The sequence below is a fragment of the Microbulbifer maximicatervae (SeqCode) genome (assembly GCF_056231245.1).
Genome location: NZ_CP174334.1, coordinates 3,132,725 through 3,190,395, shown reverse-complemented (window position 1 = coordinate 3,190,395; position 57,671 = coordinate 3,132,725). Strand labels below are relative to the sequence as shown.

49 protein-coding genes, 6 tRNA genes and 1 pseudogene (1 of these 56 cut by a window edge) are annotated in these 57,671 nt (G+C 50.1%); 35 read left to right on the top strand and 21 right to left on the bottom strand.

The window, feature by feature from the left end:
- Positions 1–39: 39 nt before the first annotated feature.
- The 4 genes and pseudogenes from ACJJIS_RS13770 to csrA all read left to right on the top strand — a co-directional run bounded on the left by ACJJIS_RS13770 (position 40) and on the right by csrA (position 4,935).
- Positions 40–1,731, top strand: a complete 1,692-nt coding sequence (locus tag ACJJIS_RS13770; protein WP_475708340.1) for a histidine kinase — start codon at positions 40–42, stop codon at positions 1,729–1,731.
- 483 nt (positions 1,732–2,214) lie between these two features.
- Positions 2,215–2,415 (top strand): annotated as a pseudogene (locus ACJJIS_RS13765) (hypothetical protein); the annotation flags it as partial.
- Positions 2,416–2,834: 419 nt separating this feature from the next.
- On the top strand, positions 2,835–3,389 hold the full coding sequence (locus ACJJIS_RS13760; RefSeq protein WP_444942186.1) for a hypothetical protein: 555 nt from the start codon (positions 2,835–2,837) through the stop codon (positions 3,387–3,389).
- A 1,366-nt stretch (positions 3,390–4,755) separates the two neighbouring features.
- Positions 4,756–4,935: a carbon storage regulator CsrA gene (gene csrA / locus ACJJIS_RS13755; RefSeq protein WP_413665123.1), complete on the top strand. Its 180-nt coding sequence runs from the start codon at positions 4,756–4,758 to the stop codon at positions 4,933–4,935.
- A gap of 254 nt (positions 4,936–5,189) precedes the next feature.
- Here the strand turns inward: csrA and ACJJIS_RS13750 are convergent, their stop codons facing one another.
- The gene (locus tag ACJJIS_RS13750) at positions 5,190–5,624 is read right to left on the bottom strand and encodes a hypothetical protein (RefSeq protein WP_444916653.1); all 435 of its coding nucleotides are present in this window, start codon (positions 5,622–5,624) and stop codon (positions 5,190–5,192) included.
- Positions 5,625–5,669: 45 nt separating this feature from the next.
- Positions 5,670–6,080 carry a rhodanese-like domain-containing protein gene (locus ACJJIS_RS13745; protein ID WP_444916654.1) on the bottom strand — a complete coding sequence of 137 codons (411 nt, stop codon included), beginning with the start codon at positions 6,078–6,080 and terminating at the stop codon, positions 5,670–5,672.
- Between the two features lie 324 nt (positions 6,081–6,404).
- Between ACJJIS_RS13745 and ACJJIS_RS13740 the strand changes: the two genes are divergently transcribed.
- The 6 genes from ACJJIS_RS13740 (at position 6,405) to ACJJIS_RS13715 (ending at position 14,889) form a co-directional block, all read left to right on the top strand.
- A complete protein-coding gene (locus tag ACJJIS_RS13740; protein ID WP_475708339.1) occupies positions 6,405–7,403 on the top strand; it encodes a helix-turn-helix domain-containing protein in 999 nt (332 codons plus the stop codon).
- 121 nt (positions 7,404–7,524) lie between these two features.
- Entirely contained in the window at positions 7,525–8,532 is a 1,008-nt protein-coding gene (locus ACJJIS_RS13735) for a tryptophan--tRNA ligase (RefSeq protein ID WP_282933487.1), read from the top strand.
- Between the two features lie 80 nt (positions 8,533–8,612).
- Positions 8,613–10,181: an AbgT family transporter gene (locus ACJJIS_RS13730; RefSeq protein ID WP_413665127.1), complete on the top strand. Its 1,569-nt coding sequence runs from the start codon at positions 8,613–8,615 to the stop codon at positions 10,179–10,181.
- A gap of 347 nt (positions 10,182–10,528) precedes the next feature.
- The gene (locus tag ACJJIS_RS13725) at positions 10,529–12,664 is read left to right on the top strand and encodes a TonB-dependent siderophore receptor (protein WP_475708338.1); all 2,136 of its coding nucleotides are present in this window, start codon (positions 10,529–10,531) and stop codon (positions 12,662–12,664) included.
- A 110-nt stretch (positions 12,665–12,774) separates the two neighbouring features.
- A complete protein-coding gene (locus ACJJIS_RS13720; protein ID WP_475708337.1) occupies positions 12,775–13,353 on the top strand; it encodes a hypothetical protein in 579 nt (192 codons plus the stop codon).
- 27 nt (positions 13,354–13,380) lie between these two features.
- Positions 13,381–14,889: a PepSY-associated TM helix domain-containing protein gene (locus ACJJIS_RS13715; RefSeq protein WP_475708336.1), complete on the top strand. Its 1,509-nt coding sequence runs from the start codon at positions 13,381–13,383 to the stop codon at positions 14,887–14,889.
- Positions 14,890–14,959: 70 nt separating this feature from the next.
- On the opposite strand, the gene ACJJIS_RS13710 is transcribed toward ACJJIS_RS13715, so the two are convergent.
- The 3 genes from ACJJIS_RS13710 to ACJJIS_RS13700 form a co-directional block, all read right to left on the bottom strand.
- The gene (locus ACJJIS_RS13710) at positions 14,960–15,418 is read right to left on the bottom strand and encodes a GNAT family N-acetyltransferase (protein ID WP_445358685.1); all 459 of its coding nucleotides are present in this window, start codon (positions 15,416–15,418) and stop codon (positions 14,960–14,962) included.
- Positions 15,419–15,502: 84 nt separating this feature from the next.
- Positions 15,503–16,219 carry an esterase/lipase family protein gene (locus ACJJIS_RS13705; RefSeq protein WP_475708335.1) on the bottom strand — a complete coding sequence of 239 codons (717 nt, stop codon included), beginning with the start codon at positions 16,217–16,219 and terminating at the stop codon, positions 15,503–15,505.
- Between the two features lie 59 nt (positions 16,220–16,278).
- Complete coding sequence (locus ACJJIS_RS13700) at positions 16,279–16,794, bottom strand: PH domain-containing protein (protein WP_282933480.1); 516 nt, start codon at positions 16,792–16,794, stop codon at positions 16,279–16,281.
- Between the two features lie 101 nt (positions 16,795–16,895).
- Between ACJJIS_RS13700 and ACJJIS_RS13695 the strand changes: the two genes are divergently transcribed.
- The 3 genes from ACJJIS_RS13695 (at position 16,896) to ACJJIS_RS13685 (ending at position 18,980) form a co-directional block, all read left to right on the top strand.
- Positions 16,896–17,786, top strand: a complete 891-nt coding sequence (locus tag ACJJIS_RS13695) for a patatin-like phospholipase family protein (RefSeq protein ID WP_413665134.1) — start codon at positions 16,896–16,898, stop codon at positions 17,784–17,786.
- Between the two features lie 62 nt (positions 17,787–17,848).
- Positions 17,849–18,358, top strand: a complete 510-nt coding sequence (locus ACJJIS_RS13690; RefSeq protein WP_444894356.1) for a GNAT family N-acetyltransferase — start codon at positions 17,849–17,851, stop codon at positions 18,356–18,358.
- A gap of 142 nt (positions 18,359–18,500) precedes the next feature.
- Positions 18,501–18,980 (top strand): GFA family protein, encoded by a 480-nt coding sequence (locus ACJJIS_RS13685; RefSeq protein ID WP_282933477.1) that lies wholly within the window; start codon positions 18,501–18,503, stop codon positions 18,978–18,980.
- Between the two features lie 70 nt (positions 18,981–19,050).
- Here ACJJIS_RS13685 and ACJJIS_RS13680 read toward each other — a convergent pair.
- From ACJJIS_RS13680 to ACJJIS_RS13655, 6 genes are all read right to left on the bottom strand, one after another.
- A tRNA-Asp gene (locus tag ACJJIS_RS13680) sits at positions 19,051–19,127 on the bottom strand.
- 48 nt (positions 19,128–19,175) lie between these two features.
- Positions 19,176–19,251: transfer RNA gene (locus ACJJIS_RS13675), tRNA-Val, on the bottom strand.
- A 314-nt stretch (positions 19,252–19,565) separates the two neighbouring features.
- A tRNA-Asp gene (locus ACJJIS_RS13670) sits at positions 19,566–19,642 on the bottom strand.
- A 49-nt stretch (positions 19,643–19,691) separates the two neighbouring features.
- A tRNA-Val gene (locus tag ACJJIS_RS13665) sits at positions 19,692–19,767 on the bottom strand.
- Positions 19,768–20,163: 396 nt separating this feature from the next.
- Positions 20,164–20,240 (bottom strand) — tRNA-Asp (locus tag ACJJIS_RS13660).
- 48 nt (positions 20,241–20,288) lie between these two features.
- Positions 20,289–20,364, bottom strand: a tRNA-Val gene (locus ACJJIS_RS13655).
- Positions 20,365–20,540: 176 nt separating this feature from the next.
- Between ACJJIS_RS13655 and ACJJIS_RS13650 the strand changes: the two genes are divergently transcribed.
- From ACJJIS_RS13650 to ACJJIS_RS13590, 13 genes are all read left to right on the top strand, one after another.
- Positions 20,541–21,068, top strand: a complete 528-nt coding sequence (locus ACJJIS_RS13650; protein WP_413665137.1) for a cytochrome c-type biogenesis protein — start codon at positions 20,541–20,543, stop codon at positions 21,066–21,068.
- The gene (gene ccmI, locus ACJJIS_RS13645) at positions 21,065–22,294 is read left to right on the top strand and encodes a c-type cytochrome biogenesis protein CcmI (RefSeq protein ID WP_413665138.1); all 1,230 of its coding nucleotides are present in this window, start codon (positions 21,065–21,067) and stop codon (positions 22,292–22,294) included. The genes ACJJIS_RS13650 and ccmI overlap by 4 nt, the downstream gene beginning before the upstream one ends.
- A 304-nt stretch (positions 22,295–22,598) precedes the next feature.
- Positions 22,599–26,102, top strand: coding sequence for a chromosome segregation protein SMC (gene smc, locus ACJJIS_RS13640; protein WP_475708334.1), 3,504 nt, complete (start codon positions 22,599–22,601; stop codon positions 26,100–26,102).
- 26 nt (positions 26,103–26,128) lie between these two features.
- On the top strand, positions 26,129–27,145 hold the full coding sequence (zipA, locus tag ACJJIS_RS13635) for a cell division protein ZipA (RefSeq protein ID WP_475708333.1): 1,017 nt from the start codon (positions 26,129–26,131) through the stop codon (positions 27,143–27,145).
- A 151-nt stretch (positions 27,146–27,296) separates the two neighbouring features.
- Positions 27,297–29,348: an NAD-dependent DNA ligase LigA gene (ligA, locus tag ACJJIS_RS13630; protein ID WP_475708332.1), complete on the top strand. Its 2,052-nt coding sequence runs from the start codon at positions 27,297–27,299 to the stop codon at positions 29,346–29,348.
- A 177-nt stretch (positions 29,349–29,525) separates the two neighbouring features.
- Positions 29,526–29,960, top strand: coding sequence for a hypothetical protein (locus ACJJIS_RS13625; protein WP_282933471.1), 435 nt, complete (start codon positions 29,526–29,528; stop codon positions 29,958–29,960).
- 252 nt (positions 29,961–30,212) lie between these two features.
- On the top strand, positions 30,213–30,659 hold the full coding sequence (locus ACJJIS_RS13620; RefSeq protein ID WP_282933470.1) for a DUF4399 domain-containing protein: 447 nt from the start codon (positions 30,213–30,215) through the stop codon (positions 30,657–30,659).
- A gap of 58 nt (positions 30,660–30,717) precedes the next feature.
- The gene (locus ACJJIS_RS13615) at positions 30,718–32,103 is read left to right on the top strand and encodes a class II fumarate hydratase (RefSeq protein ID WP_413665142.1); all 1,386 of its coding nucleotides are present in this window, start codon (positions 30,718–30,720) and stop codon (positions 32,101–32,103) included.
- 261 nt (positions 32,104–32,364) lie between these two features.
- Positions 32,365–32,565 carry a hypothetical protein gene (locus tag ACJJIS_RS13610; protein WP_282933468.1) on the top strand — a complete coding sequence of 67 codons (201 nt, stop codon included), beginning with the start codon at positions 32,365–32,367 and terminating at the stop codon, positions 32,563–32,565.
- Positions 32,566–32,568: 3 nt separating this feature from the next.
- Complete coding sequence (locus ACJJIS_RS13605) at positions 32,569–33,639, top strand: AraC family transcriptional regulator (protein WP_282933467.1); 1,071 nt, start codon at positions 32,569–32,571, stop codon at positions 33,637–33,639.
- A gap of 178 nt (positions 33,640–33,817) precedes the next feature.
- A complete protein-coding gene (locus ACJJIS_RS13600) occupies positions 33,818–35,611 on the top strand; it encodes an acyl-CoA dehydrogenase C-terminal domain-containing protein (RefSeq protein ID WP_475708331.1) in 1,794 nt (597 codons plus the stop codon).
- A gap of 81 nt (positions 35,612–35,692) precedes the next feature.
- The gene (locus ACJJIS_RS13595) at positions 35,693–36,028 is read left to right on the top strand and encodes an SCP2 sterol-binding domain-containing protein (protein WP_282933465.1); all 336 of its coding nucleotides are present in this window, start codon (positions 35,693–35,695) and stop codon (positions 36,026–36,028) included.
- A gap of 149 nt (positions 36,029–36,177) precedes the next feature.
- Positions 36,178–37,815, top strand: coding sequence for an AMP-binding protein (locus tag ACJJIS_RS13590; RefSeq protein ID WP_413665144.1), 1,638 nt, complete (start codon positions 36,178–36,180; stop codon positions 37,813–37,815).
- Between the two features lie 183 nt (positions 37,816–37,998).
- On the opposite strand, the gene ACJJIS_RS13585 is transcribed toward ACJJIS_RS13590, so the two are convergent.
- Positions 37,999–39,750: a M28 family metallopeptidase gene (locus ACJJIS_RS13585; RefSeq protein ID WP_475708330.1), complete on the bottom strand. Its 1,752-nt coding sequence runs from the start codon at positions 39,748–39,750 to the stop codon at positions 37,999–38,001.
- A gap of 244 nt (positions 39,751–39,994) precedes the next feature.
- The gene (locus tag ACJJIS_RS13580; protein WP_475708329.1) at positions 39,995–41,194 is read right to left on the bottom strand and encodes a phosphatidylinositol-specific phospholipase C domain-containing protein; all 1,200 of its coding nucleotides are present in this window, start codon (positions 41,192–41,194) and stop codon (positions 39,995–39,997) included.
- Positions 41,195–41,492: 298 nt separating this feature from the next.
- Between ACJJIS_RS13580 and ACJJIS_RS13575 the strand changes: the two genes are divergently transcribed.
- The gene (locus ACJJIS_RS13575; RefSeq protein ID WP_444905788.1) at positions 41,493–43,013 is read left to right on the top strand and encodes an MFS transporter; all 1,521 of its coding nucleotides are present in this window, start codon (positions 41,493–41,495) and stop codon (positions 43,011–43,013) included.
- A 205-nt stretch (positions 43,014–43,218) separates the two neighbouring features.
- Here the strand turns inward: ACJJIS_RS13575 and ACJJIS_RS13570 are convergent, their stop codons facing one another.
- On the bottom strand, positions 43,219–44,343 hold the full coding sequence (locus tag ACJJIS_RS13570; protein WP_444905787.1) for a M14 family metallopeptidase: 1,125 nt from the start codon (positions 44,341–44,343) through the stop codon (positions 43,219–43,221).
- 507 nt (positions 44,344–44,850) lie between these two features.
- Here ACJJIS_RS13570 and ACJJIS_RS13565 point away from each other — a divergent pair.
- On the top strand, positions 44,851–45,330 hold the full coding sequence (locus ACJJIS_RS13565; RefSeq protein ID WP_444905786.1) for a hypothetical protein: 480 nt from the start codon (positions 44,851–44,853) through the stop codon (positions 45,328–45,330).
- Between the two features lie 65 nt (positions 45,331–45,395).
- On the opposite strand, the gene ACJJIS_RS13560 is transcribed toward ACJJIS_RS13565, so the two are convergent.
- The gene (locus tag ACJJIS_RS13560) at positions 45,396–46,016 is read right to left on the bottom strand and encodes a LysE family translocator (protein WP_413665151.1); all 621 of its coding nucleotides are present in this window, start codon (positions 46,014–46,016) and stop codon (positions 45,396–45,398) included.
- Positions 46,017–46,077: 61 nt separating this feature from the next.
- Here ACJJIS_RS13560 and ACJJIS_RS13555 point away from each other — a divergent pair, with 61 nt between their 5' ends.
- On the top strand, positions 46,078–46,866 hold the full coding sequence (locus ACJJIS_RS13555) for a TatD family hydrolase (RefSeq protein WP_445364735.1): 789 nt from the start codon (positions 46,078–46,080) through the stop codon (positions 46,864–46,866).
- Positions 46,863–48,521: an aminotransferase class V-fold PLP-dependent enzyme gene (locus ACJJIS_RS13550; protein ID WP_475708328.1), complete on the top strand. Its 1,659-nt coding sequence runs from the start codon at positions 46,863–46,865 to the stop codon at positions 48,519–48,521. Before ACJJIS_RS13555 ends, ACJJIS_RS13550 begins: the two co-directional genes overlap by 4 nt.
- Before the next feature lies 1 nt (position 48,522).
- On the opposite strand, the gene ACJJIS_RS13545 is transcribed toward ACJJIS_RS13550, so the two are convergent.
- Positions 48,523–49,719 carry an acyltransferase family protein gene (locus tag ACJJIS_RS13545; protein WP_444905782.1) on the bottom strand — a complete coding sequence of 399 codons (1,197 nt, stop codon included), beginning with the start codon at positions 49,717–49,719 and terminating at the stop codon, positions 48,523–48,525.
- 138 nt (positions 49,720–49,857) lie between these two features.
- Here ACJJIS_RS13545 and ACJJIS_RS13540 point away from each other — a divergent pair, with 138 nt between their 5' ends.
- The gene (locus tag ACJJIS_RS13540; RefSeq protein ID WP_475708327.1) at positions 49,858–50,742 is read left to right on the top strand and encodes a LytR/AlgR family response regulator transcription factor; all 885 of its coding nucleotides are present in this window, start codon (positions 49,858–49,860) and stop codon (positions 50,740–50,742) included.
- On the opposite strand, the gene tcdA is transcribed toward ACJJIS_RS13540, so the two are convergent.
- The 4 genes from tcdA to ACJJIS_RS13520 form a co-directional block, all read right to left on the bottom strand.
- Positions 50,739–51,539, bottom strand: coding sequence for a tRNA cyclic N6-threonylcarbamoyladenosine(37) synthase TcdA (gene tcdA, locus ACJJIS_RS13535; protein ID WP_282933452.1), 801 nt, complete (start codon positions 51,537–51,539; stop codon positions 50,739–50,741). The genes ACJJIS_RS13540 and tcdA overlap by 4 nt on opposite strands.
- Positions 51,526–51,975, bottom strand: coding sequence for a thiol-disulfide oxidoreductase DCC family protein (locus ACJJIS_RS13530; protein WP_444894339.1), 450 nt, complete (start codon positions 51,973–51,975; stop codon positions 51,526–51,528). Before ACJJIS_RS13530 ends, tcdA begins: the two co-directional genes overlap by 14 nt.
- Before the next feature lie 49 nt (positions 51,976–52,024).
- Positions 52,025–52,489 (bottom strand): FKBP-type peptidyl-prolyl cis-trans isomerase, encoded by a 465-nt coding sequence (locus ACJJIS_RS13525; RefSeq protein ID WP_413665157.1) that lies wholly within the window; start codon positions 52,487–52,489, stop codon positions 52,025–52,027.
- Between the two features lie 138 nt (positions 52,490–52,627).
- Positions 52,628–52,987, bottom strand: coding sequence for a hypothetical protein (locus tag ACJJIS_RS13520; protein WP_444896694.1), 360 nt, complete (start codon positions 52,985–52,987; stop codon positions 52,628–52,630).
- 336 nt (positions 52,988–53,323) lie between these two features.
- Between ACJJIS_RS13520 and ACJJIS_RS13515 the strand changes: the two genes are divergently transcribed.
- The 4 genes from ACJJIS_RS13515 to ACJJIS_RS13500 all read left to right on the top strand — a co-directional run bounded on the left by ACJJIS_RS13515 (position 53,324) and on the right by ACJJIS_RS13500 (position 57,404).
- The gene (locus tag ACJJIS_RS13515; RefSeq protein ID WP_413665159.1) at positions 53,324–53,746 is read left to right on the top strand and encodes an HIT family protein; all 423 of its coding nucleotides are present in this window, start codon (positions 53,324–53,326) and stop codon (positions 53,744–53,746) included.
- Positions 53,747–53,877: 131 nt separating this feature from the next.
- Entirely contained in the window at positions 53,878–54,687 is an 810-nt protein-coding gene (locus tag ACJJIS_RS13510) for a GIN domain-containing protein (protein WP_444896696.1), read from the top strand.
- Between the two features lie 138 nt (positions 54,688–54,825).
- Positions 54,826–56,283, top strand: a complete 1,458-nt coding sequence (locus ACJJIS_RS13505; RefSeq protein ID WP_444916088.1) for a YcjX family protein — start codon at positions 54,826–54,828, stop codon at positions 56,281–56,283.
- Positions 56,280–57,404: a TIGR01620 family protein gene (locus tag ACJJIS_RS13500; RefSeq protein ID WP_475708326.1), complete on the top strand. Its 1,125-nt coding sequence runs from the start codon at positions 56,280–56,282 to the stop codon at positions 57,402–57,404. Before ACJJIS_RS13505 ends, ACJJIS_RS13500 begins: the two co-directional genes overlap by 4 nt.
- Before the next feature lie 78 nt (positions 57,405–57,482).
- Here ACJJIS_RS13500 and ACJJIS_RS13495 read toward each other — a convergent pair whose 3' ends face one another.
- Positions 57,483–57,671: the 3' end of a hypothetical protein gene (locus ACJJIS_RS13495; RefSeq protein ID WP_413665163.1), read on the bottom strand. It continues 312 nt past the right edge of the window; the window shows 189 of its 501 coding nt (coding positions 313–501); the start codon falls outside the window, past its right edge; it ends in the stop codon at positions 57,483–57,485.

The window sequence follows — 57,671 nt, the reverse complement described above, 5'->3', positions numbered from 1 at the left end:
TGCGCGCGATTCAATCCATATTCCTTGGGGAGGGATGTTGTGAAGTTTAAAAGCAGTTCGGTAGTTATTGCATGTGGTGTGATCTTGAGCGCTTGTGGGGGCGGCTCATCTGGCGGAGGTTCCTCGATCTCAGAGGCGGCGACTCCTTACCTATATTTCAACTCAGCAAAAGTGTTCACTTTTGAATGGTCGGATGTTGAAGGGGCTACCTATTATCAACTTCTTGAGAACAAAGATGGGCAATCTGGCTATGAAGTAGTTAGCGATAAAATTTCTGCAGGTTCTGAAGTCGTAGAAATTAAGGTGCCTCTATTTGAGCGATTGAATGCTCGCTATATATTGCAAAGCTGTGATGATACAACTTGCCTGGATTCAAATGAAATATCGATTGATGAGGAAGTTGTCGATAGTATTGGTTATTTCAAGGCTGGTAATGCCGAAGCCGGTGACCAGTTTGGTTGGTCCGTTGCGATTAGTGACGACGGCTCTACCATAGCTGTTGGTGCGACTGGCGAAGATAGTAATGAGTTAAATGAATTTAATAATGCAGCTAGCGGGTCGGGGGCTGTATATATTTTTGATTATGGTGAAGATGGTTGGGTTTACCGAGCTGTTTTAAAAGCTTTAGAGGTTGAAAGTGGAGCTGCATTTGGATCTGCAGTGAGTCTCAGTGGCGACGGAAATACGTTGGCTGTTGGTGCCTATAAAGAAAATGGTGAGGATGATAACTTTTCGGCTGGCGCAGTACATATATTCACCCGTGAGGATTTGGAGTGGACTCACAGCGCTAAATTAAGAGCAGATAATCATGGCTATTATGATTTCTTTGGTCGGGCGTTGAGTTTAAGTGATAATGGAACAACCTTGGCAGTAGCAGCCCCATATGAAGATAGTAGTGCTACCGGTGTTAATAGCGGCCCTGATAATGACGAAGCTCTAGATTCTGGTGCAGTGTATATCTTCCAGTATTCTGGGGTTGAGTGGAGTCAAGAAGCTTATTTGAAGGCAAGTGATAGTAATTCAAATATGGACTTCGGTTCATCCGTTAGCTTGAGTGATGATGGTTCCATTCTCGCGGTTGGTGCTATTGGTGGGCATGGTGGCAGGGGAGCAACTTATATTTTCTCCAATAATGGTGGCTGGGCTCAACAACAGTTGCTTACTGCAGATAGTGCAAGAGTGGGTGATCGTTTTGGTTGGGATGTTAGTTTTAGTAGCGACGGCAACCTGCTCGCTGTGGGCGCCCCACTTCAGGCAGGTGCTTCAGAGGACCCTGATGATCGCGATGGCTTCAATAATGGTGCTGTCTATCTATTTTCATATGAGGAGGATTCTTGGTACCAAAGTGCCTACCTTAAAGCGAGTAACACCGATGAAGATGATGCTTTTGGTACGTCTATTAGCCTGAACAATGACGGCTCATTGCTTGCGGTAGGTGCTCAGGAGAGTAGTGCTGGTGTAGGTTTCTATGCTGATAGCACTGACAACTCGGCATCTAGGGCGGGCGCGGCCTATATGTATTCGATGGTTGATGGGCAGTGGATTGAGAGTACTTACTTGAAAGCCAATAACACCGATGAGCGTGACTACTTTGGAACTTCAATCGCTTTAAGTGGTGACGGGGATACCCTAGTTGTGGGTGCTCCAGAGGAGCAGGGTTCGGATACTGGACTTATGGCTGATCCAGATTTGAATGATGCGGATGCTGCGGGAGCTATTTATGTCTACTAGTTAGACGATACCTTTCTTGATCTATAAGAATACTTCTATATCAGTTGGACTCATGTTCGTGGGTCCAACTATACCTCATCTGTTCTTCGATGCTTTTAGCTCTATGGATTATGGCAATGGCATCAGTCAGAGTTACAGCTTAGGTTTGGATTACCGGCTGGAAATTGTGAGTACCTAAAGGATCGGGAATTTATCTTCGACAAGCTAAACTGGCTTATGAATGAGGGCTTTGCCCAGGGAGAAAACAGCTATTACTACGATTCGGTGGGCAATCGCACCCAGCAGGATGCGACCAGGACGAATATTATGAGAGCAGTATTGTTTATAGTTATGAAGCCAGCACCAATCGCTTTAAGGCCTATAACGAAAGCAGCGTATTTAAAGGCGCCTAATACTATATTGCGTTTAGCCAGCGAGTGTGCACAGATAAAGGGTGGTGAGGTTGAGTATTATTGTAGCTACTAATGGAATTATGATCCGAATTTTGGGTGGTTTATCCAGAGTGATTCGATTGGGTTGGATGATGGGCCGAATGCCTATGCATATGTAGCTAGCAATCCAGTAGCGTGCTTTGGTTCAGGTGGCTTGAGCAGGAGGGGGAGTCTCGGCGTCGACTACAAATTCTCTACAGAGGATAATCAATGCACTGGTGCGCAGTCATATTCAAAAAATACAAGCTTATAACCTATTTTATCGTTATGGTGTACATGCTCCCTACTCAAATGTAGGAGTTTAGCAGTTACAAGTGACACTGTTTCGATGTTAGATAGGTCAATGCTATTTAGGGTTGACTAAGCAAGGGCGTATACCATTGCAAAACCACCACAGTATCTCTGACCAAAATGAAACAGCCATCAGTAAAACCCGCTCACTTTGGTGCCTGGTGTAAATTAAAGAGCAAGTCTTTACAAGCAATTTATGTTAGGGAATCACTCTGGTCCAAACTCTAGTATTTACAGCAGGGGTGTAAATAGAATGCTAACCAGTGCTGGTTAGGGGTAGTAGGTTACTCTTTAGGGCGTACATCAAGCGGTGCAAGCAATTCAATAAGGTATTACTTATGGTATTGTAAGGCCACATAACACTAGGTAGGTTTTTATTCCATGAGAAAATTTTTTGAGCTAATGCCTGATGCGGGCTTAAAAGGTTATTCATATGTTGATAATTATTATTTAGGGGGTTTTGACCGACTATCTATTATTCAGGCTAAACGTTGTAATCAAGATGAGCTTTCCAGGGTGAAGATTTGTATTGAGGATACGAATCTTCAGCTTGCTGATTTTATGGGAGGTGTGATTGATTGGCCTACTTTGTCAGATAAGTTTTTTAATTTGATTAAAGATATAATCTTTTCTGATGTGCAAGTTTTAGATCTTCCTCTTTTTTCACAGGCTACAGGTGGAGAGATAAAAGGGTATCGCTTATTAAATATCTTAAGCTTAGTAGATTGTGTAGATAAAAGCAGATCCCTGGTGACTCCAGGGATTAGAGGTGAGGACATCATTACCGAACTATACATTCATTCTAACCTTGTTCCGGATGATGTGAATATTTTCCGGATTCCTGATTGCCTCGACGGCATAATTGTTTCTGAAGAGTTCTTGGCAAGAATAAGAGGTAAAGGGTTGAAAGGTGTCGTAATGAGTGAGGTTAGCTAATCAGAATAAAAGTGGATGATATTGAAGTGCAAAATAAATATATGCCTGTTTCCCATTGATGTAGATACCATTATGGGAAGTAGGTAAATCCCTCTTGAATACTACTTTTTAAGAATCTAATTATAAATTTGGATGTCAGTTTTAATTGGTCGGCACAGTTTTGGTCGGAAAGTTAAAGGGCGTAGTTTAGATGTTTTTGGAGTGTGAGTTCCGGTTTCTATGTTAAAGGAGGTGCGGCCTTAATGTTTTCACGTGTCTTTAAGATTATTTTGCTTAAATTTATTTCTCTGTAGTTAGATATGTATTCTCACTTCAATACCGAGTTCCTGACGATTATTGAAGTTGCTAAAAGATTGTTGTGCTAAACCTGCTGACGCCTACTCACCTTTAAGGTGGCTTACAAAATTCTGGTTGAGATATCGCCAGTGTTGAGGTGATATGATGAGCCGCTCTTGGTTAGTAGGTATGTTTTTGGCTATAAGGCTCGGTAAATGGAAGAAGTCTTTGGGCTTCTCACCTGAAGCCGACGCACGAATACGCTATTGAATCGAATTATAATCAGTCATCACAGGCATTGCCGTTACGATTAGTTTCAACCTAAAAATAACCAGGCAGGAGCGCTAATGTGGGCGATGACTTACTGCTTGATGATTTCAGTCTTACTCTTCACTGTTTCGCAATGTGCATTGAAATGATGAGCTATTTAACTTTTCGGTAACGCTTACTTTCTTCTGCTTCCTCTTCCAGGTAGCAATGTGGTTGAGAACTTTATTCTTTATTGTTTTCGAAAAGGCACAGGTAAAGTCCAGTTTAAACGGCTGCTGTTGGTTTTTGGTAATAGTTTCCCAGATCCGAAACATTAAAAAATATAGGCGCGAAAATAATCTTATTGGAATTTATTAAGTTTGTTTTAATGTCAAAGCTGCGTAGAATCGGTAGATATTTTTAGTGTTTTGATCGTAATTGAGTGAGCCGGTTAAAGAGGCTTTACAGGCTTGAAAGCCCAGAGAGAATCGAGAACTTTCTAAAAGACCCATTCCCTTATAGGAGAACGGTAGCGTGACATAAGAGTAAGTAAAAGGCGCTAACCCAAGGTGCTACCAACACCCGGGGTCAGCTAACCAAGTTGATAATCTGACTATCAAAATGGCTATATGGATAATACGCTAGAAACCCGCTCGTATTCAATAAAGTGGAGTACATTCAGCAGTTTGGGACCAATTCCCAAGTTCTGGAAGTCTAGCGCCCGCCTTTTCCTCTTCTGTGTCTACTGTCCTCGCGCACCACCCCATATTTCCTCCAAACGTTGAATCACAAGTTCCCCATCCCGGAAGTGCCCAAATTTTGATTATTGAAGGAAATGAGTATGTTGATTTTAAAGCGACGGACAGGTGAATATCTAAGAATTGGAGCAAATGTCTCAGTCACAGTGCTGGAGGTAAAAGGTAATCAAGTTAAGATAGGCATAAGCGCACCCAAGTCACTGCCTATCCATCGTGAAGAAGTCTATGTGAGGATCAAAAAGAAACAGAAATTGGAGGCTTGAATATGTCGTAAGGGGGACAATTCTGGGGCAAGTGATTAAGATACTAGACTCCAGGGATAAAGTTTTAGCCTTTGGCTTGCAGGCGATATACGCACTCTGGTTCGAGTGTCTCTTTGCTGCCAAAAGGGTCTTTTGAATATCAAAGCTAGTTAGGTGGCGGAAGGGCTAATTGTTTTCTGTCAGGTGAGCTTTAGAATTCTCCATCTCTTTTGTATTACAAGTTGAGCTTGCAATCCTTGCTAAAAATCCGGCTTTTATTCATGCCCCTTCGAAGATATCTTCCACCTTATATCCGTACAGTGATATTTCCGAGCTTCTTTCGAAATTGCACTCAATAGGACTTGGGTAATTTCTTCTTTTCGGTTTGTATCGCAACCCCCGATATATAGCTCATTGATAATAGCTAAGGCCGCCGAGCTTTCATTTTCTGGAATAATATTAAAGCTGATATACCCCTCAAGATTGTGGTCTTGTTCTACAACCAGCATTTGATGCTCTTTCCTCTGAAACAACCTATTTTGCAATTCAATTTGGGTAATATGGAAGGAGTCAGTTGAATTATTATGCCTGGCTAAGCAGCGCATCATATTGTAAAGATAGAAACAGTCAGTGGGGTGGGCATGGCGAACAAACATATCAGTACCATTTAATCGTATTTCTTTGAGTCGGCGTTTGATAGCTTGACACATCCTTATGCCAAGCTATGTCATCCTGTAAGGGGCTAACAATAGGAGTTAAATTGATTTGGCTGTTTCTTGGATGAGGGTAAACCCTTCATCTAACCATCCGGTGATGCCGCCAATCATTTTTTTGACTGGCCTGTTAAGCGTGGCCAGTCTGATAGCTGCTTTTTCTGTCGCATTACAGTGTGGGCCTGCACAATAGACGACAAATAAAGTATCTGAAGAGTATTCGCTCAGCCTGTCTTTATTGATACGGCTGTATGGTAAGGATTCGGCTGTTTGAATATGTCCATTTTTATAAGCCTCTTCACCTCGCACATCTAAAAGTACGAAATCCTTGCGATTTTGGCTGACTGCGTGGTGTACATCCCAGCAGTCTGTTTCAAAAGATAGAAGGTTTTGGAAGTGGTTTAGCGCATCTTGACTGTTGGCAGCGGGTACTCTACTTACGGCTGAACTCATATATTACTCCCGGTGATTTTTCGGTGGTTCGTCAGGTTTCCAAGGGGTGATAGTGTCCCTTTTTGGTTGCTTCCGAGCGATCTACCTCTGAGCCAGATAGCATTAATTTTGCGCCAATTCTGCGTGCAAACTTGTGGGTCGGCTTTGGCTAGTGGGATTCGGCTTTACTTATTTGAGGATGATGGTGATTTACCTATTAAATTATGCTTCAAAGGTTGAGGGTTTTATTCCCAGCATTGCTTTCAATAACTGCTCAACTGGGTATGCTGGGTTGGATTTATTCGTTAACCTAATTTAATTAACTGCTGAGGGTTAGAGGTACCTATGTCGACGTTGGCACAAAAGCCTAATAAGAGCCAGAAAGTGGCTGTTCTCGCCCACCGGCAGGTCTCACTCTTCGAACTCGGTTGCGCTACCGAACTCTTTTGCCTACCCCGACCTGAACTTAGCGAGCTCTACACCGGTGAAATTGTGACTTTCGCTGAGGAAAGCCCTCTTGCGACCGGCGGTCTGGCTCTGGCTTGTCGGCAGGTAGAGAGTTTGATGGATTATGATTTGCTGGTGATTCCCTGTTGGTCGACCAATGCACAACCACAAGATGCTTATTTGGAACGTGTACATAGGGCGGTGGCTGAGTTTGCCGCTGCCAGCCGCCAGATTCTTACTTTTTGCTCCGGTGCTTTTCTGCCTGCGGAACTGGGACTATTTGATGGTCGGCAGGCGACTACCCACTGGTTGTTTGCGGATCGTTTTCGTGAGTGCTTTCCTGCGGTGGAGTATGTGGGAGACGTTCTCTATGTGTGGGAGGATGCACTGGCTTGCGCAGCGGGTAGTAGTGCCGCCATCGATCTGGGCATTGAGTTTTTGCGGCGCAATCACGGTTATGAATTAGCCAATTCGGTGGCTCGTCGGTTGGTGATGGCACCCCATAGGCAGGGTGGCCAGGCCCAATATGTGGAGATGCCCGTTGCCAAACGGCCAGACCACTTCTCCGCCGCGCTGGATTGGGCGATTGGCAATTTGGATGGCGCTATCAAAATTGATGATATGGCGCAGCGCGCTCATTTATCCCGCCGTAGTTTTGACCGAAAGTTTCGCCAGTCGATGGGAATTGCTCCCAAGGAGTGGCTGATTCAGCAGCGCTTGCGGGCGGCGCAGAAGGCGCTGGAGTCCGGTAGGGAGTCTGTAGATCGGGCAGCCCAACTGGCTGGTTTTGAGAGTAGTGCGACCTTGCGTCACCATTTCCGTCGGGCGTTTGGGATCTCACCCAGTGAATATCAGCGCCAATTCCAGGTTTCCGCCAAAGTGGCGGTTGAGGCTTAACGTTGGCCGCGTGTTGGTACGGCTATGGGGAGTCGGTACCTTTGGTTGATACACCCCCGGGCACTAAAGGGGTATGATTCGGTCTCTATTGCCTGATGACAGTACAGACTACGAAGGAATTATGACGAAACAGCGCGTATTAACCGGTATTACAACAACCGGTACCCCACACCTGGGGAACTATGTGGGTGCAATCCGCCCGGCGATCGCCGCGAGTCAGGATGAAAACAACCAATCGTTCTACTTTCTGGCCGATTACCATGCACTGATTAAGTGCCAGGACCCGGCACAGGTCCATCAGTCCACCCTGGAGATCGCTGCAACCTGGCTGGCCTTGGGCCTGAATACCGACAATGTGGTGTTCTACCGTCAGTCCGACGTCCATGAGATTCCTGAATTAACCTGGCTGCTCACCTGTATGACCGGCAAGGGCCTGATGAACCGTGCCCACGCTTATAAAGCAGCGGTAGATGCCAACCGCGCCGATGGCGAAGATTCCGATTTTGGCGTCACCATGGGGCTGTATAGCTACCCGATCCTGATGGCCGCGGACATCCTGATGTTCAACGCTAATAAGGTGCCGGTGGGTAAAGATCAGGTACAGCATATCGAAATGGCTCGGGATATTGCCCAGCGCTTTAACCACCACTACGGCGAGCACTTCGCTTTACCAGAAGCGGTAGTTGACGACCACGTAGCTGTGTTACAGGGCCTCGATGGCCGCAAAATGAGTAAGAGTTACGGCAACACTATTCCGCTGTTCCTTCCTGAGAAGAAGCTGAAAAAGCACATTAATAAGATCAAAACCAACCTGCTGGAGCCGGGTGAGCCAAAAGATCCGGATACTTCCACTGTATTCCAGGTTTGGCAGGCATTTGCCAGCGAAGAACAGACAGCTGAAATGCGTAAAGCTTTTGAAGAGGGCATTGCCTGGGGTGAGGCCAAGAAGCAGCTGTTTGAGCTGGTGAACGGCCAGATCGGTGAGGCTCGCGAGCGCTACAATGAGCTGCTGGCTAACCCAGACCAAATTGAAACGGAGCTGGAGAAGGGGGCTATTAAGGCTCGCGCTTACTCTGCGCCCTTTATCGAGAAGTTGCGTCACGCGGTTGGTATCCGCAAGATAGGTTAGAGCTTTTCCTGAAAAAGCAGGAGGCCGTGGAGTATCGGCCTCCTTTTTAATAAAAAATAATAAATGTACAGGGTACAAACATGGAAAACGTTCAGGCAAATCCTGATGCCGGCAATAGTGCCGATAATAAAAATGGCTGGATTAATCGAGCGCTCAATTTTATTGAGGTTGTCGGTAATAAGTTACCCGATCCCGCTGTTCTGTTTTTGATCTTGATGGTGGGAATCTGGGTGCTCTCCTGGCTTCTCTCCGGTGTTAACTTCGAAGCCTTACACCCCGCTACCGGCGAGGCGATACAGGTAACCAACCTGCTTTCCAGTAGTGAAATGGCCCGCTTCCTATCTGGTATGGTAACTACGTTTACTAGTTTTGCGCCCCTGGGGGTGGTGTTGGTAGCCATGCTGGGGGTCGGTGTGGCTGAGCAGAGTGGCTTTATCAATGCGGTATTGAAAAAGCTGCTGGCGGTAACGCCGCAGATGCTGTTGACACCTATGTTGATTTTGGTAGCCATCGTCAGTCACACCGCTGTAGACGCGGGGTATGTGTTAGTAATTCCACTCGGAGGTGTGATTTTCTACGCGGCGGGGCGCCATCCTTTGGCAGGTATCGCGGCAGCATTTGCCGGTGTCTCTGGTGGCTTCTCTGCCAATTTTGTTCCCTCGGCTATCGATCCTCTATTGCAAGGCTTTACCCAGACGGCTGCTCAGATTGCCGATCCGGATATGCAGGTTAACCCCCTCAACAACTGGTTCTTTACTTCAGCTTCTTGCTTATTGGTGACACTGCTGGGCTGGTGGCTGACTGATAAAGTGATCGAGCCACGCTTGAAGAGCGTGAAGGTTGATGGCGATGAAGCGGATATGCCGGTAATGCAGGAGCTGGGGGCTCGCGAGAAAAAAGCGATGTACTTGGCGGTTACTGTGATGGTGGCAGGTATCGTCGGACTTGTGGCCTGGATGCTGCCGGAAACCTCAGCTTTGCGCGATGCAGAAGGGCAATTAGCTTCTTTCACTGCGCCAATTATGAAGTCGATTGTACCGCTGATCTTCCTGCTGTTTGTGATTCCCGGTGTGGTGTTTGGCTATGCGGCCGGTACCTTCCGCCAGAGTAAGGATGTTATTGATGCGATGTCCAAAACCATGGGCTCCATGGCTTATTACATCGTGATGGCTTTTTTCTGTGCGTTGTTTATCTCTGAGTTTGCCCGCTCCGGTTTGGGCACGCTGCTTTCGGTAGAGGGAGGGAGCTTGCTCGCGGCGATGGAGCTGCCGGGCCCGATTACCCTGATGGGCATTATTGTACTGGTAGCCTTTATCAACTTATTTGTGGGATCTGCCTCTGCCAAGTGGGCGCTGCTGTCCCCCATCTTTGTGCCTATGTTGATGCAGATCGGTTTCTCCCCTGATCTCACCCAGGCGGCTTATCGGGTAGGTGATTCCTCCACGAATATTATTACCCCGCTGATGCCTTACTTCCCCTTGGTGGTTGTGTACTGCCAGCGCTATGTGAAGGGAACGGGCATTGGGACACTTGTATCCATCATGTTGCCGTACTCCATTGTGTTTCTGATTTGCTGGTCGCTGTTCCTGGTGGCTTACTGGACACTGGGAATGCCTTTGGGGGTGCAGGCTAGTTATACCTACCCTTAAGAGGTCGGGGATCTTTGTCTAAGTCTCTCTAAATCAAGTCCCGATATCTACAATCTCAATCTGAGTGGTTGCTGCTGGGCAGCCACTTAGTATTTTTCCTGCCTTAGAGTCTGCTTTTATTCATTTCATCAAGTCATCCTGATGGTACGAAAGTGCAGCTTGGAGACTGCAATGCTGTCCTTTAATGCCGTATTTCTTGTCCCTAATCATGTCATCGCTCTTTTTAGTAAAAAAATGTTCCAATAATGTTGTAGATGATAACGATTCCTATTAGGATTCGCGCCCAGTTACCTGGGTCACAGTTTGACTGTGATCCATCCAAATTCAGTTGGCGTTGAGGGATCTCCATGAGTACCGCTCGAATTAAAAGTATGCAAAAAGCTTCTCCTGTAATTTCTGGAATCAGCCGCTCTTTATTGGCGTTGGCTATTGCTGCGGGCGGTTCTTCTGTGGCGTTCGCTGCGGATAACACAGATGAGCGTATTGAAGAGGTTAATGTTACGGGACATCTGAACCTTTCCCGTCAGACCTCTGTGGGCAAGCTGGATGTTTCCGTACACGAAACCCCTTTTTCTGTGACTGTACTGGACAATGACTTTTTCAACGATATCGGCTCGAAAACGGTTCAAGATGTTCTGCAATATACGCCAGGGGTGAATGGCGGAACCTACGGCGTTGATGTCCGTGGTGATTGGTCTCTGGTGCGCGGTGTTGATCCTGCGATTTTTATTGATGGCCTTCAGTCTATATTCGGTAGCTACACAAGTGCCCGTGCTAATCTCTACGCCTATGACCGCATAGAAGTTCTCAAAGGTCCTTCCTCTGCACTTTATGGACAGGGTTCTACCGGTGGTATCGTAAACTTAGTATCCAAGCGCCCGCAGAGAGAGTTTGGTGGAGAAGTAGTGGTTCAAGCTGGTAGCTATGACCATCAGGCATTTGCTACGGACGTCACTGGCTCCATGGATAGTGATGGTGAGTGGCTTTACCGAGTTGTAGGTTATAAGCGATCTGCGGATACCCAAGTAGACTATGTCAATAATGACAGCACTTTGCTGATGCCATCTATCTCATGGCGTCCGAGTGAGAACACCGAGATTACTTTCCAGACTACTTACCAGGATGATGAGAGTGGTACCTCTACAGCATTCTTGCCCTGGGGTGGTACCCGTATTGATAACGCCAACGGTGATATCCCAACTGACACTTTCCTCAGTGAGCCAGGTTGGGATAAATATAATACAGAGCAGATCGCTTACAGCATTTGGGCTGATCATCGCTTTAGTGATAACTGGGGTGTAAATGCCAGCATCCGCTATGCCAAAGGTGAAGTAGACTACAACACCATGTATGGCAGCTTCGACTACTCTCGCCTCAACCCTAATATCACTGAGATGCAACGTGTTGCGTTTTCCAGTGAAGCCAGTACAGACATGTTGATTTTTGATTTACGCATGTCTGGTGAGTTAACTACAGGTATTGTCGATCACCAAGTTTCATTCGGCTTGGATAGCCAGGATGCTACTACGGATAATGATTATGGCTACGCTTATGGTGGTGTGATCAATATCTTCGAGCCGGAGTATGGGTATATTCCAGAAGACATAGTGATTGCGAATGGACCGGAGACAGATACCGAGCAGCTGGGTTTTTACTTCCAAGACCATATGACAATTGGAAACCTGATAGTAACTACTGGTGTTCGTAGGGACTCCACCGAGTCGCAAACTGAGGGTTCCCCGGTTACTGTGGATGATGATGCTACCACCATGCGCTTGGGTGTGATGTATGCATTTGATATGGGTATTTCTCCTTACATCAGCTACTCCGAATCCTTTGAGCCTGTAAGCGGTTCAGATCGCCACGGTGACTCCTTCAAGCCAATTGAGGGCGAGCAGGTAGAGGTTGGTGTGAAGTACCAGCCAGAGGGAACCAACTTGCTGGTTACCGCTTCAGCTTACGATATTGTGCAGAAAAACCGCCTCACTACAGACCCGGTTGATATCACTTTTGACACTCAAACCGGTGAAGTTTCAATTGATGGTGTTGAGCTAGAGGTAACTGGTAAATTAGGTAACCTTAGTTTGGTAGCTGGCTACAGCACCACCAACACCGAGATCACCGAGAGTAATGTTGCCGGTGAAGTCGGTATTGCGATTGAGGCCGTTCCAGAGGAGCTAGTGACTATTTGGGGCGACTATGACCTGAGCGCATTGCTTCCGGGGCTGAGTATTGGCATGGGCGCTCGTCATGTTGGCGAGAGCTACACCGGTGTTGAAGATCCCACGGGAACCTTCCCATCGTACAACCCGTCTTACACCTTATATGACGCATCGATCGGATATACCTTGGATAGCTGGCACTTCCAGCTGACAGGAAAAAATTTGTCTGATGAAGTACATACTACAGCTTGCCTGAGTCGCGGTGACTGCTTCTACGGTGAGCGTCGTTATGTAACGGTAGAAGCACATTACATTTTCTAAGTTAGTGTAGACTGGGAGCCTGTCCGCAGGGGGAGTCTGTGGGCGGGCTCCCTTTTTTACGTTTAAGCAACCAGACGAGAGGCGAGTCTCTCGCAGTTATGGTTATGCCAATGTCTTTTTATATGATTGCAGGAGCTTCCAGCGCCTTTGCTCTGGCCGGGATTCTGCTCCTTTATTCCGCCTGGTCCCGCAGAGGGGCAGAGCCCGTGCGCCGTTGGGGTGGTTGGGGAGCCATGGTGTTGTCGGCTTTTGGGTGGAGCTCAATTGTTGGGGTGGAATATGGAATCAGTGTTGCCACTTTAATAGTGATGCTCGTAGCCTTTGCTTTATTGGCTCTTAAGGGTGACTGGCCCAGTGGCCCTAGGCCCGTTGAAAAACAGCGCTCGGGAACACCCGAATCTCAAGCCCTGCTTCCATTGTGGTTGCGGGGCTTCTTGCGTTTTATGGCTGCCTTTCTTTTGCCCGCAGCCAGTGGTTTGATCGCCGGTTTGCTTTTCTTTGGTTTTACCGGGTTTTCTGAAGCTGTCCGCTTGGTCGGCGGAGCCTTCCTGTCGGTGATAATCTGGACCCTGGCGATGGTTTGGTGCTGTGCCGATAAAAAGCTTCTGCGCCCTTCGGCTGCCATGTTGGCTTATTCGGTGGTCAGCGGCTTGTTGCTGACCTTTGCGCTTCCCGCTTCGGCAGCATAGATCAACGGACTTGAGTAGGAATTTAACGTGAAATTTTCCTTTAAACCGACCCCTGGCTTTGTCCGTGATATGACCGATGGACACTCAGTTCTCGGCCTGGCGGTATCCACTCTTTTATACATTGTTTGTGTCAGCGGAACACTGGCGGTTTTTTACAATGAGTTCGAACGCTGGGAGCAGGCCTCCGAGTTGGAGAACCTCAATGTTGAAGCCTCTGTGTATCGGACGGCTACAGAAAATGCTATTGCGTTAGCTAAGCAGGAAAAAGAGGATCTCGATTCAATTACCTTCACCATCCCTAATCAGGATAAGCCCAGATTGATGGTTGAAGTCGGCGATATGGAGCGATATGTCGCTGAAGATGGTTCCCTTTTGGGCAAGGTGGAGCATGAGTGGACCCACTTCCTGGCCTACCTGCACTACGCGCTCAACCTTCCTGTTGGTTATGGGGTCATCCTGGTTGGTTTGATCGGGATGGTGATGTCCGCTCTGATCGTCTCCGGTTTGCTGGCCCATCCCAAAATTATTAAAGACGCTTTCTCTTTCCGCCTTTCTGGCTCTAAGCGTCTTCAGCAAGTGGATTTGCACAATCGCCTGGGGGTTTGGGCCTCTCCCTTTCATCTTGCCATAGCCATTACCGGGGCTTTTATCGGGTTGTCCCAGGTAGCCGCTTTTGCAATTGCCGGCGTATTCTTTGAGGGTGATACGGAAAAGGTAGAGCACATGCTTTACGCGGATCATCCGGTGATGGAGGAAAACGCCCCTGAAGTTGATTATCCGGATTATGCTGCAATTCTGGCAACAATGGATCGTATTGCACCGGAAGAAGAGCGCACTCGTTTAGAAGTGGCATTTCCTGGACGTGAAGGCCAGGTTGTTGAGGTGTGGACCCGGGTTCCAGAGCGGTTGGTCTGGGGTGAGCGTTACCACTTTAATCCCGATGGCAGCCTGATTGAAAAAGAAGGTTGGTCTGAGGGGGACGCGGCTAAACAAGTTTACCTTTCTACGTACCGTTTACACTTTGGCCACTTTTCCGGTTTCCCAGTGAAAGTTGCTTACTTCCTGCTGGGGGTGGGGATGTGTTTGCTGGTGGTATCCGGTATCAATATCTGGTTTGTTCGCAAGCGTCAGCGCGGCAATCCCGCCGTACGTTTGGAGCGAGTCTGGATGGCTCAGGTATGGGGTGTACCATTTGCGATTGCTCTGAGTGCGGTGACTTATCTGGCATTTAAGCTAAATGCTGCGCAGGTGTTCTGGCTGGTGACCTTGGTGTTAAGCGTTGCGGCTGCCTTCATGGGGACAGTGACCAAGTGGTCTATGTCTCTGCGTATTGCCACAATTATCGCTTGCGTCGGTGCAGTTGTAGTGCACGTTGCTCAGTTTGGTGAGGATTCCTTTGTGAGAGCATCACTGGTCGTTAATGTTGTGTGGTTGCTAATTGCTGCTGGAATCGCGGCCTCTTGCCTTTATAGCAGGGCGCGTCAGTCGGATAGCGAGCCTGTATCCGCCGGTGCCAATCCACTGGGTAGCAACTAGATTTTTGGGGTCCCGCAGTGCCTCTGCAGGGCCCCCAAAACTTCTATCGGACTTACAAGGTCCCTTTCAATTAATTGGCAGGGCGTAACATCTCGATATGCGGGATGCCGTCTTCCTGATATGGCTCAGACACCTGCTCAAAGCCAAATTCCCCGTAAAATCTATCCAAATGTTGTTGAGCTGAAATGCGAATACCAGTGTTGGGGTATTCTTCGCATGTGTGCATTACGGCTCGGCGAATCAGCTCCTTGCCCAGGCCTGTTCCGCGACTGGCTTCTGCGGTTAATACTCTTCCTATCGAAGGTTCCCGGTATTTAAGACCTGGGAAAACAACTCTCAGGTAGGCCATAACCTGCGGGTTATTTTCGTCTCCCTCCCAGCAGATCAGGTGCCAGGAGTGTTGGTCTTTGCCATCGGCATCCTGATAGGGGCAATCTTGTTCTACCGTAAAAACTTCCTGCCTTACTCGCAAAACTTCGTAAAGTTGACTGAGCGTAAGCTCTTTAAAGCTGCACCATTGCCACTGCATAAAGGTGAATTCCAAATTATTGTCACTAATTTTGTATTGTGATTGGAGTTAAAAGGTATAGATTATTTATAAGATCGATTAATTTTAATTGGATGCCTGATTGCCGGCTCTATGAAAGAATCCATGCTTAAGGTAATGGATAACTTGCGAGATAACTTTTTTATCTTTCATCATAAACACATGGGTCACTGGCATTTGCAGATGATCATTCATGCCATCCAGTTTTGTGCTGGATACGGAGACTTTACCATCATCGGTTTCTGGGATAAGGCGGGACAGGATCAAGTTGATGCTGCGAGTGCCGGCAATAATACCTACATCAAAATCTGCACTACCGAGCTTGTTGGGGACGCTCATCTCGCCGGTACCCAACTGCAGCCCAGCATCGCCAAACATAAACTTGAAACCGGGGAATGTTCCCAGTTTATCAACTACTTCGCTGCCTTTATTGGGTGGGCCCAACATGACAACGCGATTCAGGTTTTTGATTTCAGCTGAATGTAGATATTGCCTTACCAGAATGCCGCCCATGGAGTGAGTGACAAAATTGATTTCTTCCGCGTTACCGCACTCCTCGACAGCAGGCGCTATGGCCATGCTGGCCAAGGTTTCAATGGAGTGCTTGGTCGAAGGGTAATCAATATTGACCGTTTGGAAACCTTCGGCATCTATGGCCTTTGCCAGTTTCTCCATTGAGCTATCTGATTTGGCTAGTCCATGCAATAAAATCACACAAGCGGAGTGAGCACTTGCTGATAGCAGCGTAAATGCGGCGGCAATTATAAAAGCGAACTTTTTCATCGGTTTGAACTTCCTGTCGACTTCTCGTGCCTATTCGTGTGGCGTTGTTGTCGGAGCAATTAATTTGGATTGGGTTGAAGTTGGCAGTGTTGGCGGAGAATGTCCGCTGCCCGCTCCGGTTTATCGGGGGTGATCACGATAGTTTGTGTAGCCAGACGCAGTACGACAGATTTTTGCTGATCGGTAGCAAATGCACGATAGCGCCCCAATTTTTGGTTTTGAAACAGGCCTATATAGCCAAATAAGCCGGAGTTGCCAAAGATGCGGACTGATCCTTGCATGGCGGTTGAGTCGGGGAATGCTTCAGATAGCCCCTCCAAGGAGATGGTGGTTTTCCAGCCCGGGCGCAATATCAAGAGGTTGCCATTTTTGATGGCGTAACCACGGATGGCAAAGAAGGCGCTGAGAGCCAGTATTGCAGGCGGAAGTGCTATGGCAATGCTATAGAGGGTAGATGGAGCAGCTGGTGCTCTCGATGCCAGAAAGAGCGGCAGTCCCAGTAGGAGTAATGTGCATATGGCACTGATAATTTGGAGCTGGCGGCTCCACGGCGCTTTAAACGCGATTGTTGGCATACTTGGTTTAACTCAACGGATTACCTGAATGCCTCAATCATAGTGCTATTGGAATCTGCTTGGCAAAGGTAGAGATGGTTTGGTTTTAACGGTTGCTCGCTATGGAAGACTGTATTTTGATTAACGAGAATTCCCAGTCAGCCCTTGTGGTTGAAGGGGGTGCTATGCGGGGGATTTTCGCTGCAGGCGTATTGGATGCATTTTTGGAGGCGGGCTATCGGCCATTTGATTTTGCGATCGGTGTATCCGCAGGCTCCACCAACTTGATTGGTTATCTGGCGGGAAATCATGGGCGAAGTCGGCAAATACTAATGGACCATGCCCGGCGGGCAGACTTCATCGACTGGCGCCGCTATCTCCGAGGCGGTCATTTTTGTGATATTGGCTGGTTGTGGCATGCGTCATATCAGGATATTCCGCTCAGTGTCGATAGTTATGTTGAGAATGGAATACCGCTTTATGCCGTGACTACCAGTATCAACACGGGGGAGGCTAGATACCTGAAAGTAACTCCAGAAAATATGCACGAGGTTTTCCCGGCCTCTTGTGCCATTCCGGTTGCTTACCGGGGGTTTCCTGAAGTGGATGGGGAGCCTATGACCGATGGCGGTCTGGCTGATTCGATACCGATTATTCAGGCCTATCAGCAGGGGGCTAGGAATATAACTGTTATTCTTTCGCGCCCTCTGGGGTATCGGAAAATTAAGGGGCCTGCTCCAAAATTTATCAAACAGTTTTTCCGTGATCATGCCCGGCTATTTGAGGCCGTGCTGGAGAGGGGGGAGAAATATAATCGGGCTCTGGAGTTTATCGAGGTGCCTCCAGAGGGATGCCAGGTTTCGGTTATTGCGCCTCCAGACAATTTCCCGGTTAAGCGTTTTACTCAAGAAGCAGAGTTGCTTGAGGAAGGTTATGAGAGCGGCAGGACCCGGGGTTGGGAATTTCTTCGTGAGCTTCCCGGTCAGCGGGACTCTTTGCCGTCAATTGAATAGTGGTGCCGGTAAAGTGGGTTGATTGAGCTTAATCAGAATGTGAATGGTGAGGTAATCGACTGGTGGAAATACGTTTGCTCGGAGTGACAGATGCGCCCGCCATATCTGCTTTTTATCTATCTAATGAAGAGCACCTGAAGCGCTGGGAGCCCATTCGCGAGCCCGGTTTTCACAGTTCCGGGTCCTGGATTCGACGCATAAGCTCTGGAGGAATTTTAAAGTTTGCTGCATTAGAGTCCGGGTGTGATCAGTTACTGGGTGTTTGCTCTTTGACGAATATCATCCGAGGCCCATTTCAGGCCTGTAATATGGGATATGCAGTTGACCAGTCCCACGAGGGGCGGGGCTTAATGGGGAGCTTGTGTCGACATGTCGTTGATTATGCTTTTGACACCCTAAATTTGAATAGGGTGATGGCTAACTACATGCCTGGTAACGATAGGTCGGCAGCTCTGCTGGAGGCATTGGGCTTCGTTGTCGAGGGTAGGGCGGCAAAATACCTGAAGATCAATGGATGTTGGGAGGATCATATCCTCACGGCGAAGCTAAACCCCAGATCCTTGGATATTTAATGATGTTCGTTGAATGAGGCGCCAAATGGCATTTACTTCACTGTGTGTCTATAGGAGTCTTGGGTAGGACTGAGATATTGTTGCTAACCTATTGCGATTTCATGGACGACTTCGAATAACAGTTTTGCGGAAGGAGAAAGGGATGAATGGGAAGTGCCTATGCGGTGGGGTTGAGTTCCAACTGGAAGAGCCAATTCCAAACCTTTACCAATGCCATTGCTCACTCTGCCGCAAATTGAGTGGTTCCGCCTCGGATACTGCCATGTTTATTAGCCGGGATCAGTTTCGCTGGGTGCGGGGCTTAGACAGAATCTCTTCATTCCGGACTCCTACGGGCTATCGATCTGACTTTTGCGGTGGATGCGGAAGTACAGTTCCTCACTTAATGAGTAATACAACGCACTTCTGGGTGCCTGCTGGATTGCTGGAGGGGGATATCGATGGGAAGGTCGTGGCCCATCTTTGCACTGAATCCAAAGCATCCTGGGATGAAATTTCTGGTGAGGCGGAGTGCTTTAACGAAATGCCGGAGCTGGAGCGATTGATGCATCTATTGCATGGCGGCGAAGAAGCAGTGGATGGGGAATGGGAGGAGAGCCAGGCGGCTTCAGCTGAAGTTTAAAAAACCAAACTCTTTTCTAATTAGCGCATACAAAAAAGCCCCGCTCTTGCGAGCAGGGCTTTTTTGTATATGGCGGACCGGACGGGACTCGAACCCGCGACCTCCGGCGTGACAGGCCGGCATTCTAACCAACTGAACTACCGGTCCGCATTCCTGCTTCTCTTGGTTGCTCTTGCCGGGCAAGAGTAAGAGAAGTGGTGGGTGGTACAGGGGTCGAACCTGTGACCTACGGCTTGTAAGGCCGTCGCTCTCCCAACTGAGCTAACCACCCCGTGTCAGGAGCTGCGTATCATAATGATTTTTTTACTTAGGTCAACAACTTAGGGAAGTTTTTCTAAAAAAGTTTGCGTCTGGCTTTAAGTGTGAGAAGCGGGTGTGTATTTGAAGAAATTGCTGCTCGTCTATTGGCAATATTTGGTAATAAAACAGGGTGCTACTTTCATTGCCCCGGTTTTCTATTAATTTTGTTAGTCGGTCTGCACAGTTTGTGGTGGGGAGTGGGGAGGTGGTTGTGTATTGAAAAGTGGTTTTGAATTTTTCATATACAAAAAAGCCCCGCTCTTGCGAGCAGGGCTTTTTTGTATATGGCGGACCGGACGGGACTCGAACCCGCGACCTCCGGCGTGACAGGCCGGCATTCTAACCAACTGAACTACCGGTCCGCATTCCTGCTTCTCTTTGGTTGCTCTTGCCGGGCAAGAGTAAGAGAAGTGGTGGGTGGTACAGGGGTCGAACCTGTGACCTACGGCTTGTAAGGCCGTCGCTCTCCCAACTGAGCTAACCACCCCGTGTCAGGAGTTGCGTATCTTAATGATATTTTTTTTGCGGTCAACAATTTTGTTGGGAGATTTTTAAAAATTTTTTTAAGAATAAAAAACATCCAAAAATTGTTTAAAAATTAATTAATTAGAGGATTTTTTGAGGGTTCTTTAAGCTGTTTTTATCGATCAAAATCAGCTGCGTAGAAATTCAGAAAATAAAAATTCAGGCTAGAGAAAATTGTTGCAGAAAAATTTTGCCAGCACGGGGCTCGCACTATTTTTTTACGCTGAGATTTGGTTATTTTTTTGTGGCTCTTTCAAATTTCCAGCGTAAGCAACTGAAAATAAAATATGAGAAAAATGAAAAGATATGAGGCACAAACAAAAAAGCCCCGCTCTTGCGAGCAGGGCTTTTTTGTATATGGCGGACCGGACGGGACTCGAACCCGCGACCTCCGGCGTGACAGGCCGGCATTCTAACCAACTGAACTACCGGTCCGCATTCCTGCTTCTCTTGGTTGCTCTTGCCGGGCAAGAGTAAGAGAAGTGGTGGGTGGTACAGGGGTCGAACCTGTGACCTACGGCTTGTAAGGCCGTCGCTCTCCCAACTGAGCTAACCACCCCGTGTCAGGAGCTGCGTATCTTAATGATATTCTTCGTGGCGTCAACGCCTTTTTTGAATTTTTTTTTGTCTTTCAATGAGTTAACGCGCTTTTGTGTGAATTCGTGGGCGTGTCCGCCGGGGGGTGACACTGTTATAATCGCCCCAATTCCCGTTAGTTAGAGCGTGAGAAAAGCTGTGACACAGAAGACCTGGCTGGCCCAACTTGTACTGGCATTCGGTATGTTTTGCCTGTCCATCGCTGCACATGCGGTAGTGGAGACACAAAAATTGTCCTCTCCCGAGCTGGATGCAAGGTATCGCGTGCTTATTGAAGAGATGCGCTGCCCCAAATGTCAAAACCAGAACCTGGCAGACTCCGATGCGTCTATTTCCTCGGACTTGCGTCGTGAAATCCGCCGTTTGCTGGAGGAAGGATTTACGGACCAGGAAATCGTTGACTACATGGTGGCCCGCTATGGGGATTTTGTGCTCTACCGCCCACCTGTTCAGAAAAATACCTTGATCCTGTGGTTGGCTCCGGGAGTTTTTGCCGTTTTCGGGCTTCTGGCCTTGATTGTGATCGTGATGCGCTCAAAAAGTGGTACCGGGGCTCGCCAAGATGACGGCAGTGGGGAACTCACTGATGATGAGCGGCGTCGATTAAAGCAGTTGTTGGGAGAAGGAGCTGTAGATGAAGGTGATAGCGGGAAGGAAGGTAAATGATTGATATCTGGTTTGGTGTAGCCCTATTGCTACTGTTGGTAGCTTTTGTATTTCTGATTCCTGCTTTGAGAGCTGCAGGCAGACGTCGCAGCGGTAGTAGCAAGCGAGAGGCTATGGCAGCGCTCTACCGGGAGCGCAGTAAAGAACTTCGCGCTGCGGTGCAGAGCGGTGCGATGGATGAAAAGCAGTTTGCCCAGCTGGAGGCAGATCTCGCGCGGGAACTGCTGGCGGCTCAGCAGGAAAGTCAATCTGGTGAAGCCAGGCAGGGTGGCGGCCGATTGCTAATCGGCCTGGCGGTTTTGGTGCCTGCAATTGCAGCAGCTGCCTACGGGTTTTCCGACCGACCGTCCGAAGTAGCTTTGTATCGCGATATGGTGGCGAGCCAAGGTGGGCACACCTCTTCGGAGGAAGAGGCAAAAATCACCCGTCAGTTGCAGGAGCGGGCTAAAACTCATCCAGATGATCTTAGTAGTCGCTATATATTGGCGCAGCGGCTACTGGTGAGTGGCGATTTGGCTGGGGCGGTAGATTCCTATCGCTATGTTGTGGCTCGCGAGCCACAGGCGGCCAACGTTAAGGCTGAGCTGGCACAAGCGCTATTTTTTGCTGGCGGTTCCAAGATTACCGATGAAATCCGCTCCTTGATCAAGCAGGTGTTACAGGTGCAGCCATCCAATGGCACTGTGCTGGGCTTGGCGGGTATTGCCGCTTTTGAAGATGGGGACTACCGCAAGGCTCGCCAGCATTGGCAGCTAGCACTTAGCCAGCTTCCCCCAGGATCTGCAGCAGCAGAGGCGCTTCAGGCTGGCGTTGCCAGGGCCGAAAGCGCTTTGGCAGACAGCGGTGAGGCTGTAGCGGTGCAGGCAAAGGTAGAAACGAAAGAGAAAGGCCCGCAGATTCGAGTTCAGGTCAGTTTGGGGGAGGGAGTTGAAGCCCCAGAATCTACCCCGGTATTTATCTATGCACGCAGTGCTGCGAGCCCGATGCCTCTGGCTATCGTGCGCCTCACGGCTGGGCAGTTACCGGCAGAGGTTGTGCTGGATGAGTCCCGAGCAATGATGCCTGGAAGCTCCATCGCCACTGTCGACTCTGTGCAGTTGGTAGCGCGACTGGCCATTAAGGGAGATGCGCGTCCGGCCCCGGGGGATTGGCAGGGAATGATTAGCGAGTTGCCTAAATCCCGCTGGAGTGAAACTCAGTCAATAGCCATCGATAGTCAGCTGTAACTGGCTGTGACTGTCGAAAATGAGGTCACAGTGTAAGCTGTGGCCTCATTTTTATTTGCGGCCGGATGGCATTCTTGCGTCTAATTGGCCTCAAGCTCACATTGCCCCGATATTGATGAGTTCTATTGGGGCAAGTTGGCATTTGGTAGCGATCGTCATGTTTGACTTGACCGCTGCTTGGTCGGATTGATAATCCCGACTGAACATTACTGTGAAGAATAGCGCTGAATGCTCTGGCGACACCAAGTAATATTAAAGGTTTGGTGTCCCGCCCGGCAGAGAAAAATATCGAGTTTATAAATACATGCGTCTGAAGTGCATCAAGCTAGCGGGCTTCAAGTCTTTTGTTGACCCTACCACTGTCTATTTTCCGACAAACCTCAACTCGGTGGTGGGTCCCAATGGCTGTGGTAAATCCAACACCATCGATGCGGTGCGCTGGGTTATGGGGGAATCCTCCGCAAAGAACCTGCGCGGCGATTCGATGACGGATGTTATCTTCAATGGCTCCAGTGGCCGTAAGCCCGTGGGGCAGGCCTCGATTGAGTTGGTATTTGATAACTCTGAGGGCAAGCTTTCTGGAGCCTATGCGTCTTTCTCGGAGATTTCCGTCAAGCGCAAGGTAACCCGGGAAGCACAGAACACCTATTACCTGAATGGCGAGAAGTGCCGCCGCCGCGATGTAACCGATCTCTTCTTGGGTACCGGCCTTGGCCCACGCAGCTACGCCATTATTGAGCAGGGCATGATCTCCAAGTTGATCGAAGCCAAGCCCGAAGAGCTGCGCGTCTATATCGAAGAGGCCGCCGGTATCTCCAAATACAAGGAGCGCCGCCGGGACACCGAAAACCGGATGAGACGGACCTCTGAAAACCTTGAGCGCCTCACGGATATCCGCGATGAGCTGGATCGCCAGTTGTCCCGACTGGAGCGACAGTCCGCAGCAGCGGAAAAATACAGCCGATTTAAAGAGGAAGAGCGCAGCCACAAGGCTAATCTTCAGGCGCTCAAATACCGCGAACTGGATGACCAATCCAAGGCCAAGCAGCAACAAATAGGTGAGCTTGAACTCACCGTTGAAGAGCTGGTTACCCGCCAGGTCACCTGTGACACAGGCATTGAGCAAAAGCGCGTGGGGTACCACGAGCTGTCTGATAGCTTTAACGAAGTCCAGGGACGCTTTTACGCCGTCGGTGGAGATATCGCCCGCTTGGAGCAGAGCATTGCCCACGCTCGTGAGCGCTCTACTCGCCTGCATTCCGATTTGGCGCAAACCGAACAAGAATATCGCGAGGCGGAGACCAATCTCGAAGTGGATCGCGAAAAAGCGGCCCAGTTTGAGGAGGAGCTTGAGATTATTCTGCCGGACCTGGAGATGGTTTTGGCAGCAGAAGAGGAGTCTGCTGCGGCACTGCTCGAATCTGAAGAGCAGATGCGCAATTGGCAGAACGAGTGGGACCAGTTTAACCAGGGTGCCTCTGGCTCCCGTCAGAAAGCTGAGGTACAGCAATCCCGCATCCAGCACTTGGAAACTTCTGGCCAGCGGCTGCTGGAGCGGGTCAACAAGCTATTGGCGGAGCAGTCCGGCCTCCAGGTCTCTGACGACGATGAAGAGACACTGCAGCTGAACGAGCAGATGGCCGAGCTGGAAATGCAGGCTGAAGAGCGCCGCGAGGAAGCGGCAGAGCGTCGCGAGTCTCTGGATAGTCTCCGTGTGCAGGAGCGGGAGCTGGCTACCGAACTCGATCAGTTACGCTTGCAGCTGCAAACCGGGCGAGGCCGTCAGGCGTCTCTGGAAGCCTTGCAACAAGCTGCTTTAGGGCAAGGCAAGGCAGTTGAGAATTGGCTGCAGCAGCAAGCCCTGGCTGACAAGCCCCGGCTCGCCGACCAGATTAAAGCCCAGCCCGGCTGGGAAACCGCAGTTGAAACTATCCTCGGTCCCCAATTGCAGGCGGTATGTGTCGAGCAGCTCGAGTCCGTGGCTGAAGGATTGGCGGCACTGGAAAGCGGTCAAGCGGTTCTGATCGATAACAGTGCTGTAAATAGCAGTGCGAAGGGAGCACTTCCTTCGCTGCAGGATATGGTTCAGGGGCCGGCCTCTCTCTCCGGCATCTTGGCGGGAATTTATACCGCAGAGGATTTGACTGAGGCGCTGTCCAGGCGCGCGAGTTTGCGAGCTCATGAGTCTATTGTGACTCGCGATGGGCTCTGGCTCGGCCCCAACTGGTTGCGAGTGAATCGCGCCAGTGATGCAGAGGCCGGGGTCCTGGCGCGCAAGCAGGATCTTGAAACCCTGGGGCAGGAGTTGGCCCTGTGTGAGGAGCAGATAGAGAGTATTGCCGAGCGACGCGAGTCCCTGCGCACGCAAACGGTCGATCTCGAGCGCTCCATCGAACAAGCTCGCAATGAGTCCGACCAGCTCGGGCGTCGCGAGGCAGAGCTGCGCAGCCAGTTGTCCGCCCGACGGGCGCGTGCGGAGCAGATGAATGAGCGCCGTATCCGAATTGAGCAGGAAATCGGTGAGGTGCGTGAGCAGCAGGAGTTGGAAGGGGAGTCCCTGTCGGAAGCTCGTCTAATGCTGCAGGAAGCTGTCGAGGCGATGAGTGATGATACCGATCGTCGTGAAACGCTAATGGCACGCCGGGAGGAATTGCGCGAAGCTTTGGATGCCGTGCGCCAGCGTGCGCGGGAGGACAAGGATCGCGCCCATGAACTGGCTATGCGCGAGCAGTCAGTGCGCACCCAGATGGTGTCTCTCGAGCGCACTTTGCAGGTGATGAGCGAGCAGCTGGAAAGGTTGCGCAGTCGTCGTCAGCAATTGCAGGAGCAAATGGAGGAGACCCAGGACCCCTCCCAGGATTTTCAGGCTGAGTTGGAAGAAAAACTCGGCGAGCGTATTGAGGTGGAAACGGAACTCGCCGATGCGCGCAAAAAGCTGGAAGAGGTTGAGACCGGCCTGCGTGAGCAGGAACAGGAGCGCCACAAAGTGGAGGCGGCTCTTCAGGGAGTGCGCGTCCAGCTTGAGCAGGAGCGTCTCGCTGCGCAGACTCTGGAAGTGCAACGAAACGGATTGGTAGAGCAGCTGCGCGAGAGCGAGCACGATATCGATCAGCTGCTCGAACAGTTACCTGGCGATCTGACGATTAAACAGGTACAGGAAGATTTGGAATTGGTAGCTGCGCGTATCTCGCGTCTCGGGCCGATTAACCTCGCCGCTATCGATGAATACAAGCAGGAGTCTGAGCGCAAGAACTACCTGGATCGCCAGCATGGGGATCTGATGGAAGCGCTGGAGACCCTGGAAAATGCAATTAAGAAAATCGACAAGGAAACGAGAACCCGCTTCAAGGAAACTTTTGATCAGGTAAATGCGGGCCTGCAGGAACTCTTCCCGAAAGTTTTCGGTGGTGGTAATGCCTATCTGGAACTTACCGGTGAAGATCTGCTCGATACTGGTATCGCGATCATGGCCCGCCCGCCGGGCAAGCGCAACAGCACAATCCATCTGCTCTCGGGTGGAGAAAAAGCGCTGACGGCGATCGCATTGGTATTCTCGATTTTCCGTCTGAATCCAGCACCTTTCTGTATGTTGGATGAGGTGGATGCTCCCCTTGACGATGCTAACGTTGGTCGTTACGCACGAATGGTTAAAGAAATGTCAGAACACGTTCAGTTCATCTATATTACCCACAACAAGATCGCAATGGAGATGGCGGATCAGTTGCTGGGGGTTACCATGCACGAGCCGGGTGTATCCCGACTGGTGTCGGTGAATGTGGAAGAAGCAGCCGAGCTGGCTTCTGCATAAGGGCGTAAAGGGAGAGGCGCTAAAAAATGGATAACTGGCTGGTTACAATCCTGGTTGTCGTTCTGCTGGTCGTTGTGGTCGATGGCATACGCCGGGCGATCTTGCGACAGCGCGCGGCAGTTAAGGTCTCCCGCAATCTGTCGCGGGCCATGCAATCTGAAGTAAAAAATGAAGCTGATCCGGTCTCAGAGAAGGCTGAAGAAGAACCCCCGGTCCGCAAACCCCTGGAGACGCGAGAGCCCAAGCCTGCAAACAGCGAATTGCCCGGGCAGGCTCGCGTTGTTCAGCGCCGTCCGCTAGAGGATGCGCTACATGTGAATCGCCAGGTGCAGGAGAGCTTTATTTCCTCGCGCAAACCGCTCGCTGGCAGCAATCCCCAGAGGAGTCCGGAAGAGCAGGGTATCCTCGATTTGGAAGAGCAAGTCCCCACCCTGATGGAGTCGGTCGGTGAAGAGCAACGCTATGAGCCTGCATTAGATGAGGCTGAAAGCCTAAATGCGATGGATAGCGCTCACAGTCCTGAGCATGAAGCTGTGCATGAGGATTCTCAAGCCGAGCGATCTTCTCAGTCTCCAAGCTCTGGCAGTGTTGGTGAAGGTGCTCCCACCCGTGAGGTGCTGGTGATTAATGTAATGGCGCCAGAAGGGGATTACTTCGAGGGTAATGATTTACTTCGGGTAATGGTTGCCTGTGGCATGCGCTTTGGTGAAATGAATATTTTTCACTACCATGAGCACGGCGGTGCTGATGGGGCCATTATCTTTAGTCTCGCCAATATTGTTGTGCCCGGCGTTTTCGACCTGGCCCAGATGGAAGAATTTGCCACGCCGGGTGTTAGCTTGTTCCTGACACTACCTGTGGAAGGCGAGGCGATTAAAGCTTTCGATCAACTGCTTTCCACCTCATACAAAATTGCCGAGCTGCTCGGTGGCGAATTGAAGGATGAGAATCGCAGTGTATTTACCGCGCAAACGGCGGAGCATTATCGTCAGCGGGTTGTGGAGTACCAGCGCCGCAGGACTTTAGCGATGGCGCAAAGCTAACTCGCAATCTCTACATAATTGTTGCCATTTTTAATGCGGCCCGGGATGCCGGCTGATTTTCATTTTGGAAATTAGCCGTAAGCTCGGGCCGTATTTGCATGTAAAATCGAAATAATTTTCTAACTATTATTTTTATTCACTCGAATTGCCGATGACTCATCAAACTATTTCCCCTCAAGTGCGCGAGCGTGTTCAGGAATTACACGAAATCCTCCAGCGTGCGAATCACCAATACTATGTGCTTGATGATCCCGAGTTGCCGGATATTGAGTACGACCGGCGCCTGCGCGAGTTGCAGGACCTGGAAAGTGAATTCCCTCAGCTACTGACACCGGATTCTCCCACCCAGAGGGTAGGCGCAGAGCCGCTCTCCTCTTTCCAGGAGGTTCGCCACGAGGTGGCGATGTTGTCTTTGGATAACGCCTTTAATGATGAAGAGTTGCTGGAGTTTGACCGCCGGGTGTGTGAGCGCCTCAACAGTAAAGGGCCAGTGGAATACGCCTGTGAACCCAAATTAGACGGTATCGCTATCAGCCTTTTATATCGCGACGGAGTACTTGAGCGAGCGGCAACGCGAGGGGATGGCACGACGGGTGAGGATATCACCCAGAATGTACGCACCGTGGGATCTGTACCTCTGCGTTTGCGTCAAGCAGATGGTATTGAAAAGTATCCGGGTGTATTGGAGGTCCGCGGCGAAATCTATATGCCGAAAGCGGGCTTTGCCGAATTGAATCGCAAAGCGGCTGAGGCGGGCGAGAAGCTTTTCGTAAATCCTAGAAATGCCGCTGCCGGTAGTTTGCGTCAATTGGACTCCCGCATAACAGCGCAGAGACCGCTGGAATTGTGTGTGTATGGCACTGGCCTTGTAGAGGGCGGTGAGCTGCCGGAAAAGCACGTTGAGACTTTGCAGCTGCTGGGACATTGGGGCTTCCGTACAAACCGAGAGATGCGCGTCACTAAGGATATTCAGGGCTGCATCGACTACTACCGGGAAATCGGCGAGAAGCGCGAGGACCTCGCTTACGATATTGACGGTATTGTTTTTAAGGTCAACAGTATTCCCCTGCAGCGCCGTCTCGGTTTTGTTGCCCGCGCACCCCGTTGGGCCATGGCCTATAAGTTTCCTGCTCAGGAGGAAATGACTGAATTATTGGATGTTGAATTCCAGGTGGGGCGCACCGGTGCGGTTACCCCGGTTGCTCGCCTGCAGCCGGTATTTGTCGGCGGCGTTACCGTTTCCAATGCAACTCTGCACAATCGAGATGAGATCGAGCGCCTCGGCGTACAGGTGGGTGATACCGTCATTATTCGCCGTGCCGGAGATGTTATCCCGCAGGTGGTTTCTGTAGTGGAGAGCAAGCGCAAGCCGGGTGGCCACGCTATTGAATTCCCCACGCATTGCCCGGTATGCGGCTCGCCGGTGGAATCCACGCCTGGTGAGGCGGTGGTCCGCTGTAGCGGCGGCCTGATTTGTAGTGCCCAGCGCAAGCAGGCCATCAAGCATTTCGCTTCGCGCAAAGCAATGGACATTGATGGGCTGGGAGACAAGCTGGTAGAGCAGCTGGTAGATGAGGACTTGTTACACTCGGTGTCCGGGCTCTACCACCTCACTTTGGAGCAGGTGGCGGGACTTGAGCGAATGGGGCAAAAGTCTGCCCAGAACCTCCTCGATGCACTGGAGCGCAGTAAAGAGACCACGCTGCCTAAATTCCTCTATGCCCTGGGTATCCGGGAAGTGGGTGAGGCTACAGCGCGCAATTTGGCGCGGCACTTTGGCGAATTGAATCCGCTAATGTCGGCAGATGTCGAGGCTTTGCAGGAAGTTGAAGATGTGGGCCCAGTGGTCGCTCATTTTGTTGCTGAGTTTTTTCAGCAACCTCATGCCCAAGAAGAGGTGGAGGCACTGCAGCAGGCGGGTGTGCATTGGCAAGCGGAAGAGAGTGACGAGCAGGATCAGCCCCTGGCAGGGGAAACCTGGGTGCTCACCGGCAAACTGGAAACCCTGTCCCGCAGTGAAGCAAAAGACTACTTACAGAGGCTGGGTGCGAAAGTCGCAGGAAGTGTTTCCGCCAAGACCGGCACTCTGGTTGCTGGGCCAGGCGCTGGCTCAAAATTGACCAAAGCGCAGGGGCTAGGTATCACAGTTATGGATGAAGAGGCGCTTCTGGATATGCTGCGCGAAAGGGGCTTTGAGATTTAGTTCTGGTATTTTAGGCGGGGCACCATTAGTAACTGAATAGCCGAACTTTTGAGCACTTTGCAGGTTCGTGTTTTGTTTTGTGGCTTTCTGGTCGCTTCGCCGTTAAAGTTGATGCCTTAGATCTGTTTTGCCCTGGGTACCTGATGTCCAGTGGCACTGTGGTAAGGAATGGAATTAATGCTTCAGGGCGATCAGGAATCCATCGTTTACGGATGTATCAAAGACAGCAATAGCCTCGCTGGCGGCAGCGATCGGCGTAGGGTGAACCGCAATGCTGTGCTCGCTCTGCCCAGTGCTGACGAATGGCCATTCCTGTGCCGGGATATGTTTGCTATTCCCACCATTAAGGTGAAGCAATCCCAGTACCAAACCGATGTTATCCACTTTGGCGCTTCCTATCGGGCGGTAGAATACGAGTGGGATTTGTGGATACAGAAGTTTGAAGAGTTGTTGAAGAGTATGTATTGGGTTTCGGCAACTGTGCATTTGGAAACTGAGCTTTCCGGCGTTCACTCTTTCAGCTGGGAATCCGCTGGCCTCTATCACGAGCCGGGCAGCGGCGATATGCAGGTTCGCTGCGAGTGGACCCAAGAGGGTCGGGTGAGTATCTGATTTTTGTGGCCCGGTTGGTCCGGGCCCTCTCTTGCCTAATTGCCGCAAAGCAGATTTAAATAAGCAGCCCTGTCACAAATCCTATCTCTCTTTTTCTTTCCGCAACTATATTCCCTGATAGTCTCTGGAACTGAAACTTTGGTCTGTTAAAGTGTCTTTGCCGAACGGTACCAAGGTGCCGCGGCCGAGAAGCTGTAAAGCCAGATTATAAGAATTGGCGCGATCTGGGCGCCCTATCAGGAAGGAATACACATGATTAAATCCAGTTCTCTGCTGTTTGCCAGCGCACTGATGTTGTCGCCGCTGTTACATGCGTCTGAGCACGAAAGCAAAATGGATATGAGCAGTAAGGCCCCAGCAGATGCCAAGGTCTATATTATCTCGCCGAAGGATGGAGAGAAGGTGCCCCAGACATTTACGGTGAAGTTTGGTTTGTCTGGTATGGGTGTGGCACCGGCGGGTACCAATCAAGAGAATACCGGCCACCATCATCTGCTGATTGATGTGGATGATATGCCGGATATGAGCAAGCCTTTGCCGGCGAGTAAGAACATCATTCACTTTGGTGGCGGGCAAACCGAGACTCAAGTTACCTTGCCACCGGGCAAGCATACGCTACAACTGGTTCTGGGCAACTATATGCATGTGCCACATAAAGAGCCTGTGATGTCCAAGAAAATTACCGTCGTGGTCGAGTAGGGCTGCAGCGGCTAAATAACCTTCTGTCGATGCATTAAGCGCATCTGGGGAGAGTGAAATGGGTGGCGAATTCCGCACTGAAAAGGACAGCCTGGGCGAAGTTCAGGTGCCGACTGAGGCGATGTATGGCGCGCAAACCCAGCGCGCCGTGGAGAATTTTCCTGTCAGTGGTCACGGCTTGCCGGCAGAGTTTATCCGCGCCATTGTGCTGATAAAGAAATCTGCTGCGGAGGCCAACCGGGACTTGGGGTTGCTGGATAAAGCCCAGGCTGAGGCCATTATCAATGCCTGCGACAGTCTCGGTGATGAGGAGTATGCCACTCATTTTCCCGTCGATATTTACCAGACAGGTTCTGGTACCAGCTCAAATATGAATGTTAACGAGGTGCTCGCTCACCTGGCAGAAAAGCACAGTGATCAAACCATCAGCCCCAATGATCACGTGAATATGAGTCAGAGCAGTAATGACGTGGTTCCGACCGCGATTCATGTGTCCGCCCTGCTTGCAGTGCGCGACACCCTGCTGCCTGCGTTGCGCCATTTGCACACTGGCTTGTGCGACAAGTCCACGGAACTTGAAAGTATTGTAAAAACCGGCCGCACCCATCTGATGGATGCAGTGCCTATGACAATGGCGCAGGAAGTTGGAGGTTGGGCTGCACAAATAGAGGCGTGCCGGGAGAGGATTCGCGCGGTAATGCCTCGGCTTGCCCAGCTGGCTCAAGGCGGAACGGCGATTGGCACCGGGCTCAATGCTCACCCGGATTTTGCCGAGCTGTTTGCACAAAAAATCAGCGCCCACACATCTCATCAGTTTCGCCCGGCAGAGAACTTTTTTACCGCAATTTCCAGTCAGGATACGTCGGTGGAATTGTCCGGGCAGCTCAAGGTGTTGGCAGTTTCCCTGATGAAAATTGCCAATGATTTGCGTTGGATGAACAGCGGTCCGCTTGCTGGCCTCTCCGAAATCGCCCTGGAGGCCTTGCAGCCAGGGAGCAGCATTATGCCGGGCAAAGTGAACCCGGTTATTGCTGAATCAGTTACTATGGTTTGTGCCCGGGTGATGGGTAATGACACCACAGTGACCGTGGCGGGACAGAGCGGCAATTTTCAATTGAATGTTATGTTGCCTTTAGTAGGCAGTACGCTGCTGGAAAGTATTAACCTGCTCGCGAATGCATCGACCCTATTGGCTGATCGAGCCGTTGCCAGTTTCGCGGTGAATCGGGCGCATATTGAGGGAACCCTGGGCCGCAACCCCATTTTAGTGACCTCCCTTAACCCAGTGATTGGCTACCTGAAAGCGGCGGAGATTGCCAAGGCCGCCTATGCCAGCTGTAGGCCAGTGCTGGATGTTGCTGTTGAAATGACGGACCTGGATAGAGAAACGCTTGAGGAATTGTTGGATCCCGCCCATTTGGCCAAGGGTGGGCTGATCAGCTAGGGGCAAAAAAGGCGATTCCCAACAGTATTAACGATATAATGGCGGTCAGGCACATAAGCCAGTGCAAAAGCCTTAACAGCGTGGCTCGATCCTCTGGTTCCAGCATTCTTCTGCTCATTGGTGCCTCCTGCGGCGTTGACAGGAACCGGCCAATCCCTCACGATTCGACGCCGCGTCGGTACTGGGTGCCGACAATACAATGGTAGCGCCACAAAATGTGGCAGTCTCACCTGTTTTGAAAATCAATGTATCCAGATCGTCATGGCTAAAAGAAGTCGCCGCTCCTTTATTACCAGTGTCCTCGCCTGTGTCGCCTTTGTAGTGGCGGCAGTCTACAGCTGGGACCTGCCCGTTAAGGATGTTGTCACCTATTTCATTCTTCTGTTGGTGATATTACTTGTCATCATTGCTCTGGCGTTTGGGTGCGGGGCTTTATTGAATTGGTTGCGCAGGCGTAAATAATAGATGGCGTCAACGGAAGAGGATATTCGCATCCCTATCGCCTACCTCGAGCGACTGCTCGAAGAGGCGACCAAGCATGGGTGTGATCGCAAGGAGCTTTTAGCTTCTGTCGATATCGATGAGTCTGAATTGCAGGGCGTATCCGCATTTTCAGCAGTGAAGTACGGCCGCTTGTACCAGCGCGTGATGTGGCTGGCGCAAAATGAGTGGTTTGGCATGCTTAGCGGTGGAAGGGTCCGTTCCGGGTCTTTTCGTTTGTTGTGTCTGGCGGTGGTGAATTGTGCAACCCTACGCCAGGCGATTACGCTCTGTGCCGAATTTATGGAAATCTGCCGAGGTTTTAAGGTGAAGCCGGTACTCGGAGAAGGTGGCCATGGGCGCGAGCGGGTTGAAATTTGCGGGATCAGTTCGCTGGGCAAAGGCGAATTTGAGCAGCTGCTGAATAACACGAGCCCCAGTGTGGTGCGTACAACCTTAGCGGTTTGGCACAGGTTTTATTGCTGGCTGGCAGGGCGGGAGATTCCGCTGGCCAGGCTGCACTTTTCATTTGCTTGCCCAGAAGAGTTTCGCAGTCTCGCGCAGAGTGAGGCCAATGAGTTGTTATTTGAGCAGCCGTTTAATGCGCTCGAATACGATACCCGCTACCTGGAATACCCTGTGGTGCAAAGCCCGCAGATGGTTGAGGACTTTATTCGCACCGCTCCTTACCACCTGGTGATTAGCGACGGCAGTGCCAATAGTATCAAGACCAAAGTGAAAACCATTTTGAACCGGGACGTGAGTGAGTCCATGCCTGCCGCTGAGGCGGTGGCGGAGAGGCTCAATATGTCGGTCACCACGTTGCGACGTCGCCTTCAGCAGGAGGGTACCTCCTACCAGAAGCTCAAAGACGAATGTCGGATGGAAGCGGCTTTTCACTACCTCAGCTGCCCGGATCTTTCCAATGGGCAGATCGCAGAGATGCTTGGGTTCGATGAATCCAGTGCTTTCTTCCGCGCCTTCAAAAAATGGACGGGAATTACGCCAGGCGAGTATCGCCGGGGTGGTCGCGCCGCAGCTGGCCTGGATATTTGACTGGGCCAGTCACCTTTTTTCATCCTCTCGCCTCGATTTGTCACCGCTTTGGACGGGTTTGGCCATAGAGGGGGCTGCTCGCTTACTACTATGATGAACCAATCTTAGAAATTAGTCATAAATATGACTGGATGGTTTTGCCTCCGGTCCCAAACATAAGCGAATTGAGGCTATCAGGATGACCGATATCAAAATGCCACTGCGTGATTTGCGTTTCGTAATGCGCGAGATGCTGGACTCAGAAAAGCATTATGAGTCACTTGGATATGAGGAGGCTACTCCTGATGTCGTGGATGCCATCCTGGAAGAGGGTGCAAAGTTTTGTGAAAACGTTATTGCACCGCTGAACCAAATTGGCGACCAGCAAGGTTGCACCTGGAAAGACGGTGAAGTTACTACCCCGGAAGGCTTTAAAGAAGCCTACCAGCAGTTTGTAGAGGGTGGCTGGGCTGCACTGCCTCACGATCCTGAGTACGGTGGCCAGGGCCTGCCGCCCTCGCTCGGCACTATCATGAGCGAGATGGTTGGTACCGCCAACTGGTCCTGGGGCATGTACCCCGGCTTGTCCCACGGTGCGATGAACACCCTGGAAGAGCACGGTACTGAAGAGCAAAAGCAGGTTTACCTGACCAAGCTGGTTGAAGGTAGCTGGACCGGCACTATGTGTCTGACCGAGCCTCACTGCGGTACCGATCTGGGTATTTTGCGCACCAAGGCCGAGCCGAATGACGATGGCTCCTACGCGATTACCGGCACCAAGATCTTTATCTCCGCCGGTGAGCACGACATGACTGACAACATTGTTCATATCGTACTCGCCCGCTTGCCAGACGCACCTGCTGGCACCAAGGGTATCTCCCTGTTTATCGTACCCAAGTTCCTGCCGAACGCTGACGGCTCTGCCGGTGAGCGCAACGGTGTGGTATGTGGTTCCCTCGAGCACAAAATGGGTATTCACGGCAACGCCACTGCAGTGCTGAACTTTGACGGTGCTAAAGGCTTCCTGATCGGCGAGCAGAATAAAGGCCTGAGCTATATGTTCACCTTTATGAACACTGCGCGCCTGGGCACTGCTCTGCAAGGCCTGGCTCACTCCGAGATCGGTTTCCAGAAGTCCCTGGCTTACGCAAAAGATCGCCTGCAAATGCGTTCTCTGTCCGGCGTGAAAAACCCGGAAGGCCCGGCTGACCCGATTATTGTTCACCCTGACGTGCGCCGCATGCTGATGACCCAGAAAGCCTTCTCTGAAGGTGGTCGTATGCTGGTTGTTAAGTGCGCACAGCTGGTTGATATCACTCACAAAGGCGATACTGACGCGAAGAAAGCCGCTGACGATATGCTGGCTTTCCTGACGCCGATTGCAAAAGCATTTTTGACAGAAGCCGGTTTTGAATCTGCCAACCTGGGTATGCAGTGTTTCGGTGGCCACGGTTATATTGCCGAGTGGGGCGTGGAGCAGAACGTACGTGATGCGCGTATCTCCACTATCTATGAAGGCACCACTGGTATTCAGGCTCTGGACCTGTTGGGTCGTAAGGTTCTGATGACCCAGGGTGAATTGCTGCGCGGTTTCACCAAGCAGGTTCACAAATTCTGCCAGGCGGAAATTGATAACGAAGCACTGGCGCCTTTCGTTGCTAAATTGCAAGAACTTAACAAGCAGTGGGGCGACCTGACCTTGCACGTTGGCGGCAAAGCTATGGAAAACCCTGACGAAGTCGGTGCTGCTTCTGTAGATTACCTGATGTTCTCCGGTTACACCGTACTGGCCTTCCTGTGGGCACAGGCGGCTAAAGTTGCCAATGAAAAACTGGCAGCGGGCACTGGAGAAGAAGATTTCTACAAGGCGAAAATTACTACCGCGCGTTTCTTCTTCGAGCGTATCCTTCCTCGCACTTCCAGCCACGCAACGTCCATGTTGAGTGGAGCAGGCAACTTGATGGAATTGGATGCCGAGCATTTTGCATTCTGATCCCGCTCTGAAATGAAAACCGCCGGCAAATGCCGGCGGTTTTTTTGTGAGTAATAAAGCGGCTTAAACGGAGAATTTCCGATGCAATTGCCGGATTCAGTTCAAGAGCGCCTGTGTCACTTAGCTTGTTCGTACCCGCTGGCTCGGGTACAGTTCCGGCTGCCAGATGCCTGTGACTTCTATGTTTATGTCACCGAAGTATCTAAAAATTACAAAGTGATTTCCGAATTTGGTCAGACTGATAATCCAGAACTAACATTGGAAATGGAAAACAGCACTCTCAGTGCTATATTGGACGGTCAATTAAGTGGGCGTCACGCCTTCCTTTTGGGGGATGTTCAATATTCTGGAAATCGCGAGTTGGCCGCAGCATTGGCAGGTTTATTTCCTGCGAATAGTGAAGAGGGAGATCGGTAAAGAGAGGTTTTAAACCTTCTTTTTCACCGTCTCAAAGATACTACAAACAATAAATAAATTCTCGCTCGCCCAGAGATATGGCAGCTTTCGCCTATGGAGACGGAAGGTGTGGGCAAGCGACGACAACAATCAGGAATGGGAGAAGAGAGTTGGACATTGATCGCAGCATACTTGATGTCTTTAAAGGCGCTTGCGCCAAATTCGGTGACCGGCCGGCTTTCACATGCCTGGGGCGTACACTTTCAATCAATGATATTGACACGCTAAGTGGAAAATTCGCCTCTTATTTACAAAATCATACCGACTTGAAGCCCGGTGATCGCATCGCTGTCCAGCTGCCCAACGTGCTGCAGTACCCAGTAGTTGTTTTTGGTGCACTGCGCGCAGGTTTGGTTGTAGTAAATACCAATCCGCTGTACACGCAGCGCGAGCTTAAGCACCAGCTGAATGATTCAGGGGCCAAGGCTCTGGTCGTACTGGCGAATATTGCCGATACCGCTGCTGCGGTGGTTGCTGAAACCGATGTAAAACAAGTTATTGTTACTGAGATTGCGGACCTGCACAGTCCGCTGAAGCGTACCTTGATCAACAGTGTGGCGAAGTACGTTAAGAAAATGGTGCCCGAATTTTCGTTTGCCAATGAAGTTAGCTTCCGCGATGCAATGGCAAAAGGCGCTGAGCGTCCTCATAAGGATGTTGAGCGCACCAAAGAAGATATTGCAGTTCTGCAGTATACCGGCGGTACTACCGGGGTTGCCAAAGGGGCAATGCTGACTAATGGTAATCTGGTAGCGAATATGGAGCAGGTTCGTATCGCATTTGCCAGTGGTATGAAAGAAGGTGAGGAGTTCTATATTGCACCTTTGCCTCTTTACCATATCTACGCATTTACCATCCACTGCATGTGCCTTTTCTCCACGGGCAACCACTCGTTGTTAGTGCCCAACCCGAGGGATATTCCGGGTTTTGTGAAGATGCTGAAAGGCCTGCGTTTCACTGGATTTGTTGGGCTCAATACCCTGTTCAATGGCCTGATGCGCAACAAGGATTTTGCTGAACTGGACTTCAGCAAATTGCACTCAACAGCTTCTGGTGGCATGGCGTTAACTCGCGATACGGCTAAGCGCTGGGAGGAAATGACCGGCTGTATGATCATGGAAGGTTACGGTATGACTGAAACCTCCCCGGTTGTTTCATTTAACCCTACTGATGGTGTTCAGCTGGGCACGGTGGGTGTTCCTGTTCCCGGCACCGAGGTCAAGGTTGTCGACGAGAATGGCAATGACCTGCCAAACAACTCTCCTGGCGAGCTGTGCGTGCGCGGACCTCAGGTGATGAAAGGCTACTGGCAGCGTCCGGAAGCGACAGCGGATACCATCGACAGTGAAGGTTGGTTGAATACCGGCGATATGGCCGTTATTCAGGATGATGGTTACATCAAAATCGTAGATCGCAAGAAGGACATGATTATTGTATCCGGCTTCAATGTATATCCCAATGAGATTGAAGACGTGATCAGCGCGCATCCGAAGGTCACTGAAGCTGCCGCTATCGGTATCCCGGATGAGAAAAGTGGTGAGCAGGTGAAGCTCTTCCTGGTGAAGGCTGATCCATCTTTGACCGAAGATGAAGTTGTCGCCTACTGCCGTGAGCATATGACGGCTTATAAAGTGCCGAAGCATGTGGAGTTCCGTGAGGACTTACCCAAAACTAATGTGGGCAAAATCTTGCGCCGTGAACTTCGCGATGAAGAGTTGAAAAAGCTTGAGGCTACTAGCGCTGCTTAAGTCGCTATTTAGCTAAAGAGTTCAACCGCATAAAAGGCCCTGCTGGAGACAGTGGGGCTTTTTTATTGGTTTCGATTCACGGAGAGGCACCTGCAGCTAATGCAGGGTTGATGTTTGGGGAGGGAAATTTGGTGACACCGAGGAGGTGCCACCAAGGAAAAGCGGGATGTTTATCCTGCTTGGTTATTTGCGGCTTTCGGCACTGGCGTCGCGAATAGCGCGGAACTCATTGCCTTCATACCAGTTGGGCCAGTCGCGGCTGTTTGCCAGCTTCAGGCCCAATTGCAGGCCCAGCTGCAAATTCATAGCGGCGCCTTTCAGGTTCCAGTTGGGGTCGTACTCATCTCCCGGCTTGTGGTAGTGCTGGCTGAGATATTCCTTGTCCTTGGATTGTGCCCACTCCCGGCCGTGCTCATGGTTTTCGCTACCGGAATCAAAATACAGCATTGGCACGCCTTCTTTTGCCAGGCTGAAATGATCTGAGCGATAGAAGTAGCCGCGTTCCGGGTGCTCTTCAGCAGCCAGATAGCGGCCCTGTTTTTTGGCGGCTGCTTCTAAGAGATTTTCCAGCTCGCTGCTGCCGAAGCCAACGACGGTGATGTCTTTGGTGGGGCCCAAGACATTCATAGCGTCGAAGTTAAAGCCGGCAACCGTCTTTTCCAGAGGTTCAACTGGGTTAGCGGCATAGTATTTGGAGCCAAGTAAACCGGACTCTTCAGCAGTTACTGCAACGAATACCAGGGAGCGATCAGCTTGATCCTCTTTCACTGCTTGGGCTGCAAGAGCAAGTAGTCCAGCGGTGCCGGTGGCATTGTCCACTGCGCCATTGAAGATATGGTCTTCGCCAGAAGCGTTTCGGTTGACCCCTAAGTGGTCCCAGTGGGCAGTGTAAACAATGGTTTCATCTGCGTACTTTTTGCCGGGTAACTTAGCAATAACATTGCGAGAGTTGGACTTCTCAAGGCTGTTGCTGAGTTCGATGCTGGCTTTGAGTTCCAGTGACTTAGGCTTGAATCCAGATGCTTTTGCCGCTGCCATTTCTTCGGCCAAGTCGAGACCTGCTGCCTGGAACAGATCCTTCGCTGCCTGGTTGGTGATCCAGGCCTCAATCGCCACGCGATCGATATTCTTATTTTCTGCTTCAAGGCTTACCTGGGCGCCAGACCAGGAGCCGCTCACTACTTCCCAGGGGTAACCGGCAGCGCCATTCTCATGGATAATAATGGCTCCTGCGGCGCCCTGACGGGCAGCTTCTTCAAACTTGTAGCTCCAGCGACCGTAGTAGGTCATGGCATTGCCATTAAATAGAGCCTCATCTTGGGTGGCATAGCCGGGGTCATTCACCAGAATGACTGCGGTTTTGCCTTCCATATCCAGACCTGCGTAGTCATTCCAGTTGTTTTCTGGAGCTACGATGCCGTAACCGACAAAAACCAATTCGCTTTCATTGAGGCTGGATGCGCTGGTTTGGCGCTGGGTAAACGCGACCATGTCGTCAATAGGTTTTAGAACCTGGCCTACACCCTCGCCCTGAATAGTAAGGGGAGTGGATTGAATATCCATCTCTACAATGGGGACTTCCTGGAACCAGCTGGGGTTACCGTCGGAATCTACGGCACCAGGGGTAAGTCCGAGCGCCTTAAATTGCTCTGCCAGATAGTTTACCGTCAGCTCCTCACCTTTACTGGCGGGAGCGCGGCCTTCGAATTCATCGGAGGCCAATACGGCGACATGCTTGTGCAGGTCGGCAGCGACAGTATCAATTTGAGCCTTCTCAGCGGCTTCCAGATTGAGCTTTTCAGTGCTGTGCTCGATATGTTCTTTATGGGAGTGCGCTTGTGAGCTGACTTCTTCGTTGCCCTTGCTACAACCGCTGATAACACCGCCGATGGCTATAGCCAAGCCAAGGCGGCGCCAGGTGGTAGGAATTCGCATAATTTTGTCCTGACAGTCTTGTTAGGAGGCAGATTATGCCTGATCTTGTCTTAACTAACGATATATCAGCGATCAGTGGAGAGTAGAGTGTGGCTGGGCCCAGAGCTATATTCCCGTTTTGGTAATTTAGTTGAATATGGTGACAGGGTTTGTGTTTGAGAGGTTTCAATAAAACTCGCCTTGGATAGGAGGCTCGGGCTTAGCCTCCTATCCAGCCTAAACCCTCAAGTCGAGATTTTTGAGGTTAATTGTGCTGCCACTGGCCCTCAGTTATCTGGTCCTGATAGTTAATCCATACCTTGTCATAGCCAGTGGTTTCCTTGGCGCTTTTAAGGGCTTGGTTGTCCTGGCTATTGGTGGGGGCGGAAAACACGTAGTCATTGCCCAGTGCCTGGCACACCCCGGCACCATAAGAGAATGGGCCTGTTGAGGCGCTGACCAGCCAGCTACCGTCAGCCGTGTTCTTACATGCGAAGCTATATTGGTTGCTGCAGTTGGCATCATTCCAGCGCCCGTTACCCCACTGCAAAGCGCAATCCTCATTGTTCAAGTTATTTGGCTCATTCTGATCCCATGACCAAATAGCTGCAGCGATGCGGCCATCAGTCGTATTCATATTATCGAGATTGATTATGTTGTGACCTATAGCAAAGCCATTGCGCACATCGTCGGCTGTGATTCGTTCAATACCACCGCTAAAAATTTCTCCTATAGTGCCAATAGTGGTGCTGTCTTCCCACACTCGACCGATTTCCCCTAATCCGGTGAAGGCCATGTTCTTCATGTCACCATTTCCAGAGCAGCCGCTATCTTTCCACACGACGACTTGTTTCCCTGCAGCAAGCACATCATTTTTTGTAAGGCTGCTGGGGATACTCTGGCAGCCGCCACTGTAGAAAATCTTATCCCCGAATCGATCGGTTATTTGGTTGTAGAGATCTTGATGGCGCCCATCAGAGTGGTCCTCGATATATAAAATGATGACTTCGTCCTGATTGGCGCTGTCATTTAGCCAGTCCTTTATTTCGTTAAATCCTTCAGTCGCATACTTATCATTGATACTGCAGAGCCCATGGCATAGAAGTAATCTTTTTGGGTAGGAAAAAAGGCTCTCCATTTTCGTTGTCCAATGGACATCCAGCTCTATAAAGCGAGCTCCCATGCGCAATTGATCTTTTATGGAATGCTCCTGTTGAGGGTCCAGGTAGCGGCATCCCACTGAGAAGTTACAGGCGCGATACACTTCTGAGTTGTAAGAATTGTGTGTCCCCAAAATATTGTTTTCACTCATGGGAGTGTGGTTGTCTATTTGACGCTGTAGATCCAAGGCTGTGCCTGTCCAGCTGTTTTGGAAATCAGAAATGCTATCGGCCCAAAGGGGGAGAGAGGCGAAGGAAAGTACAAATAGAATCGATAGGATCATCTGTCTGATAGTGTGTTTCATTATTTTTCTCCGGACTGAGTAGATACGCTACCTTTGCAGTAGACGCTAGTGAATATTTTTTAATTTTTATTGGTGTGTGGTGCCTTAAGGTACCGTTTTTATTATTTTTGCTTTTTACTACGAATTGGACTTTTTTGTCTATGTGAAGAGGGTTGGTTTCTTGTTGTTTTCTGGTGGCATCATAATTCTATTGATAATGGATGGGTTGTGTAGCTCTCTCAGCAATAAATTCCGATAAATTATTCAGGGTCTTTCCTTGCTTTAATTAACAAGCTGTATAAGGGGAATTATGCGACTAATGAATAAGTGGGTTGTTTTGCTTGGCTCCTTTCCAGCCACCTTTATTTTGGGGTTGGACTACACCATTGTCAGTATTGCGCTGCCGACAATCCAGCAGAGTTTAGGTGCATCCTTTATTCAAACCCAGTGGGTTATGAATATATTTATGTTGATGCTATGTATCCTGATGGCCAGTATGGGGAGATTGGGGGATATTGTGGGCTCCCTGAAGATGCTCAATATTGGATGGGTATTACTTGCAGTTAGCTCCCTTTTCGCGGGATTGGCTGAGGATCCACTTTGGTTAATTGTCTGGCGGGCCTTTCAAGGTGTCTCCATTGCCATAATCGTGCCGAATAATATTGCTTTGCTGTCCCACACTTTTGTAGAAAAAGAAGCCGGATTTGCAATGGGATGGTGGATGTCGGTATTGGCTGTCGGCTTTGCTCTTGGTCCGGTATTGGGTGGGGTCCTATGTGAGTATTTGTCTTGGAGGTCGATCTTTTTTATTAATATCCCCTTTGTGTTGGTTAGTATGGTACTTGGTCTTTTTGTGATGCGGAGCCAGCAAAATTTAGATAAAGAAAAAAGTTATATTGACTGGCGTGGAATGATACTTCTTGCGCTTAGTGTGGGTTCGCTAGTGGTGTTAGTAGTTGAAGGGGCGCAAGTGGGTTGGTTGAGTTGGCCGATACTGTTGTTACTGGTTATTTCTATATTGAGTTTTATTGCCCTTTTTCGTGTTGAGCGAAAACTGGAGCAACCGTTGATCCATTTTGCCTATTTTAAGAATTTGCTATTTTCCGCTTGTATTTTAACCAATTTTAGTTTGTTGATATTTCTCATTTCTGCTTTCTTTTTATTACCATTTTATTTGCATATTGTGCGTCAGGATACAACGGTAATGTCCGGCTTGATTTTGCTCCCTATTACCTTGGTAATGGCTTTGGTATCTCCTGTGGCGGGCAGAATGGCGGCTAATTCCGCACCTGCGGCTCCAATCTTAATTGGTGTCATATGTATTTTGATTGCGGCAATCGTAATGACACAATTCTCAGTGGATACCAATTTTTCGACGCTTTTGCTGGCTTTTATACCTTTCGGTGTGGCTTGGGGATTTGTATTTAGTGCAACAGCCCCAATCGCTATTGGCGCTTTGCCGCCTAATAGTGCAGGTATAGCAACCGGAATGTTGTGGGGCATACAAAACATAGGCGCAGCACTTGGTTTGGCTGTAGTGGGTACTGTATTCCGGATAATGGAGAAACAGAGTTTGCTAAATCAATTGAAGGAAAGTGGGGTGCAGATTACCAGTGCACTGGAAAAATATATCGATGCATTGCTGATTAATCCTGAAAGGATTGAGCGTGGCGCAATGGGGGTGTCTGCTGCTCTGCACGGTCGCATCGCTAACATGTTTAATGAGGCTTTTGCCCAGGCTTTCCAGTCGGTGATGTGGGGGTTGGTTGTATTTACTTTTCTTTTGTTGGTTGCTGTAGCTGTATTATTGAAAAAATCACAGTGTAAGAAGGAAAGTTAGAAATGTTATTTTAATGGTCTCTGCAAGCTTTGAAATATAGAGGCTGTCCTGTGATTTTTGGCTCAAAAATATACGCCTACTCGGTTTTTATAAATCAATAATTACAATAAGAAAAGTCTCTCTAAAACTGGGCTGCCGTTTGAAACAGCCCAGCTCAAATTAATTTCTCTTGTTGGTAACGGTAATTTGGTTCACCGTATAGAGATTATTTGAGTGTTTTTAACACTTCGCGAATTGGGAAAAGAATATCGCGAGCGAGTTGTTGGCTTCGCGCCGGGGACCAACCTTCGATCAAGTCGGGCAGGTCATCATTGTCTTTAAACGGCATCTCCAATGTTAGAGCCAGGGTGCGGAATTGATGTCCAGCCCAGGCGGTACCAATTGTCAGATTTGCTTCGCCGGGTTTATCCAGCTCATATCCATGCTCCGTTTGGAAGTCGGGGCTGACGGCCTCATAAGCTTGCTTAAATGTCTCTTCCAGCTTGGCGTGGCGCTCGTCATAGCCGGGAATACCTTCACAAGCCGCAACAAAGTTATAGGGCAGGGCTTCATCACCATGAATATCCAGGAAGATATCCCCTCCTAGCTCCAACATTTTCTCCCTGACCAAAAAGACTTCCGGGCTTCGCTCCATTGTGGGGTTGAGCCACTCACGGTTCAGGTTGGCGCCCGCAGCGTTAGTGCGCAGATGCCCGCGAACGCTGCCGTCGGGGTTCATATTGGGTACTACATAAAATACGGTATCTGCCAGCAAGCTTTGCGCAGTAGGATTGGCATGGTCGAGCAAGGTTTCCAGGAAGCCCTCAACAAACCATTCCGCCATGGTCTCTCCTGGGTGTTGGCGGGCAATCATCCAAACACGATGTTTCGCGGTGTCGGCATTGCCAACCGTGAGCATGGTCATATCGCGCTCATCAAGGGTTTTACCGAGAGTTTGCAGTTTGACCAGGTCGTGGCTCTGCGCCCAAGCGAGCAGATCCAGGTGGCGTTCCCAGGAGTAGGGGGCGAAATAGGCGAGATAGATGCTGGGTTCATCCAGGGTTACAGTGAAGTCCAGAGTATTGCCGTCGTAGTTGGCGCCAATTCTGAACCAATTTTGACGATCGTATGAGGCACAGATGCGGTAGTTTTCCCAGCCTTCCGGGTAGGCGGATTTGCCGGCATTAACGATGCGCAAGGGATAGCTGGTGCCAATATCGCCTTCCAGACGAAAGTGAAACCATTGGTAGAAGTCAGAATTGTTGTCCTGACGGATTGCTAGCTCAATTGGATTGCTGTCGGTATTGATAACTTCGATATTGCCGCTGTCAAAGGCGCTGCTGATATACATGTAGAGAGCTCCACTCTTGTTCTTGGGCGCAGGATACAGCGGTAGGGGGAATTTTCCAGGAAGAAAGGTAGGGGATCTCGCCAATTTTGGGTGCGATAGGACGAAATCTCCTTTATTTAGTGAAATAGAAAAGCACGGTATCGATAAGGATACCGTGCTTTAGCCAATCCCTGGCGGCACCTGCTACGACTACTGCTCCCTGAAATTTCCGGTGTCGGACCCCAGGCGACTGCTTACTGCCCGGTCAGATCACAAGTGCGTCACTCCACACTGTCAGAAATTAGTAAATCTCCTTAACATCCCGCAGCAAGTGCTGGTTAAAGTTTAGGCAATCGAGCCTGCTTGATGTTGTACGAACGTTTCGATCGGCGTAAATTTGATGATCTTTTTGTCTCAGGGCTATCTGACGTGAATTTGTACAGATAGAGAATAGGTCCCATGGCATTAGTGGGAATAGAAAGAACAAGTAATAGCTCCGCATAGGGGGCTTTCGTGAGAGGTGACACCATGAATAGAGTGATTAAACGAAGTATCGTGGCATCCGCTGCGCTTGTAACAGTGATGAATCTGAGCGCCTGTGGCTATTTCCTGTACCCGGAGCGCAAAGGGCAGGCGGGTGGGCGAGTTGATCCTGCGGTCGTAATCTTGGACGGCGCAGGCCTGCTATTTGGCTTGCTGCCGGGCATAGTGGCTTTCGCTGTCGATATTACCAATGGCACCATTTATTTGCCGCCAGGGCATAGCTCGGTTTTTGATCGCCATTTAAGCAGTACTGACCAGGGGGCACCTGCGGAGGTTACAGACGAAGAGGGGCAGGTCTGGATCCGACTTCCGGTGGAGGGCGTCGATGAGAATACCCGACTAGAAGTACTCAGTGATCAGTTGTCAGGGATAACAGGGCAGCAAGTAGATGCTGAAGATATTGTTTGGTTACAGGACTCAGCCGAGCTTCGTGCAGTAAGCCGTTTCCAGGCTGCGTCTCGCTAGTTTTTCCCAGCTTTGAGCGCCTCGGGAGTTGAAGGCTCCCGAGCTTAAGCTGTAGAAGAGACCTTTCAGGTGGCTGCGCCAAAGGGGGTAAGCCCCTCGAGGGCCAAGGGGATAACGCTTGCAGCAAGCAACAATCCCATAGCAATGTTAAAGCTTCGCAAGTAGCGTGGTTCAGTCAGGAACCGTTTTAGCCCAACGCCAAAGAATAGCCAAATGGCAACGCAAGGCCCGCCAATGGTGATAAATGCCAGTGCAACCTTAACAACTCCCGACCATATTTCTGTGCCGGGACTGGTGAAAGCAGCCAGTGCTCCAGTGGCCATAATCCAGCCTTTGGGATTGATCCACTGAAAAGCCATCGCCTGGGTAAAGCTCAGGGGTTGGCTTGAATTTCCAGAACCCATTTCCCGGGTCGAACCAATTATCCATGCCAGGTAGAGTAAATAGGCAATGCCTGCCCAGCGAATAACTTCATGCAGAAAAGGGAAGTGATTGAAGGCGGTTCCCAGTCCCAAGCCAATGGCAACCACCATGGCGGGAAATCCCAGCCAAATTCCCAGTAGGTGAGGTGTTGAACTGTAGATGCCGTGATTGAGCCCTGAGGACATAATCATCAGGTTATTAGGGCCCGGTGTAATACTGGCTGAGAAAGCAAAAAGGGCGATTGGCAAAAGAGATTCAATCACAGGTGTACCAGAGGAAAAGGCGACTTCATGCTAATATGCGCGCGAATAATGGGTATCACAAGTGAAATTTATAGACAGCCATTGCCACTTTGATTTTGAGGCTTTTTCACTGGACCGGGATCAGGTGTGGCAAAGATGTCTCAATGCCGGAATAGATAGGGTCATTATCCCCGGCGTTTGCGAGGCTCAGTGGCAGTCGTTGGGCGCTCTGGTATCGGAACAGCCCGGTTGGATGATGGCTGCTGGTGTTCACCCTTGGTGGGTGAAGAAAATCCCGCAAGATTCCCGCTGGCGGGAAAATCTGATGGAGTTGGGAGTACGGCTTAGTGAGAGCCTTGAGAAATACTCATGTGTCGCTGTTGGAGAGTGTGGCTTGGATGCCTCTATCGGCACTGACTTGAATAAGCAGGAAGATATTCTCAAGCTTCATTTGGAGATTGCTAGTAACCATGAACTGCCGATTATTCTGCATGTTCACCGGGCCCACAATGAACTCCTGAGGCTGTTAAAGCAATTCAAGCTCCCGCGGGGAGGTGTGATCCACGCTTTCAGTGGCAGTGAGCAAATGGCGCAAGAGTACTGGAAGCGCGGCTTCTATCTGGGTATCGGTGGAACAATTACTTACCCACGGGCAGCGAAAACCCGACGGGCTGTGTCACGTGCGCCGCTGGAGAGTTTACTGCTTGAGTCGGACGCCCCGGATATGCCCCTTTCAGGTCAGCAGGGTATGCGTAATAGCCCTGAAAACCTTTCTAAAATTGCACAAGCACTGGCTGATTTGCGGGGAGTTTCCGTGCGGGAAATCGCCAATGCTACCTGTCGAAATACTGAGAAGTTATTTTCCCTATGAGTTTTTCCGCTGAATCATTCAGGCAGTCATTTCCCCTCTTTGATCAAGAGGAGAATAAGGAGTTGGTATACCTGGATAATGCTGCAACGACGCAGAAGCCAGAGGCAGTGATTAATGCTGTACGCGATTACTATGTGCACAGCAATGCCAATACGCACCGCTCCAGTCATCGTCTGGCGCGTAAAGCTACAGAAATGGTGGAGCGAGTGCGTCGCCAAGCGGCAAAGTTTGTTAATGCTGCCAGCACAAGGGAAATTGTATTTTGTCGCGGTGCTACTGAGGCATTGAATTTGTTGGCGCACAGCCTGTGTAGTGAGTTGCAGGCTGGGGATGAAATTGTCATCTCAACAGCGGAGCACCATGCAAATATTATCCCTTGGCAGATGGCGGCCAAGCGATTCAATTTGAGTTTGCGCTATGTACCCCATGTAGCGGGTGTCCCGGAATTTGATCGCCTGGGAGAAGTGCTGAATGAGCGCACAAGAATTGTATCCCTGACCGGCGGTTCCAACGCACTCGGATTGCGTCCGGACCTGGCTGCAGTGAGGCAATTGCTGCGCAGAAAGCACTTGATGTGGATTGTTGATGGCGCCCAGTTGGCAGCCCATGAAGTGATTGATGTGCAGAAAATTGGCTGTGATTTTTTTGTTTCCTCCGCACATAAGTTTTACGGCCCGTCAGGAATTGGTTTCTTATACGGTAGGGAAACACTTTTGGAATCTATGCCACCATGGCTGGGTGGTGGAGAAATGATCTCCGACGTTGAACTTGAAACGAGTCATTATGCAGGCTTGCCGCACAAATTTGAGGCAGGCACTTCTCCGCTGGCGGCAATAGCGGGTCTTGGAGCGGCACTGGAATTTCTTGAGCAGCAAGATAGGGTCGCAATAGCGGCGCATGAGCAGAAATTGGTGCGATGGATACATCGCGAACTGATAGCGTCCCCCAATTTTAGGGTTATCAGCCAAGTGCGCCACAATCTGGGTATTGTCTCTTTTGTGCCTATTCATGGTAGCGCTGCCGATTTAATGCACTGGCTGGACGAGCGCGATATTGCAGTGAGAGTAGGCCATCACTGTGCACAATTGTTAGGTAAAGAGAGCGGTGATTTGGTGACGGTCCGAGCCTCAGTCGCAGCCTACAATACCGATAGCGATATTCAGGCTTTTTTGCAGGCCCTGGAAGAGTATTGTGAGATCCAGAAGTCAATTGAGCCGGGGGCTAGTATTCAGCGTGATGAATGGGCCAGGGATGATTTCTCCTCGTTATTGCTGGAGAGTTTAGTTTCCCAGCGCAACTGGCAGGGACGTTATAGAGAATTAATGCTGTGGAGTAAAACTATTGCCCGAAAGCCCGAGATACGTACCGAGGAAAACCTGGTGCGGGGTTGTGAGTCCGCAGCTTGGTTAGCGCACCGGACAGAGGGTGGTAGGCACTATTTTGGATTGGAAAGCGACAGCCGGGTTGTAAAAGGCCTGGGTGCGTTATTACTTTCACAAATCGATGGCCGCACGGCTATTGAGATTCGAGAGAGAGATCTTTCTCTGTTATTTGCTGAGCTAGGACTCGGTAAGCACTTAAGTGAATCGCGCAGCAATGGTTTTTACGCATTGCTGCAACGTGCTTTGAATCTGGTGGAGCAGACCTCCCATTAACTTAACTGGAGCGGGGTATGGGGGCCTCCACCGCAATAGGCCTTATATTGGAAATAGGCTTTAAACCAAACAGCGGCCGTAAAACTGGATTTCTTCGGATGATAAATTCATATGAAGCCCAGCAGCCGAAAATAGTGATTAATAATACTAGCAAGGGCTCCAGGATGGGCCCCAGAGCGAGTTGCCCCAATTGATACACAGCGATTACGGTAATGGTTTGATGGAGGATATACCAGGGATAAACCGCTTCAGTGGCATAGGGTAACCAACGGAATTGCTTATTGAGAAATCGATAAGCGCAGGCTAAAACAGCCAGGAGCCATACCCATCGATTTGTATAGATAACAATAAAAAGCAGTATTTTCTGCGCGGGAATACTGTTATCAGGTAGTACTCGATCAAATAATAGATATAGGGCGAAAGTGAGGGGCGCTGCAATAATCAAGCGATTGCGCAGCCTTGCCAGTATTTCCCAGGGAGCGTTACTGCTGACCAGCAAGTAGCCGCAGAAGAAATAAGTAAAAAATCTGGCATGGGTGTACCAGTCGTCGACGACGGCATAGTTTATTCCACCAAAGCGCGGAAATAGGACCAGGCCGTACACCATCATAGGCACAAGCGGTAGAATTAGCAGTTGCCAAGATTTAATATTCTCCATGAATCGGCCCAGCCACCGTTGGTGTTTAAACCACAGGGCTAGAGGAATAAGGGCCAGGGTGTAGCATGCCAGATAGGGTAGATACCACAGGTGGTTCCAGGTCAGGCCAAACTCACTTCCAGCAAAGGCATTTTCTGGCCAGGGGCTGAACGAGAAGTACTTCAGCAGGAAAGATAAGTATCCAGGCTCAATAATGCCGTTGCTTAGCGCTTCATAGTAGGCCTGGGGTGGAACCACCACCAGCATTCCAAATGCCAGCGGAATCAATAGCTGCTTCATTCTTCTCAGTAAGTAACCCCCAGTGCCCAGCTTGTGGAAGAGAAAATAGCTGGCTGCACCTGAAATCAGGAACAACAACGGCATCCGCCACTGGTTAACCGCTAGCATTACCAGTTGTAGTGGCTCGCTTTGGTAGCTGCTTTTTACATGCCACCCCCATTCCGCGACATAGGCCATTCCCAGGTGGTAGAGAATAAGTAGGCCAAAGGCTAGTACACGAAGGGCGTCAATATCGTGGCGTCTCTGTGTTATTGAATGCATAGGTTTCGTCGTTCGAGGCTGTTTTAGTCGCTTGCTATGCTCCCGTTAGTATTTGCCATTAGCTATCCCAAAGTGCCGATTTGTAGGGTATTAGGGGCCAGTGGTGGTTTTTGGGGGTGAATCGGGGGTAGACTGCCGATGAATTTTTATACTGGTTCAGGAGCAATGACGGTTCAGCAGTATTTGACGCACCGGCGACAGTTTGAGGTGGGGTTCTGGGTGTTGTTTTTTGTCGGCCAGTGGCTTGTTCAGTTCGCTTTGGCATACTTTGATCACCGCCGCTGGGGTTCTATTTTTCAGCCATGGGAATTTCTGGTGTGGGAGGGAACCAGTATCCTAATGATCGCAATCTTATTTCCGTTGATATTGCTTCTTGATCATTATTTTCCCCTGCGTAAGGGGAGAGTTCGGCAGAACTTGGCCATACATTTATTTTTCACTTTGCCTTGGTCCTTGGTCCACGTTTCCGGCATGGTGTTTATGAGGACGGTCATTTACCACCTTAATGACGGTTCCTATAACTTTGGTAACTGGCCTGTAGAATTTTTCTATGAATATCTCAAAGATATTCAAACCTATGCCGCTCTTTTAAGCTCTGTTTATTTGTACCGCTTCTTATTGGTACGTTTACAGGGTGAGGCGCGCTTACTAGAAGAGCCAGATGAGGGAGATGCTGCTGAGCCAGTAGAAAGGCCGGAGCGTCTTCTGGTGAAAAAGCTGGGAAAAGAATTTCTGGTTAATGTGCAGGATATCGAATGGGTGGAAGCTGCTGGCAACTATGTCAATCTGCACCTGGGCGATAGAATTTACCCCCTGAGAGAGACTATGACCAAGTTACTGGAGCGTTTGGATCCAGGGTCATTCGCTCGCATCCACCGCTCCTATATTGTGCGCTTGGACTCTATTGCGGAGATTGAACCCCTGGAGAGCGGTGATGCGCGTATTCACTTGGTTGGCGGCCAGCTGATCCCGGTGAGCAGGCGCTACCGCGATCAGCTGAGGGCTCAATTAACCCCGGCTTAGTTTTTTGCCTGGAGAAGTCGCTCGATGGCCCGGTTGGCGGCCAAAAACCCAAAGGTGCCGGTAATCATAGTTGCCGCACCAAAGCCGCCACTGCAGTCTAATTTAACACCGTCCTGCATAGCGCTCTTCTGCTGGCATACTTGCCCATCTGGCTGCGGGTATACCATTGCTTCAGTGGAAAAGATCGCATCGATGCCAAACTGGCGCTTGCGACTCTTCTGGAAGTTGTGAAAGCGGTATAGATGTTGGCGGACTTTTGCCAGCATCGGATCATTAATTGTACGGCCGAGATCGGCGCACTCAATGCGATCGGGGGAGCGCTTACCTCCTGCGGAACCAACCGTTATCAAGCGTATTTTTCGGGCTTTACAGTAAGCGATCAGGGCGGCTTTTACCCGTGCGGAGTCTATTGCATCAATCACCACATCGATAGGGTGTATATCAGGATTGATCAGCTCTGAGAAATTGTCATTAGCGATAAAGTCCTCTTCCGTATGAACTGTAATCTCCGGGTTAATCTGCCGTAGGCGCTCTGCCATCACCTCGACCTTGATGTGGCCTACAGTATCGGCGAGTGCGTGGCTCTGACGATTGGTATTGGTGATGCAGACGTCATCCAAGTCTATTAGCGTCAACTGGCCAATGCCGCTTCGCGCCAAGGCCTCTGCGGTCCAGCTCCCTACGCCACCAATACCGATCACCAATATGTGAGCAGAGGATAAAATTTCGAGGGCCTTATCGCCATACAGGCGAGCAATGCCGCCAAATCGCTGTAAATACTGGTCAGACAAGCTCATCTGGGGTCTCTTCAGGTACATCTTCCAAAAACCGCTGTTTGTCAGCGTCACACGGCAATAGGCAACTTTCCCGTTGACCAAACCAGCGATAGCGGTTTCGAGCAACCAAGTCGTAGAGCCAATCCCTTGCCGGGCGGGGAATGTAGCGCAAAATGGCCAATAAACGCCAGGGTTGTGGTAGGCGGCTGGCAATTCTCAGTGCCGCTTCACTTTTGTAAAAGGATTGGTAAGTGCCACCATGTCGTTCCAGCAAAATCATGGTTTGGTAAGTGTCCAGCGGCAGGTTCAGCTGTTTAAGGAAGTGCTGGCCTGCATTGGACTGCACTCGGCACAGGGTAAAGCGCTGCTCTCTGTCGCGCTTGAGTATTAGTTGACTCCAGCTATTGCACAGGTTGCAGATGCTATCAAACAGGATGATGTTGTTTGGCAATGACATTGGGGAAGGGGGGAACGCCGCGCGGCTGGCGGCGTTTCATATCATGGGATCAGTGCACGTGGCCGTGATCAACTTCTTCGGCAGTCGCTTCGCGTACAGAAACAACTTCAATTTCGAAGTGCAGCTCAACGCCGGCGAGGGGGTGGTTGCCATTGATAGTGACTTCGTCGCCGTCGATGTCGATAATTTCGACTTCAATCGGGTGACCTTCGGTGCTCTCTGCACGGAATGCCATTCCTACAGATAACTCTTCAACACCACCAAAGGCACTGCGCGGCATGGTTTGGATCAGCTCCGGGTTTTGCTCGCCGTAACCGTCTTCTGGTGCGATTACCGCAGTAAATTTATCACCGGGTGCCTTTTCCAGCATCTCGCGCTCAAGCCCAGGAATGATATTACCAACCCCTTGCAGATATTTGAGCGGCTCTCCATTGGCTGAGGAGTCAATGACTGTTCCGTCAGCATCTTTCAGGGTGTAGTGGATCTCCACAACTGTGTGGTTGGCAATCTTCATGAATAATCTCTGATATAAAAGAGTATGTGAATGAGCGCTTACCGCTGCGCAATAAAACGGGGGGTAAAGGCTGTGAAGCGCAATTGTATTGACAGGGCGGGCGCGCCGCAACTTGTGCGTGCGCGCCGCTGATAAAGATTAGCAAGCGATTGACAGGTCCTGCTCACAACCTCCATAGAGATTGGTTACGATCGCAACCAGTTGTGTGCTGAAGTCAGGGCGATAGCCCAACTCCAATAGGCGACCCTCGAAATACTCCAGCATTGAATCGAATAGCTCTGGGTTTAACCCCCTGGCTAAAAAACGGGCGCGACTACTCCGGTCTGGTTCCGGTGTAGATGACAACGCATGGCTCAAAAACTGAGCTTGACGACTTAATTGTTTGCGGAAATCACAAGTTTCGTAGGCTGAAAGGTGGTGGCTGAGAGCACCGTAAAATTCACTGACTGTACGGTTGACAAATTTAGCACCACCGACCTGATCCAACAGGCTTTCCATATCTCTCCCCCCGGTGAGCAGTTGGCACTGATTTAAAGTTTATCCGCAGAGCCGAAAAAGTATTTTGGTAACGAGAAGCACAATGTGCATTGGCTCAATGGCGGTACAACATTAATTGGTGACGAGCCTAAGACATATTCTTTCAGTATGCCAACTTGGTTTAAGAAAATTGTCATTCTGTTCGACAGGTTGTCACATATTGGGGGTTTATTTCGCCAAAGAAGAAAATCTATGTTTGCGCAAGTATTTTCTAAGCCTTTACACTTTATTTTTTCTTCTTGGTGTTAGACTGCACGCTTGCACCAAATAATAAATTTCAACCTTTTGAGATAATTTATGGCAAGTATTTTTACTCAGATAATTAATGGCGATTTACCTGGCAATTTTATTTGGAGAGATGAAAAGGTCGTAGCTATTTTGACCATTTCACCCATTAAGGCTGGTCATTGTTTGGTCATCCCTGTTGAGGAAATTAATCATTGGGATGATGTTCCGGAGGAGCTGGCGAGTCATCTAATGCTGGTTGCGCAAAAGGTGGCGAAAGGGCTGAAAGCAACTTACTCACCGAAGCGAGTGGGCGTAATGATCGCTGGGATTGAAGTGCCACATACCCATATCCACCTGATACCCGTAGATGAATTGTCAGACTTTGACTTCTCTAAGCAAAAGCCTGCTTCTTCAGAGCAGTTGGCACATGAGGCGGAAAAGATTCGACAATCCCTAAAGGAGCTGGGCTTTAGCGAGGCGGAGTGCGGCTAGGTCGTTAAGATTGATTTTTTAGACTGCATGGTCATATGGTGTCCCCAAAATATTTGTGGGACACTGCATCCAAGTCCCCCGCTTACTGAGTCACATAGGTATGAACTGGTAATAACGATGAGATTCCTCTAATGATGATTTTGAAGAAGACACTCTTTGCCCCGCTGGTAGTAGTCCTCGCCACAGTCGCTGCGTTTTGCACTAATGCCCAGGCAGAAGAAATGGAAACTAAGCGTTTCGATATGGAAGGGTTCACTCAGGTGTCTCTCAAGGGAAGTTCTCACTTGAAGTTGATTCAGGGGGACAGTTTTGAAGTTGTCGCTGTCGGCCCTGTCAGCACAATGCCCTACGTCAAAGTTGAGGTGAAAGGGGAAAGGTTGGAGTTATCCGTTGAGGAAAACACCCAGAACCTTTTTGGATTTGTCACCATATCCCGAGGGCAGGGAGATGAAGTTAACTTCACCGTGACGATGCCTAAAATTGAGGCTCTTAAGGTGACTGGCTCTGGTGAGGCTAGATCTTCAAGTGTTGAGAGTGAAGGCCTAACTTTGGGGGTGACGGGCTCAGGAATGATCAATATCGACAAGGTCGCCGCAGAATCCTTGAAAGCGTATGTTACTGGTTCCGGTGATTTGTTCCTCAACAAGGCATTGACTGTCAAAGGGGAAGTAGCGGTGACAGGCTCTGGCGACATGAAGATAAGTACTATTACCGGTGAGAGTTTACTAGCGGAGATACAAGGTTCCGGCGATATGTTGGTTGGCGGGCGAGTCGCCGATGTGAACGTTCGCCTCATGGGTTCAGGAGATTTTATTGGCCGCAGTCTGCGCGCCGATACTGCCAGCGGTTCAATAATGGGATCGGGTGATATTGTCTTGAAACGGCCGGGAACTGACTCCTTCTCAGTGATGGGGTCGGGAGACGTAGCGCTGGTTGACTAAGTGGCGGCTCCTGAGCCCCCTTGCATCTAAGGCGTTCGGCCAGAGGGCTGTGCGCCTATTTCTTTTTGGGGGTATTCTTGAGCCTCCATCATCCTCTCTATCCCCATTTCTGGAAGTCAGCTTTATATGGAGCCCAAAGTGACAGAGTGTGTGTCGCTGGACCGCGAAGATTCTATGTCTCGCGAGAGTCAATCTCGCCCACATTTAAAAGAAAAACTACGGCGCTGGAGCCGAGAGGCCCAGGATAAATCCCACTGGGCCGCCGAGCGCTTGTTGGACCGACGCATCTGTATCGGTATCACTGGGCTCAGTGGTGCTGGCAAGTCCACGTTTCTCACCAGTCTGATATACCAACTCTGCAATCCGGAGAAGTCTCAATTACCTGGTTTTGCCCCTGCGCTCAATGGCGATCTGTTGGGGGCAGAGTTGAAGCCAGCGCTGGACTCTGGTTTGGCGCCATTTGACTATCAGACCTGCCTGTCGGCACTGATGGCTGAGCCACCTAGTTGGCCACAGAGTACTAGAGATGCTTCGGCTATGGAGTTACACATCCATTTACGCAGCCGGCGCCGTTTTCGGGGTAATGGTAGAAAGACGTTGGTAGTGGAGTTGCGTGACTACCCCGGGGAATGGTTGATGGACTTGCCGCTATTGCGTATGGATTACGCAGAGTGGTGTCGTCATCAAGCACACCTATTTTCTACAGATGCGCGATCAATGCTGGCCCCCCGGTTGATAGCTCAGCTGGCAGCACTGTCCCCCCAGGCGAATGCCAGTGAAGTAAATTTGGACGAATTATGGGGGGAATACCGAGCTTATCTCCTGAGTTGCCGAACCAAGTTGAATCTCAGTTATTTACAGCCTGGTAGAGCGCTGCTAGACGAGGAGGCGTACGGGGTAGTCCCACTCCTGGATTTGCGTGGTTTAGATGCTGGGCAGTTAGCTGCTTTGTCTGAGAGTAGTGTTTTTAAGGTTTTGCAGGCGCGTTACGAACGCTATGTGCGGGCGCAGGTAAAACCCTTTGTAGATAGCCATTTTCGACATATCGATCGACAACTGGTACTGGTAGATATGATTGGCACTCTATTTGCTGGTGAACAGTCCCTGGAAGATATGCGTCTGGCATTTGCTCATATTGCCGATACATTCCGCTATGGCGAATCGGGGTTTTTAAGCAAGCTATGGCGCCCAAAGGTTAATCGACTCCTTTTTGCTGCGACTAAAGTCGATCAGGTACTTGCTGCCGACCACGATGCTTTGAGGCAGCTTCTAGGCCAGCAGTTACAACAGACTTTCTCCGATGCCCGTCACCGGGGTTTGCCGGTATTTAGTGAGGCGATTGCCGCGGTTCGCTGCTCTAGAGAGGGGCAGAAGAATGGACGGAGAATGCTGATGGGTTATGACCTCGAAGGGCAGTATTTGGGTTTTGAGAATGCGGAAATTTTTGCCCAGGCGCCCTATGAAGAGCAGGGGTGGAGCCACTATGCGGGAGCTGCACCACCACAGCTGCGGCCTCCAGTGGGAATGCAGGAAGGACATATTCCACATATACGGGTGGATGCTCTTTTGAACCTTCTGTTGGGAGATAAGGTTTGATTAACAGTGATAAAAATACTGAGTACCGTCGCGAAACACGTATCGAGTCGCTAGATGAGCCTGGACAGGAGGTCCCGCACAGAGATGCGACGCGGGTGGAACCGCTTGCGGATGAGTCAGTGGAGATTCCTAGGTCAATAACCACTGGAGAGTCTCTTCCTGATCGGATTGCTTTCTCCGAGTTGCGCCTACCCACTTTCCGGTTTAAGTGGCTAAAGCCAGCAGTGCTCTCTGCGCTTGCAGTAGTGGTGGTCGTGGTCGGATGGGAGTTTTATGGACTTTATCAATGGGCGGTCGATAAACACTGGGGATTGGGACTTTTTGTGGCTGTTTTGATGGCGGGCTTCAGTGCAATCATTGGTAGTTCCGTGTGGGAGTTTTTCCGAGCGGGGCGCCCACTGAACAAGCTTGAAAAAACTCAGGCAATGGCTGCCGAGGCCCGAGACTGCCGCAGTCACCAAGAGGCGCAAGTATTCAGGCGCAATTTGCAGGAGCATTTTGCCGGTAAGCCCCAAGGTGTACTGCTCAATCGAGTTCTAGATGAGGCAGCTGACTATTACGATAGCAGTGAGTTGTTAGAGCATTTAGAGGTTACCTTCTTAAATGCCCTTGACCAAGAGGCTCTAAGGAGAGTCGTGCGCCACTCAACGAGCACTGGTGCACTGGTTGGGCTGAGCCCTTTTGCCAGTATCGATATTCTGGTTGCCCTGAGGCAGTCACTGCGAATGATTGATGATGTGGCGCAGATTTATGGTGTGCAGCCGTCTCTTGTGGTGCGATGGCGCTTGTTCAAGAGGGTTTTGTCTTTGGTCGCCTACACTGGCGCGAGTGAGTATGCGATCAGTGAAATGTGGCCGGAACTTGTTGGCGATAGCATGCTGAGCACAGTATCTGTGCGTTTGGGGCAGGGGGTCGGAGCCAGTCTGTTTGTTGCGCGTATCGGCTTGGCGACAATGCAAAGCTGTCGGCCAATCCCTTTTACTGAAAAGCAGCGCCCTCGCCTGAGATCAGTTATGGCCCGTATTGGTGGTGGCCTTAAAGAGAGGATGCCCGAGTTGTTTTCTATGGTTGGGCTTAGCTCGCGAAAGGAAGCAAAGGTTCGGAAGGCGGGTACCGAGTAGCTACTGGGATCGTAAGTCAATCTCTTGGGCTGACTATTTGATGTAAGGGGGCGAAAATCTGCCCCCTTTGTCAGCAACTTATTGAAACTGTTTTTTCATCAACATGCGGGTGTGATGTCGATCAACCAGCTGGGCCAGGGCTTCATAGCGGCGCTGTATGAAGGGGGCGGGGTTGTTATTTCCCGATTCATCCCGATATTCAACTCCAGACCGGACGTGTTGGAGCTCCTTGGCTAACTCTCTGATGGCGGTGAAGATCTTTTGTGT

Coding starts and splice junctions, on each gene's coding strand:
- ACJJIS_RS13705 (WP_475708335.1), bottom strand. CDS start 16,219: ATGAAAAAGTTCGCTTTTATAATTGCCGCCGCATTTACGCTGCTATCA.
- smc (WP_475708334.1), top strand. CDS start 22,599: ATGCGTCTGAAGTGCATCAAGCTAGCGGGCTTCAAGTCTTTTGTTGAC.
- ACJJIS_RS13600 (WP_475708331.1), top strand. CDS start 33,818: ATGACCGATATCAAAATGCCACTGCGTGATTTGCGTTTCGTAATGCGC.
- ACJJIS_RS13575 (WP_444905788.1), top strand. CDS start 41,493: ATGAATAAGTGGGTTGTTTTGCTTGGCTCCTTTCCAGCCACCTTTATT.
- ACJJIS_RS13740 (WP_475708339.1), top strand. CDS start 6,405: ATGTCGACGTTGGCACAAAAGCCTAATAAGAGCCAGAAAGTGGCTGTT.
- ACJJIS_RS13745 (WP_444916654.1), bottom strand. CDS start 6,080: ATGAGTTCAGCCGTAAGTAGAGTACCCGCTGCCAACAGTCAAGATGCG.
- ACJJIS_RS13525 (WP_413665157.1), bottom strand. CDS start 52,489: ATGAAGATTGCCAACCACACAGTTGTGGAGATCCACTACACCCTGAAA.
- ACJJIS_RS13605 (WP_282933467.1), top strand. CDS start 32,569: ATGGCGTCAACGGAAGAGGATATTCGCATCCCTATCGCCTACCTCGAG.
- ACJJIS_RS13540 (WP_475708327.1), top strand. CDS start 49,858: ATGAATTTTTATACTGGTTCAGGAGCAATGACGGTTCAGCAGTATTTG.
- zipA (WP_475708333.1), top strand. CDS start 26,129: ATGGATAACTGGCTGGTTACAATCCTGGTTGTCGTTCTGCTGGTCGTT.
- ACJJIS_RS13580 (WP_475708329.1), bottom strand. CDS start 41,194: ATGAAACACACTATCAGACAGATGATCCTATCGATTCTATTTGTACTT.
- ACJJIS_RS13545 (WP_444905782.1), bottom strand. CDS start 49,719: ATGCATTCAATAACACAGAGACGCCACGATATTGACGCCCTTCGTGTA.
- ACJJIS_RS13565 (WP_444905786.1), top strand. CDS start 44,851: ATGAATAGAGTGATTAAACGAAGTATCGTGGCATCCGCTGCGCTTGTA.
- ACJJIS_RS13595 (WP_282933465.1), top strand. CDS start 35,693: ATGCAATTGCCGGATTCAGTTCAAGAGCGCCTGTGTCACTTAGCTTGT.
- ACJJIS_RS13685 (WP_282933477.1), top strand. CDS start 18,501: ATGAATGGGAAGTGCCTATGCGGTGGGGTTGAGTTCCAACTGGAAGAG.
- ACJJIS_RS13570 (WP_444905787.1), bottom strand. CDS start 44,343: ATGTATATCAGCAGCGCCTTTGACAGCGGCAATATCGAAGTTATCAAT.
- ACJJIS_RS13725 (WP_475708338.1), top strand. CDS start 10,529: ATGAGTACCGCTCGAATTAAAAGTATGCAAAAAGCTTCTCCTGTAATT.
- ACJJIS_RS13720 (WP_475708337.1), top strand. CDS start 12,775: ATGTCTTTTTATATGATTGCAGGAGCTTCCAGCGCCTTTGCTCTGGCC.
- ACJJIS_RS13610 (WP_282933468.1), top strand. CDS start 32,365: ATGGCTAAAAGAAGTCGCCGCTCCTTTATTACCAGTGTCCTCGCCTGT.
- ACJJIS_RS13730 (WP_413665127.1), top strand. CDS start 8,613: ATGGAAAACGTTCAGGCAAATCCTGATGCCGGCAATAGTGCCGATAAT.
- ACJJIS_RS13760 (WP_444942186.1), top strand. CDS start 2,835: ATGAGAAAATTTTTTGAGCTAATGCCTGATGCGGGCTTAAAAGGTTAT.
- ACJJIS_RS13750 (WP_444916653.1), bottom strand. CDS start 5,624: ATGTGTCAAGCTATCAAACGCCGACTCAAAGAAATACGATTAAATGGT.
- ACJJIS_RS13695 (WP_413665134.1), top strand. CDS start 16,896: ATGGAAGACTGTATTTTGATTAACGAGAATTCCCAGTCAGCCCTTGTG.
- ACJJIS_RS13550 (WP_475708328.1), top strand. CDS start 46,863: ATGAGTTTTTCCGCTGAATCATTCAGGCAGTCATTTCCCCTCTTTGAT.
- ACJJIS_RS13615 (WP_413665142.1), top strand. CDS start 30,718: ATGGGTGGCGAATTCCGCACTGAAAAGGACAGCCTGGGCGAAGTTCAG.
- csrA (WP_413665123.1), top strand. CDS start 4,756: ATGTTGATTTTAAAGCGACGGACAGGTGAATATCTAAGAATTGGAGCA.
- ACJJIS_RS13625 (WP_282933471.1), top strand. CDS start 29,526: ATGCTTCAGGGCGATCAGGAATCCATCGTTTACGGATGTATCAAAGAC.
- ccmI (WP_413665138.1), top strand. CDS start 21,065: ATGATTGATATCTGGTTTGGTGTAGCCCTATTGCTACTGTTGGTAGCT.
- ACJJIS_RS13710 (WP_445358685.1), bottom strand. CDS start 15,418: ATGCAGTGGCAATGGTGCAGCTTTAAAGAGCTTACGCTCAGTCAACTT.
- ACJJIS_RS13530 (WP_444894339.1), bottom strand. CDS start 51,975: ATGTCATTGCCAAACAACATCATCCTGTTTGATAGCATCTGCAACCTG.
- ACJJIS_RS13620 (WP_282933470.1), top strand. CDS start 30,213: ATGATTAAATCCAGTTCTCTGCTGTTTGCCAGCGCACTGATGTTGTCG.
- ACJJIS_RS13585 (WP_475708330.1), bottom strand. CDS start 39,750: ATGCGAATTCCTACCACCTGGCGCCGCCTTGGCTTGGCTATAGCCATC.
- ACJJIS_RS13510 (WP_444896696.1), top strand. CDS start 53,878: ATGATGATTTTGAAGAAGACACTCTTTGCCCCGCTGGTAGTAGTCCTC.
- ligA (WP_475708332.1), top strand. CDS start 27,297: ATGACTCATCAAACTATTTCCCCTCAAGTGCGCGAGCGTGTTCAGGAA.
- tcdA (WP_282933452.1), bottom strand. CDS start 51,539: ATGAGCTTGTCTGACCAGTATTTACAGCGATTTGGCGGCATTGCTCGC.
- ACJJIS_RS13700 (WP_282933480.1), bottom strand. CDS start 16,794: ATGCCAACAATCGCGTTTAAAGCGCCGTGGAGCCGCCAGCTCCAAATT.
- ACJJIS_RS13735 (WP_282933487.1), top strand. CDS start 7,525: ATGACGAAACAGCGCGTATTAACCGGTATTACAACAACCGGTACCCCA.
- ACJJIS_RS13515 (WP_413665159.1), top strand. CDS start 53,324: ATGGCAAGTATTTTTACTCAGATAATTAATGGCGATTTACCTGGCAAT.
- ACJJIS_RS13520 (WP_444896694.1), bottom strand. CDS start 52,987: ATGGAAAGCCTGTTGGATCAGGTCGGTGGTGCTAAATTTGTCAACCGT.